Below are 57671 nucleotides of genomic sequence, written 5' to 3' on the forward strand. Positions count from 1 at the left end.
GATTCGAACTCTCGGTGGGCTATTAACCCACGCCGGTTTTCAAGACCGGTGCATTAAACCGCTCTGCCATCCCTCCGGCGACGCGTATATTAATCAGTTAACCCGATAAAAGAAAGCATTTAATTAAAAAAAATGTCATGCCAATTAAATTGTGCCTTCAGGTACTGGTCTGAACGGAACTTCCTGCGTATTATGCTGCCAAAGCTTTCACTAAACCTTTGTATCAGGAGAACATAACATGTCATACAGAGATACAACTACCCTCAGTACCGCCGGACGCAGTATTGAAGTAAATAAAGTACTGCGTAACACTTATTTTCTGCTGGCAATGACACTGACATTCAGTGCCGTAGCTGCAGGCATTGCCATGGCGATGAATATGTCACCCGTGATGTCACTGGTGTTTTTCGTTGCAGGTTTTATCACTCTGTTTATTGTTAACAAAAAGGCTGACAGCGCCAGTGGCATCTTTTGGGTATTCGCCTTCACTGGCCTGATGGGTGCCTCCCTTGGCCCTATGCTGAACCACTACGCTAGCCTGGCTAATGGCCCGGCGCTCATTATGCAGGCACTTGGCGGCACCGCACTGATTTTCTTCAGCCTGTCAGCTTATGCCTTAACCACCCGAAAAGATTTCTCGTTTATGGGCGGTTTTTTAATGGTTGGCTTAATTGTGGTGTTGGTTGCAGCACTGGCGAATATCTTTTTAGCTATTCCAGCCCTGAGCCTGACCATCAGTGCCGTAATTATTTTGCTGATGTCGGCACTTATCCTGTTTGATACCAGCCGTATTATCCACGGTGGTGAGACAAACTACATTCGCGCCACGGTAGGCTTATACCTGAATGTGTTTAACATTTTCGTTAACCTGCTGCAGTTATTGGGCGTGTTTGGCGGTGATGACTAAGCGCCAGGCTTTGCCTTAACAGCGATATTCGTTAAAATGCCCTGCTCGCCGGGGCATTTTTATTTGCCGGCTTTTAATCAGGACGACAGCATGGCACGACTTGGCCTATTGATAACTTCAGATTGCTTTGCCAGCCAGACACTGAGCAGTGTGCTGTGTTTTGCCAAAGCAGCGCTGGCACAGGGCCATCAGATTGATCATGTATTTTTATATCAGGATGCTGTTAACGCAGTCGCTGCAGAGCAAGACTTGCCGGCTGACGAACCCGATGTCAGCACTGAGCTGGCGCAGTTCTGTCAACAGCAGCAAATAGACTTACTGTTTTGTGTTACTGCTGCCGAAAAGCGCGGCGTCATAAGCCCAAGCCGCCCGGCTAAAGCGGGCTATATCGCTGCCGGCCTGGCCGAGTTTGCTATGCGCCAGGCCAATATTGATAAATTGGTACAATTTTAATGGCGAATATTTTACTACTACAACGCCATAGCCCCTTTAGCAGCAGCCATGGCCGCGAAGCACTGGATCTGGCGTTGGCACTTGCAGCGGTTGAGCATAATGTCAGCATTTTGTTTAGCGGCGATGCGGTATATCAGCTGCTGCCAACAGCCACTCATGCCGACTTTAAGCTAAAAGCGTATCCGCGCAGTTTTGCCTTGTTTGAGCTTTATGACATTCATCAGGTGTATGTTTGTCAGCGATCGCTACAGCAACGTGGCATTAGCGTTGACCAGCTGAGTCTTGCTGTTACAGCTCTGGCGCCAGCAGCGCAAGCGGCGCTGATAGCAGAGCAACATCAGGTAATTGGTAGCTAATGAAACTTATATCACTGATAAATCCGCTCACGGACTTTAATGAACTTGCAGCTTTGTGCAAGCCGGAAGATGCCTTATTGTTGCGCCAAGATGCCGTTTACCTGTGCTTACGAACGGATATGCCATGGCCGGTTAGCCAGTGTTATGCACTGGATATTGACGTGCAAAGCCGCAATATTACCCTGCCGGACAGTGTACAGCTGATTAACGCCGCGCAATGGGTGGAGCTGGTAGTGCAAGCAGAGGTAAACCTGTTATGGCCGAGCTGATTGTGGGCGACCAGCATTTGCCGCTGGATAAACACGGATATCTGTTACACCTGAATGACTGGAACGAAGAAGTTGCTCAGGCGTTTGCCTTGCTTGAAAATATCAGCCTTAGCGCAGCGCACTGGGAAGTGGTGCATTTTGTCCGACAGTTTTACCTGCAGTTTCACACCTCACCGGCAATACGCATACTGGTTAAAGCCATGGCGCAACAATTGGGGCCGGAAAAAGGCAACAGCAAATACCTGTTTATGTTATTCCCTCAAGGTCCGGCTAAACAAGCAACCCGTATTGCTGGCTTACCTAAACCCGCCAAGTGCTTATAGCCGCTCTAACCAAACGCATCTGTGACTATGCTAATAATGGCCTCCAGCGTAACAATAGCGAAAACGGCCACTATTCCCACGATAATGGCCCAGTAAATTGAGCGCATCAGCGCCGGGTTGGTTTGCTTCAGGCTTTTACGTGGTTTAGCGGCCATGCCCTATTCCTGTGCCGACATCATAATGATTAGTATAGACAGTAATAAAAAGCCCCGGCAAACCTGATCTGCCGGGGCTTTTACGTAACTGAAGTAAGCTGCGCTATCTTACCTGCTATTTGCTTAGTTTTTCCACGCCGCCCATATAAGGCCGTAGTACCTCAGGCACTATGACGCTGCCATCGGCTTGCTGGTAATTTTCTAAAATCGCCACCAGGGTTCGGCCAACGGCCAGTGCCGAGCCATTAAGCGTATGAATAAGCTCCGGCTTTTTCATTTCTGCACTGCGGTAACGCGCCTGCATGCGCCGCGCCTGGAAATCGCCCATATTGCTGCAAGATGAAATTTCACGGTAGGTGTTTTGTGCCGGCAACCAGACTTCCAAATCATAGGTTTTGCAAGAGCCAAAGCCCATATCACCAGTGCACAACAACATGACACGGTATGGCAGGCCCAGCAACTGCAATACTTTTTCAGCATGGCCAGTCAATTCTTCCAGCGCCTGCATCGACTGCTCTGGCTTTACTAATTGCACCAGCTCCACTTTGTCAAACTGATGCTGGCGGATAAGCCCACGGGTGTCGCGGCCGTAAGAGCCCGCTTCACTGCGAAAACAAGGCGTATGCGCAGTGTATTTAATCGGTAATTCGTTGGCGTCAAAAATAGTATCACGCGCCAGGTTCGTTACCGGCACTTCAGCGGTAGGAATAAGCGCCATACCCTGCCCCTCTTCGGTTGCTGGCTGGGTGTGGAATAAATCGGCACCAAATTTTGGCAGCTGGCCGGTGCCATACAGACTGGCGTGGTTTACCAGATAAGGCACATAGACCTCAGTATAACCATGCTCACGACTGTGTAAGTCCAGCATAAACTGGGTTAAGGCACGGTGTAAGCGCGCCACCTGACCACGCATCACGACAAAACGTGAACCGGCAACCTTAACAGCACTTTCAAAATCCAGCCCTTTGTCCAGCGCTTCACCCAGCGCCACATGGTCTTGAATGGTAAAGCTGAACTCGGTTGGCTTGCCAACGCGGCGCACTTCAAGGTTCTGGGTCTCATCTTTGCCGGCAGGTACCGACGGATCAGGCATATTCGGCACACTCAGTGCTATTTGCTCAACCTCGGCCAGCACAGCATCAAGTTGCTGCTTGGCAGCATCAAGCTGGGCACCCAAGCCATCTACTTCAGCCAGTAGCGGCGTAATATCTTCACCACGCCCTTTCGCTTGGCCGATAGCCTTAGATTTGGTATTGCGCAGGTTTTGCAGCTCCTGCGTATCAACCTGCAGCTTGCGTCTTAGCTCTTCGAGTTCAGTTAAGCGTGCCACATCCAGCACAAAGCCACGTTGCGCGAGACGAGCGGCAGTTTCAGTTAATTCGGTACGTAAAAATTTCGCATCTAGCATAGTAATTACTTCATTGAACCCAGTTTAAGCCCTAACCAGGCAAGCGTTAAACATAACAACACATTGAAAAATACGTTGGCGATTGCCTTTTGCCAGTCGCCCTGTTGCAACAGCAACACGGTGTCCAGCGAAAAGGTTGAAAAGGTGGTAAAAGCCCCTATCAAGCCGATAGCCACCAGCGCCCGCCATGGCGAAGTAGCCAATAACCCTGCGCTAAACAGGCCATATAACAGCCCTAATACAAAAGAGCCCAGAATATTAACCAGCAAAGTGCCAAAAGGGAATGACTTACCTAAAACATTCAGCGCCAACTCGTTACAGGCATAACGTAAACACGCACCGATTGCGCCACCAAAGGCCACGGCCAGATAGGTTAACATGGCTCATCCCGCTGTTTTGTACTTTGCGCGTCTAATTCATGCAGATAGCGCAGCTTTTCTGCCAGCTGTTTTTCCATTCCGCGCTCACTGGGCTGATAAAAGCGCTGGCCACGAAGCTCTAATGGTAAATAGCGCTCGCCGGCAGCATAAGCACCAGGCTCATCATGAGCGTATCGATAACCTTGGCCCATCCCCAGCTGCTGCATTAACGCCGTTGGTGCGTTACGCAAATGCATCGGCACCTCATACGCTGGCTGCTCGCTGACCAGTTGCTTTAACTGGTTAAAGGCACTGTATACCGCGTTACTTTTTGGCGCCAGCGCCAGATAAACTGCAGCTTGTGCGATGGCGCGCTCGCCCTCTGCCGGCCCAACCCTTTCAAAAGTATCCCAGGCATTCAGTGCCAGTGTTAATGCACGCGGATCGGCATTGCCAATATCTTCACTGGCAATCGCCAGTAGGCGGCGGGCAACGTATAAAGGGTCACCACCGCCGGCCAGAATACGGCAGTACCAATATAGTGCAGCATCCGGATCTGAGCCGCGTACAGATTTGTGAAAGGCGGATATCAGGTCATAAAACATATCCCCCTGATTATCAAAGCCCGGTAACCGGCGCGGCATTAACTGTTTTAATGTCTGTACACTGATGCTTGTTGCCTGGCCTTCGGTTTGATTAAGCTCAGCCGCTTGTTCAAGTAAATTTAACAGCCGGCGCGCATCCCCCGCGGCCAGCTGTAACAATAAGGCTCTGGCGGCATCGTCTATTTGTATCTGCTGTTGGCCAAAGCCACGCTCGGCATCAGTTAATGCCTGCTGCAGCACCTGATCCAGTTCTGCCTCAGTCAGGCTTTTTAGCACACAAACACGAGCGCGAGACAAAATCGCGTTATTCAATGCAAACGACGGATTTTCGGTGGTGGCACCGATAAAAATAATGGTGCCATCTTCAATATGGGGTAAAAACGCATCTTGCTGACTTTTATTAAAGCGGTGTACTTCGTCGACAAACAACAGGGTGCGCTGTGAATATTGCTGCTGGCGCTGCTGTGCTTGAGTGATAGCATCGCGGATCTCTTTAATGCCCGAAGTCACTGCAGACAATTTGATAATAGCGGCATCAGCATGGCTGGCAATTACCTCTGCCAACGTGGTTTTGCCGGTGCCGGGCGGCCCCCACAAAATAAGTGAAAATACCCTGCCGGCTTCTATGGCTTTTCGTAGTGATGTAGCAGGTCCCACCAAATGTTGCTGGCCGACATATTCGTGCAGATCGCGCGGCCGCATTCTTGCTGCCAACGGGCGAAAATCATCGCTAAAATTAAACGGCAGTGACGTCACAATCGTTATCGCTGGCGCTGATCGTCAATATCGGTGTGCTCTGGCGGCACAAACTGAAACAGGCTGTCGTCCAGGGTAACGTTCAGCTGCATCAGGGTAAAATTAAACTCACTTTGTTGCTGGTTCATGTCCAGCACCTGCATGGCAGAGAGTGCATCGCCGGAAAACCGCAGTGTCAGCTGCTTTACCGGGCTATCGGCCTGCTTGGCGGTAATAACAAACTGCTCTGCCTGCTGGGTCACGTCGTACTGCGCCCACAACTCGGGTTTGGTTGAGGTTAACAGCACAAAAGGTGTGCGGTTAACTTCAGTGGCTGCATCATAAATAGTCAGCTGCTCCAACGCTTCGTTATAAAACCACAAGCTTTGACCATCACCGATAAATAAATTCGCTTCAGGCTCAGTGGTTTCAAAGCGAAAACGCGCGGGCTGTTTAATTAACAGCTCGCCTTTACCCTGTTGCAATAACTGGCCATCATGGTCCACTACCCGTTGCTCGAAGCTGGCAGCAAAGCTTTTAATGGTGGCCAGTTTGCGCTGTAAGGTACTCTCAGCAGTTTGTGCCAGCAGCGGCACGCTAACACACAACATCAGGCTCACAACAACACGCGCTAACATTTTAATATCCCTTAGGTGGCGGTGGCGCCATCACTTCACGGTTACCATTATGGCCGGGGCCACTGACAATACCACTGTGCTCCATCTGTTCAACCAAACGGGCTGCGCGGTTATAACCAATACGAAACTTACGCTGCACACCCGACACTGAGGCGCGGCGGCTTTCGGTAACAAAGGCCACGGCCTGATCATACAGCGGATCAGCCTCGCCATCTTCACCTTCTAAGGTTTCGCCGGGCAGCAAATTCTCTTCGGTGGTTTCACCGCTTAAAATCTCAGGTATGTAGTTGGGGCGACCGCGTTTTTTCCAATCAGCTACCACAGCATGCACTTCATGGTCATCCACAAAGGCACCGTGTACCCGTGTCGGCACGCCAGAGCCGGGCGGCAAATACAGCATATCGCCCTGGCCTAACAAGCTCTCAGCACCCTGCTGATCTAAAATGGTGCGCGAGTCTATCTTCGACGACACCTGAAAGGCGATACGGGTGGGTATATTGGCTTTAATCAGGCCGGTGATGACATCGACCGATGGCCGCTGTGTCGCCAGGATTAAATGAATACCGGCCGCCCGCGCTTTTTGCGCGATACGGGCAATCAGCTCCTCAACCTTTTTACCGACAATCATCATCATGTCGGCAAATTCGTCTATCACCACCACGATAGCCGGCAGCTTTTCCAACAGCGGTGGCTCGGTACGCATATCGTCTGATGGCCGCCATAACGGATCTTTTAACGGCGTACCATCAGCAATCGCTTCTTTTACCTTAGCGTTATAACCCTTTAAGTTACGCACGCCCAGTGCCGACATCAGCTTATAACGGCGCTCCATCTCACCGACACACCAGCGCAGGCCGTTAGCGGCATCTTTCATATCGGTGACCACTTCAGTCAGCAAATGCGGAATGCCCTCGTAAATCGACAGCTCGAGCATTTTCGGGTCAATCATTAAAAAGCGCACATCATCTGGCGTTGATTTGTACAGTAAGCTACAAATCATCACGTTCACGCCCACTGATTTACCTGAGCCTGTGGTACCTGCCACCAGCAGGTGGGGCATTTTGGCTAAATCGGCTACCACCGACTTACCGGCAATATCTTTACCCAGCACCATGGTCAGCGCGGATTTTGACTGCTCAAACACCTCATCGCCAATAACTTCTGATAAACGCACAATTTCACGATGCTGGTTTGGCAGCTCCAGGCCGATAAAGGACTTACCTGGTATCACTTCTACCACCCGCACACTGATAGCGGATAACGAGCGGGCTAAATCTTTGGATAAACCGGTAATTTTACTGACCTTAACACCCGGCGCTAAATCAAGCTCAAACCGGGTAACCACAGGCCCCGGGTGCACACCCACGACTTTAGCTTCGACGTTAAAATCCAACAGTTTGGCTTCAACCAGACGAGATACCCGCTCTAAATCGGCCGGATCTATCGGATTAATCGCTTTATCTGGGCGGTCGAGCAGTGCCAATGACGGTAGTTCATCTAACTGATGCGACACTTCCTGGCTGTCATCTTCTTCTTCACTGCCAAGGCTTAGCATTGGCTCATCCTGAGCCTCTGGCGGTAAATCCAGTTGTTGTAACGTATTATCGGCCCAGCGCTGGTTATCCGGCTCGTCTATGGCACTGAATGACAGAGTTTCGTCGGCCAGGGTATCCACACTATAGAACGCTTTAGCCTGGGTTTTAACATCCAGTGGCGTAATCGGCAGACTGTCTGACACTGTCTTAACTGGCTGTGGTTTTGGCAAGGGTGTGTTGACAGCAGCATCGGCGCGGGATGTTTTCGCTGGTGCTAGCGGCTCAATATCGTTTTCATCTTCGGCGAAAGGATCATAGTCATCTGCCTGACGTGCTTTTAACCGCGCTGGTACACTTACCAAGAACTGTATACCGCTGTAACAGGCGGCGCCCAGCGCGTCGGCAACTGTCAGCCAGGAGATACCCGTCATCAGGGTCAAGCCAGTGGCAAAGCCGCACAGCAGCAATAACACGGTACCAATAAAATTAAACGCTGGCAGCAATGCGCCAGACACCACGTCTCCAATAACGCCGCCTGACGAGAAATAGTAAATATCATTAAAATTCATACTACTAATGGCGGTGGCACTTAATAGCGTCAGTACCAGGCCGATTAGTCTGAGGCCCAGGATCAGGTAATCCAGACTCATCACATGATGAAAGCGTTTAAATAATAAATAGCCGGCAAAGGCGATTAAAAACGGTAATAAATAGGCTATCCAGCCAAAACTAAACAGCAACAAATCAGCCAGCCAGGCCCCCACCGGCCCGGCATAATTGTGCACGCTGTGTTGATAACCGGTTTGCGACCAGCTGGGGTCGGCCGGATCGAACGTTAACAGCGCCAACAACAAAAACAGGGCAAAGCCGGTAAACAGAATCAACCCGACTTCCAGCAAACGCTGTACCCCATTCAATGGAAAATAAGCTCGGTTTTGCAAATGAAATGCCCTACCCTTTTATCGTTATAGTGGTGCACGCGCGAACTGCCGTTAAGATACCAGAGACAGTGTAAAAGTGCATCCGTGAAGCATGGCTGAACCAACAATTAGCTTGCAACACAGCGAACTAGCCGCTAATGGCCACAAAGGTGGTTTGCTTCACCTCTTCCATCACAACATAGGTGCGGCTTTCACGTACACTGGGCAAACGCAGCAGGGTTTCCCCCAGCAGTTCACGGTAGGCTGCCATATTGGCCACCCGGGTTTTTAACAGAAAGTCGAAGCTGCCCGATACCAGATGGCACTCCTGAATTTCTTGGAGCTTTTGTACCGCTTTACTAAATTCGTCAAAATCTTCCGGCGAGGTTTTGCTTAAGGTAATTTCGACAAACACCAGCAAAGCAGCGCCGACTTTATGCGGGTCAACCTGGGCGGTGTAGCCTAAAATTACGCCTTCTGCTTCCAGCTTGCGTACCCGTTCCAGGCAAGGTGTCGGGCTTAGGCCAACCCTGCGCGCCAGCTCAACATTGGCCAGGCGGCCGTCGCGCTGTAGCTCAGCCAGTATTTTGCGGTCGATTCTGTCTAACTTCTTGATACTTTTACTTAAAGAATACATAGCAGCGTAAAAAATTGCTTTTTATATTTAAACAGAATTTTGCACCACCAAACCGCTTTAAAACAAGCATTAATTCTATATATTTAGCAGTATACTGCGCACAAATTTTACCTTGGCCAACCAAAACCTGATAAAAGGGCATATAAACATGATTATTGGCGTACCAAAAGAAATTAAAAACCACGAATACCGTGTTGGCATGACACCGGCCAGCGTGCGTGAACTGATTAATCACAAGCACAGCGTGATTGTTGAGACCAATGCCGGCATGGGTATTGGTTTTACCGACGACGACTACACTGCTGCCGGCGCAACTGTGGTGGCAACTGCCACTGAAGTGTTTGCAAAAGCCGACATGATTGTGAAGGTAAAAGAGCCGCAGGCCGTTGAGCGCGCCATGCTGCGTGAAGATCAGATCCTGTTCACCTACCTGCATTTAGCACCGGATTTGCCACAGACCGAAGATCTGATTAAATCAAAAGCCGTTTGTATCGCTTATGAAACCGTTACCGATAGCCGTGGTGGTTTACCGCTGTTAGCACCTATGTCAGAAGTAGCCGGCCGTATGTCTATTCAGGCCGGTGCCCGTGCGCTGGAGAAATCCTGTGCTGGCCGTGGCATGCTGTTAGGTGGCGTACCGGGCGTAGCGCCGGCGAAAGTAGTGGTGATCGGTGGTGGTATGGTAGGTACTAATGCCGCACAAATGGCGCTGGGCTTAGGTGCCGATGTTACCGTACTGGATCGCAGTGTCGATGTGCTGCGCCGAATCAATGCGCAGTTTAACGGTGCAGTTAAAGCCATATACTCAACCGCTGACGCACTTGAGCAGGAAGTTTTGGCAGCTGATTTGGTCATCGGTGGCGTACTGGTACCAGGCGCTGCAGCGCCTAAGCTGGTAACCAAAGATCACATCAAACGAATGAAACCAGGTTCAGCTATTGTCGACGTAGCGATTGACCAGGGTGGCTGTGTTGAAACCTCTAAACCAACTACCCATGCCGACCCAACTTACATTGTTGATGAGGTTGTACACTACTGCGTTGCCAACATGCCGGGTGCGGTACCACGTACCTCTACTTTTGCGCTGAACAACGCCACGCTGCCATTTATTATTCGCCTGGCCAATAAAGGCTACAAGCAGGCCTTACTGGACGACGCTCATTTACTGAATGGCCTTAACGTGATGCACGGTAAAGTGACCAACCAAAGCGTGGCTGAAGCCTTAGGTTTTGACTATGTTGAACCCAAAAGTTTATTAACTGCTTAATGTTCAATAAATAAGCAACTTAATTCAAAGGCCGCTTTAGCGGCCTTTTTTATTGCTGGCAGTTTTTTATTTGTCTGACAACGGTTTATTTGCATTTTACTATATACATTCGCTGCAGACCTGTTATAGTGCTTACCGGCCTGTAAAGCAGACCTATGTAACAAAATGTTTATGAACACTTCGCTACACAGCTTCATTGTAAGTCATGTCCTGAAGATTCACGCACGTTTGGCCGCATAAGTAAGGTAACAGTCAGGCTAAAAGCGCAATTAAGCGTCAATTAGTTTATTTAAATTTTTAGGAGTCATTCATGGCTAAAGTAACTGGTGTAGTTAAGTGGTTCAACGCTGATAAAGGTTTCGGTTTCATCACTCAGGACAACGGCGGCGCAGACGCTTTCGTTCACTTCCGTGCAATCCAGACTGAAGGTTACAAGACCTTAAACGAAGGTCAGCGCGTATCTTTCGAAATCGAACAAGGCCAAAAAGGCCCACAAGCTGCTAACGTTACTGTACTGTAATTTAAGCGCTTGCTAAAAAAGGACACTCAGGTGTCCTTTTTTATTGGCTGCAACTTAGCCAAGTTCCGCCAAGCCCTACTCCTCTTTCTCTTGTCGCACAAAAGCAATATCGGTAAATCCCATGCGGGCAAATTCCTGCTGGCGATAATTTTTAACCGCAGCGCCGCGCTTGGCTGTCATGGCCACCTGTTGCTCCATCGCTAAAAAGCGGGTTAAATCTATCCCCTCAGCCGCCGCCACCGCCTCATACATATCGCGGTACTTGTCATAGCTAAAGTTAATCACCTTACGCTGTTTATTAAAGCTGTAACTAATTTGTCTGGCCATGAGACGCCTCTTTGTTTCGGGTACACAACTTACAAGATAACACCAGCAGCACTGAACCTAGTGCTAGGGTAGTGATATTCTCCTGCCGGTTCCACAGCAGAATGTTTACCACCAGGCCCGCCGGGATCAGCATATTATTCATCACCGCCAGCACACCGCTACTGACCTGGGTGGCGCCTTTATTCCACCAGTAATAACCGCCGCCAGACGCCACCAGGCCAAGCCATAAAAGCACTACCCACTGCACGCTGGTTTGCGGATAGTTGCCAGCGCCAAGCAGCCACCAGGCGGGCAGGGCGATAAGTAAAGCGCCAAGATAAAACCAGCCAAATAGCTGATGTTGTTGCACGGCTATCGGCTGCTGTGCCATCAACCGCTTGTAACCTACCTGGCCGATGGCAAAACAAAGGTTAGCGCCCTGCACTACGGCAAAGCCCAGCCAGTAATCACTGCTCAGGCCCTGATAACGCATAATGGCCGCGGCCATTACTGCTAAAACAGCCGCCAGTAAAAACCGCAACTGAAAGCGCCCGGCAAGTAAGTCATGCAGCAAGGTGATATACACCGGGGTAAAGATGGTAAATACCAGTACTTCAGGCACGCTTAACAGCAAAAATGACTGATAGTAAAACAAGTACATCAGCCCCAGTTGCACTGCGCCAAGTAGCATTAACTTAGCCACCAACACCGGTGGCTGTGGCCGTAAGAAAGGTAAAAACACCAGCAGCGCCAGTAATACCCGGCTTAATACAGCAAAATAAGCATCAACCTGTCCGGCCAGATAAACGCCAATTAAACTAAACGAGAACGCCCACAGCAGTGTTACGGCAATCAGGTAGTTCACTGACTGCTCTCTTTATCTGACGTTATTGGCTGCTGTGACGTTAGGGGCTGCTGTAAGGCTAACTGTTGCTGCTTAGCAAGCGGCGCGGCATAAACTGCGTTAAGCATGGGTGCCGCGCTGGCCGGTAACTGCTGCAGGCGCTGTTGCCAGATTTCGGCGACTTTTTCACTGATATCAGGATGTTGCAAACCTGCGGCTAAGTAATTTACCGGATATAAACGGTATTGCTGCCATATTTGCTGGTCAATTAGGCTGGCCAGCTGCTCCGGCTCGGCCGGAATGTCGGTTAAGGGTTTACTGAAAGCGACATGCACCCTACCCTTAAAACCAACAATACCTTTGATAATACTGTCGATATCTTCGAACTCACCTTTCTGGTAAGCCCCCTGGGTTTGTTTTTGCCACAGCTCGTTTATTTTATCGATATCGCAAGGGTCGTACTCATAAGACAGGCACACCGGCACGATATTGAGCCCGGCCATATAGCTAGCAAAGTCTTCACCACGCTTTTTACCTTCCATATAAAACATTTTCAGGATGGCAGGGTCGGTTTGATCGTTGCCATCTTTAGCCCGCCCCTCCTTTTGCGCGATCCAGATAGCATGCTGCTCTGACAGTGATTGTTTAATGTAACCCGAAAGCTGTGATAAGTTTTTCAGCATCTCACGAGGGCCTTTAGCACCCCGTTTGACGATAAAACTTTTATTAAGCTTCATCAGTTCAGTGGCACAGGGCTTACGCAGCAGGTTGTCACCAATGGCAATACGCACCGTATCAAAGCCATGGTGATGCAAGCACCAGTTGACCAAAGCCGGATCCATGGCGATATCACGGTGGTTTGACACAAATAAATACGCCTTACCCGGCGTTAAATGCTCAATGCCCGACACACTGACGTTATTGGTGGTGCGGTCAATCATGCGGTCCATAAAACCGGCCACCTGCTGCTGTACAGCCAATACCGTAGATAACTTAGCCCAGCGCCGTTTCAAGGCAAACTTCACCAGCGGTGATAACAGCCAGCCAAAAGGACCGGATAAATGCGGAAAGCGATAATGTAAAATGGCCTGAATAAATTCATCATCGGCAATTAAACGGGCTATGGCCGGCGCCACTTCATCATCATTGTAAGGCCGGATATCGGCAAAAAGATCTTGGTCTGACACAACAATCACTACGTAAAATTAGCCAACAAGCGCCACATTTTACTGGCTTAAACAAAATTCACCAGCAAAGATACATAATTGTTTATACCAGAACCCAGATTGCGCCCGGCTACCACAACAGTACAGCACTTTATCGCAACCGGGTTGCCGCAGGCATTCGCTGTGCTGACAATAACGCCAACACTCACTAAGGGATTAAACCATGCGAAAACTTCTTACTGCTGCCGGTTTACTGTTAAGCTTTGTCAGTAACGCCAATAGCTTTAGCGTTAACTTTACCAGCCAGGCACCAGACAACAGCGACACCTTGCTGATGCTGGTCGGCAACAACACACCGCTCACTGACGCCGGCCTTAAACAACTGGCTGACAGCGAAAATTTCAGCGGCAACAGCGGCCAGCAGTTACAGTATCTGAAACCGGACGCCCCTTTTGAAGACTATCAGCGCCTGATACTGGTTGGCGCTGGCAACGACAGCGAGCACAGCGCCAGCAAAGCGGCTTTTATTGGTGGCGATATTGCCAGGTTGTTAGGTAGATCCGCGGCAAAACAGGTGGTTATTGATGCCAGCGCGCTTAACAGCAGCTTAAGCGATACTGAACTTGCTGCCCAGTTGGCGTTTGGTGCTAACCTGGCCAGCTACACGTTTAACCGTTATGTGAGTAGTGCAACCGAACCTACGTTACCGGCACTGCATTTTATCGTATCAGATGAAAAAGCCGCTCAGCGCCGGCACCAGCAATTAACGGCCATTGCCAATGGTGTGCGTCTGGCGCGTGATTTGACCAACGAGCCAGCCATGGGTTTGGCACCCGCTACCTTTGCTGCTAAAGCGTTAGAGCTGAAAAAGCTGGGTGTTAAAGTCACGGTGTTGGATGAAAAAGCGCTGGAAAAAAACAATATGGGCGCCATTTTAGCCGTAGGCCGTGGCAGCGCCCGCCCACCGCGGTTGGTCATAGCACACTGGCAAGGCAGCCAGCAGGCACCGCTGGCCATTGTCGGTAAAGGTATAACCTTTGACACCGGCGGCTATAACCTGAAAACCCAGGCTGACTCTATTATTCGTATGACCAGTGATATGGCCGGCGCCGCCGCCGCACTGGGTACCGTAGCTGCACTGGCAGAGCAAAAGGCGCCGGTGAATGTCGTAGCTCTATTAGCCCTGGCCGAGAATATGATTTCAGACCGGGCTTATTTGCCGGGCGACGTGATCAATACCGCTGCTGGCCTAAGTGTAGAGATCATCAACACCGACGCCGAAGGCCGGCTGGTTATGGCTGACGCGCTATGGTATGCCGAAAACACCTTAAAGCCACGGGCCATTGTTGATATTGCCACCCTGACCGGTGCTAAGGTAACCGCTCTGGGGGCTTATTATGCCGGTTTGTTTACCCAAAATGAGTCGCTGGCACTGCAGCTGCAGCAAGCAGCCGGCAGCGTAAACGAGAAACTCTGGCGCTTGCCACTGAGCGACGAGATGCGCCCTGAGCTAAAAAGCAGGATTGCCGATTTGCGTAATACCGGTAGCAGCGCAGGTGCATCTACCGCAGCACTTTTTTTACAGCAGTTTGTAAAAAATACGCCTTTTGCCCATATCGACATTGCCGGAAATGCACTGACCAACAGCAGTAAAGGTATTACGCCAGAGGGCGCAACCGGTTTTGGTGTGCAGCTGTTAACAGAATGGGCATTAACTCAGCCGTAAGGCGTTTACCCTGCCCGCTGTTGCCTGAGGCAGTACTTGTTGCCTCAGGCCCACATTACCGCAATAGCCGCCAGTACAATTAACCCCAGGCCCCAGTGATCCGCTTTTTGCAGTTTTTCTTTAAATACAAAGGCGGAGATCAGCAGCATAAACAGCACTTCTACCTGTCCCAGCGTTTTTACCAACGCAACTGACTCTAGGCTCATAGCAGTAAACCAGCCGATAGAGCCAACACAGCTACATACACTCACCGCCAAAGTGAGCTTGGGCCGCTGCCACAACGCCGCTAAACTGGCTTTATCGCGTAACAGCAAGTAGCTGCACAGTAGCAGAGTTTGCAGCAAAATAACTAACAGCAGCACCCAGGCAGCACCATGCGGAAAGGGTAAGCTCAGCACCAAACTGGCCTGGCGCACCCACAACGAGGTTAACGCAAACGCCAGGCCGCTTAATAAGCCCAGCAGCAATACCGGCCAGGATAACTGCCTTAAACTGGCGCCACTTAATAAAAACACGGCCGCGGCGCCTAACAGCACGCCAACCCAACCTAGCGCCGATAAAGATTCATTGAAAAACACCACGCCCAGCACTGCCGCTAAAATGGCTTCGCTTTTGGCAAGACCCGCACCTATGGCATAGTTTCTCAGTTTAAACAGCTTAACCATTAAAGCGGTGGCCAGTATTTGTGCCAGCGCCGCTGCAATGATAAAACCGGCAAAGCCCGCACTGAACTGTGGCAGAGCCACCGGCTGCCACTGATATAGACCCAATAAATACACGGCAGCCAGCGGCGACGCCCAGATAAACCTGGCCAGCGTTACCCCGGTAATGCTTACTTCTTTGCTCAGTTGTTTTTGAAACGCATTGCGCCAGGCCTGCATAAAAGCGGCCAGCAAAGTAAAGGGGATCCACAGCACAGTGTCAGACTCATTAAGACGTAAAGATGGCTATAGTAACAAGGCTGGTAAAAAGTAGATAGCGGCAATACCGCAACAGCTCAGCATGCTCAGAGCACAGAGCACAGAGCACAGAGCGCTGATGCACATCAGCACTCTGTATCCCAAACGTGGTTATTCAGTAAAGTTTAACTCTACCGGGGTACTGCTGGCCGGAATGTCGACATTTTGCGTTTGTAAAAACTCAATTGGATCGGCCGCTTCAGGATCGTCGGTGATATCACAGCTTAGTGCCGCAGTATAACTGTCAGCATCAATAAAGCCAATGCTGTAGTTGTACTCGCTGACACCATCAAAATACACATTGGTGCTGGCATATGGCTGGTAAGTGTTGTCACCGCCGTTGTCCGCTAACTCGCCTGTTGGCCGGTCTGCGCCCTGGTACAAATACACTGTTGCCACCGGCAGCGTGGTATCGGCAGGCGCTACCGTACAGTTATTGTTAATCAATAAGCCTTCAGCAACCTGGCCGGTTAAATGACCTATCTCGCTGTTATTGACCAAACGTAACCCTGTGGGTTTTAGCAGATAACCATTCTGGCCCGGCGGGTTCACCATGGCTTTACGCAGGTCAAACTCCAGCGTGTAGTTAAAAGTACCACCGGCCGACAGAGTTACACCACCCAGTTTTAACTCGTTAGACGGAACGCGTAATGGCTCACGCATACCATCGTCCAGCTCTACGTAACTGCCCTCAGCAATTTCCAGACGCAGCTGGCCGTAATTGCCCGCTTCAAACTCAGCACCGCTAACCAGGGCTTCAGACTTAGCACCGTCTAACAGCAGTAAATCAATGCCTCGGGTATTGGGGATCACATTGCCCTGCGCATCACGGCAGCTGTCATTAGCCTCAGCTGCAACATCATCCTCACCTATGGTGAAACTCTGGCTACCGACACCGTTACCAGTGAGTTCAATCTCGTTGAAACACACCATCACAACCTTAGCGCCATTTACCGGGGCATCACTCACACCCAGGCTAAATTTGGCAAACATAGGTTCACTGTCACTACCGCCGCCACAGGCAGTTAATACTACTGCCGACGCGGCAACTGCGCTGGCTAAGAGTGTTTTTTTCATTAGGTTATCCTCCATAAGCTGCAGCTACGTTATAACAAACCTAGCTGAACCACTACTTAATCATTCAAATTATCGCATCAGCTACTAAAGCTGGCGAAAATTGCGCCAGTCAACTGCAACGGCATTGCATTCTGGCGGGGAATCATTATGATACGCCCTAAGTCGGTACGTAGCGCAGCTTGGTAGCGCACTGTCATGGGGTGTCAGGGGTCGGAGGTTCAAATCCTCTCGTACCGACCATTAAATTCCTCAACAACAAAGCCTCGCTTTTGCGGGGCTTTGTTGTTTCTGCGTTTCGCTAATTGGTTTACAGCTTAAAGCCGCTGAGTGACTGTTTCATTTCCCGCGCCATTTGCCGCAGTTGCTGGCTTGCAGCAGATAACTCGGTCGATTTCGCGGTGGTGCTCTCTACTGCCTGGGCGATATTTTCCATATTTTCATTAATGGTGCCTGACACCACTGCCAGCTCTTCGGTGGCGCTGGCCAGCTGATCGTTGACATCGGTAATACTGGATACCGCTGTATTAATGCGCTTAAGCGCTGCATTGGCCTGCTGTGAGCATTGAATGGTTTGCTCGGTCTCAATTTTGCTTTGCGCCATGGACTGCACGGCATTGGCTGAGTCTTGCTGTATACCCTGAATACGCTGGTTAATATCCTGGGTTGAAGCTTGTGAGCGGCTGGCAAGCGTGCGTACTTCATCAGCGACTACGGCAAAGCCCCGGCCCATTTCACCGGCCCGGGCGGCTTCTATTGCAGCATTAAGCGCTAATAGGTTGGTTTGCTCGGCAATAGCGCCAATGACGTCTGTTACGGCGCCCACTTCCTCGCCACGTTGGGATAACTGCGCTATTACGGTCGATACCTGCTCCAGTTTAACTTTTAACGCATCAATAGCATAAATAGTCTGCTCCACCGAAGCGACACCACTGGCGGTTTCGGTATCGGCATCGCGCGCGGCTTTGGCCGCTGTGGTGGCGCTTCTGGCCATATCTTCGCAGGTAGCGGTCATTTCATTAACGGCAGTGGCAACCTGCGCCGTCTGATCCATCACACTTTGCAGTATTTGCTGGGTATGCTGGCTGGTATCATCCAGCGCTTCAGATTGCTGCGCTAACTGCTCGGCCATCGCCTGCTGCTTACCGATAATGCCTCTTAACTGCGTTACTAAGCCACTTAGCGCCGCCAGCAAACTGTCGTTATCATCAGTCGCCAGATTAAACTGCACCGAAAAATCGCCTGCTGCCACCTGTTGCACCAGCGCTTTTGTGCTGGATACCTCGCCGCCCAGTGCCTGCAGCAGCCAGCGACGGATATACAACGACATGCCAACTGTCAACACGACAACCAGCAGCACCACCAGACTGATTTGCGTTGCCACCGCCCAAAATGCCGCGTTCACATCGTCAATATAGATGCCGGAGCCTAAAACCCAGCCCCAGTTGTCGTCTTTAGCGACATAGGAGAGCTTGGTGTAACGCTCTTCTGTCACACCGCCGCCTTTTAACGGCTTAGGCCACTGGTACTCAACAAACCCATTGCCATAGCGGTTTATTACATCAACAAAACTGACGAACAAGTTGGCATTGGCCAGGTTTTGCTGCTGGCTGCCATCGCGGTTACGCATTAGGGTGGCGTGATTAAAGTTTGGCCTATCCAGTACAGTGCCATCCAGCGCCGGTACTGTCGGGTGCATTATCATCTTTGGAATGGGCCGGCCAGTGTCGTTGATCCAGATATATTCGGTACCGTCGTAGCGAATGGCTTTTATCGCCGCCATCGCTTGTTGCTGCGCCTGCTCCTGGCTTAAACTGCCGTTTTGTTGCAGCGCCTGATAATGCTTTAGGATACTCAGGCCGCTATCAATAACCGCTACCACGCGATCTTCGCGCCCTTCTATCAAACTGTGTTGCAGTGCATTCAGCGCCACCATCGCCAGCACCATAAAGCCGGTTAAGGCCAGAACAGAGATGCTGAGCAAGCGCCCACCTACCGTTTGCCAAATTGCCATAATGCTACCCACGAGTGTTATTAAAATTTTTTGATTGCCAACAAAACTTGCTTTATAGCAAGTAGTTAGCAGTTGTTACTCAGCATAGACGGCGCTTCAGTTTTTGTCACACCTTGTAATTAGCGGCAAGGCAAGGTAGAACAGTGTTGTCATAAACGGAGGATCTTATGTTGGCGCTACGACACCTGATTTTTACTGTGTTATGGCTAAGCTTTGCGGTGCAAGCCGCCCAAGGCAATAATGGCCGCGGTGCAGTTGCTTCACCCGACCGTTATGGTGCCGACACGGCTGAGCTTATTTTACGCCAGGGTGGTAATGCGGTAGATGCCACTGTAGCAACCGCTTTTACCCTGGCGGTTACCTACCCCGAAGCCGGCAATATTGGCGGCGGCGGCTTTATGACATTGTGGTTTGATGGCAAGCCCTACTTTTTAGATTACCGCGAAACGGCGCCAGCTAAAGCGCACCGCGATATGTACCTTGATGCAGACAAACAACTTATTGCTGATTTAAGCCTGATTGGCCACAAAGCCAGCGGCGTACCGGGCACCGTGATGGGGCTATGGCAGGCACACCAGCGCTTTGGCAGCATGCCCTGGGCAGAGCTGCTAAAGCCAGCCATTGGCTATGCTAAAAACGGCTTTATCGTAGCAGAAAACCAATATCAATACCGGGCAGACTTACTGCAACAACTGGAAGGCAAAACCAATTTTGCCCGCTATTTTGCCCGCATGCAGGCCGGGCAGAATTTTACCCAACCAGAGCTGGCTGCCACCCTAACCCGCATTGCCAAACAAGGTCCGTCAGATTTTTATCAGGGTGAAACCGCCAGGCTTATTGCGGCGCAAATGCAGCGCGGCGGCGGCCTTATCACATTGGACGATTTAGCCGGCTACAAAGCAGGCTGGCGCGAGCCCATTATTACCCCCTGGCGTGATAAACAGCTGGTGACGACAGCACCACCAAGCTCAGGTGGCATAGCGCTTAGCCAGCTATTAGGCTTAAAGCAGCGTTTGGCAGCGCATTTTGACGGCGTTGCTCTTAACAGTGCGCAGTATGTGCATTTAATTGCCGAAATTGCAAAGCGTGTTTTTGCCGACCGTGCCGATTATTTGGGCGACCCTGACTTTACTGCAGTGCCGCAGCAACAGCTCTTAGACGCAGCCTACCTGGATAAACGCGCCGCCGAGATTAATCCCAAGCAACTCTCCGCCACCGCGGCGGTAAAACCCGGCCTGGAGGGGTATCACACCACCCATTTTTCAATCTTAGACAAGCACGGTAACGCGGTAGCCAATACCTACACCTTAAACCTGGACTTTGGCAGCGGTGTAGTGGTTGAAGGTGCCGGTTTTTTACTGAACAACGAAATGGATGATTTCTCGGCTAAAGCCGGTGTGCCCAATGCCTTTGGCGTGGTAGGCAGTGATGCCAATGCCATCGCGCCGGGTAAGCGTATGTTATCGTCAATGACCCCAAGCTTGTTGGTAAAAGACGGCAAGGTAGAACTGGTTATTGGTACGCCGGGCGGCTCGACTATTTTTACCTCGATATTCCAGGTGATAACCAACCTGTACGATTATCAGCTATCGTTACAGGACGCCGTTGCCGCGCCGCGGTTTCATCACCAGTTGCTGCCAGAGCACCAAATTACTATGGAGCCTTATGCGCCATTACTACCCAAGGTGCAGCAGACCTTACAGCAGCAAGGTTATAATCTGTACACACAAAGCTGGAGCCTGGGCGATATTCAGGCAATACGGGTAACCGGCACAGAAATAGAAGCCGTGGCTGATCCGCGCTCACGCGGTGTGGCGCGCGTACTTAGTTACTAAGCTGATGTGTTGTTTACAGCAAGTGTGTTTATTACCATGGCCTTAGGATGTCGATAAAAACCGTATTACTTAGTATTACCCTGATGGGTAGCGCACTGCCGGGCAGCGTAGTGCTAGCCGATGTGTTGGCTACCAATGGTATGCCCGCCCCGGTTACGGCAGTGACACTGCGCTTTTGTTATGAGGACAAACAATTACTGCCCTATTACGCCGGTGACGGTGGAGAAATACCAGAGCAGCCCGGTGCTACTATTGAACATTTGCGCCGCGCAACAACCGCTGCAGGATTAACACTGGAGCTGGTTCGCCTGCCCTGGCTGCGCTGCCTGCAACGACTGGAAGACAACAGTGTCGACGCATTGGTCGCCGCTTATGATGAAAACCGTGCGCATTACACCCGCTACCCAACACAACCTGACGGCTTACCAGATCCAAGCCGCGCTATTAATCAGTTGGGCCTGTGTCTGGCCTATCGCTTTGATAACAGTCTGGCAGAAAAAATCAGCAGCCAAAGCGCGATAACAGTATCGCGGCCGCTCGGTTACCGCCCTATTCCGTTCCCGGCTAATACTGCCCTGGTACCAGCGCACTCGCCTGAGCAAGCATTAGAGCTGGTTGTATCGGGTCGGGTTGATGCCACCACAGTGCTGTGTCAGCTGAATGGTATTAACGCCAAAGAGCAGCATATTAACCGTATACCGGTGCTGCTACTGTACCCGCCGCTGTATCAAAGTGACGGCTATCTGATGCTAAGTCAGGGCTTTTATCAGCAGCATACACAGCATGCAGAGCGCTTATGGCAAACGCTACCCGTCACGCTGGATAAAAACCGCTACCTGCAATATCTGGATTATCCATTCTTATAAGCAAGCTGTACTAAAGGCTTATTGCCGCCGGATAGTTATTTTGCCATCGTTACCCTGGCATAAAATTATTCTCTGGAGTCACCATGCAACAATTCCTACTTATCGGACTGGCTTTAACTGCCATGTCTCAGCCTGTGGCTGCTGAAACCGATCCCGTGCCCAAACTAATCCTGCAGCCCACCATTACTCTGTCAGGTCTCTCCAGTGGCGCTTATATGGCGGGCCAATACCATTTGGCCTTTGCTGAACAGGTTGACGGTGTCGCCATGCTGGCGGCCGGCCCGGTGTATTGTGCGCAGAATAGTCTGGGCCTGGCGCTGGAGCATTGTTTTAACAAGGCGAGCAGCAACCCCGACATGACTGCAATCAACAATTATTTGAAAGACCAGCAAGCACAGGGCAACCTGGCACCAGTAACAGCACTACAACAGGATAAAGTATGGATTTTTCACGGTAGTAAAGACGGCACTGTTTATCCAGGTCTGGCTGTCACGCTACAAAAGCAATATCAGCAATGGCTGGCTGAGCCTAATATTGCCTTAGTGAACGACAAAGCTTTTGGACATACCTTCCCCACCGATCGCACAGATTTGGGCCATTGCGACCTATCCGAGCCGCCTTTTCTTGCTAGCTGCGCTTACGATGCTGCAGGCGAACTGTTAACCTTTTTGTTGGGTAAGCAAAACCCGAAAAGCAGCCGCGCTGCAGGACAACTGCTTAAATTAGATCAACATACATTATCACCGGCTGGGCAAAACACACTGGCACAAACCGGCTATTTGTATGTTCCGGCAAGTTGTGCCGCTGGCCAAAGTTGTCGCTTGCATGTCAGCTTCCACGGCTGTAAACAAAATGCCGACAGTGTTGGCGATGCTTTTGTCACCGGCACTGGCCTCAATCAGTATGCTGATACAAACCAGCTGGTGGTGTTTTACCCGCAAACCCGTGCCAGTAACATTAACCCCTTTAACCCCAATGCCTGCTGGGACTGGTGGGGCTACACCGGGCCAGATTATGCCACCCGCAGCGGCGCACAATTAAGCGCGGTGCAGCAACTCGTCAATAAGCTACTGACCAATTAAACCAGGCTGATACTGATAATACCGGCGGTAAGAATTACCGCCGTTGCCAACAGCACTTTATTGGCCAGTGCCCGTGCACCTAAGGTGTAAACCAGTACACATTTCACTAGCGTATTACTCAGCGCCGCTATGGTAATCGCCACAGCGGCTGTCGTTAGCCCTTCAGCAGATTGCCGGCCATATTCAGACATCGACAAGGTAATGGCATCAACATCAGTTAATCCGGCTACTGCGGCCAGCAAATACAAACCCTCTTCGGCGGCGTAGTGTTCAGTAAGTTTTACCAGCAGTAAAATTGCCGCAAACAAGGCGCCAAACTTTATTGCGGCCAGCAAGCTAAAGGGGTTGGTCACTTTTACCGAACTTTGCCGTGGTGCCTGATAGCGCCGGCTGCCATGCCAGTAGAACACGGCTGCCATCACTGCTGTGGTACACGCCATTACACTAAAGGGCAGCCAAAGGGCTGCCAGCAGCGGTTTAAATACAATAGTTACTGTTACCATCACGCGGATAAACATCACCAGCCAGGCCAACAGTAAACCACAGGCTTGGGTATCGGCCGCCAACGGATCGCTCTCGACTTTACTGCTGCGGGCAAAGCTTAGTGTTACGGCAGTGGACGACGCCAGGCCACCACTGATACCGGTTACCACCGCGCCATGCGCAGCACCAAGCCAGCGCACAGCGACATAACCCAATAGCGACATCGAAGAAATCAGGATCACCAGCAGCCACAGTTTGTAGGGGTTAAGCGCTTGCCAGGGATCGACCGGTGTATTGGGCAACAGCGGCAACACGATAAAGCTGGCAATCAACAGTTTTAAACCGGCATACAAGTCGTCCATGCCAATTTTGTTTACCAGCCCATGCAGCGGTTGTTTAAAGGTTAAAATCGCCGAGGTCAGAATACCGAGCATTACCGCCAGCTCAGCATAACCAAACATTACCGCACCACCGAGCAAAGTGACCGTAATAGCACTGATTTCACTGGTTAAACCCAGCGAATTAGGGCTGCTGCGATTTTCCAGCACATAGGCGATTAACACCGCAAATGCCACCACCAATACCGTCACCACGAACAACCAGGATGACTGCATATGCAGTGACAACCAGGCCGACACCGCGCCCGCCTGAGCAAACAGAATATAAGTACGCAGGCCGCCAAAACTGTTAGGGTGCTCGTCGCGGCGGTGTTTCTCCCGCTCTATGCCTACCAGAGCACCAAGCAGTAGCGCGATCACAAAATTTTGTACCATTGCAAAATCAAATGCCGACATCGTTTGTAAACTCAACCGTTTAGCTCGCTTTGCCACAGCATAGCGCAGTTTAATGCGTCATGGCATAGCCCAGCTGGCAAAAGCCGTTAATTGAGCTGCCAGGCACTTCAGGGTACACTCGCCCACCCGTTAGCACGCAGTGAGACACGCTTATGGCGCTTAAGGCCACCGTATTTAAAGTACAGTTACAAATTGCCGACATGGAGCGGCATTATTATCAAAGCCATAGCCTTACCCTGGCGCAGCATCCATCTGAGAATAACGAGCGCATGATGGTGCGCCTGCTCGCTTTTGCCTTAAATGCGAGTGATAGCTTAAGTTTTACCAAAGGCCTAAGCGCTGAAGATGACGAGCCTGAGCTATGGGATAAAAGCCTAAGCGGTGAGATAAACCTGTGGGTAGAGTTTGGCCAAAGCGACGAGAAATGGCTGCGTAAAGCAGCTGGTCGGGCCAAGCAGGTGCAGCTGTTTTGCTATGGCGGGCGAAGTGTGCCGGTATGGTGGAAGCAAAATGAACAGGCGCTGCGGCGCTATCAAAACCTCAGCGTACTGGAGATAAATGAAGCCTCGGTGGCAGACATGGCCAAACTGGTTAACCGCACTATGCAGCTGCAATGCAACATCAGCGACGGCCAGATATGGTTATCCGACGCTGAGCACAGTGTGTTAATAGAGCCGCTGTGGTTAAAAAAGGCCGGCTAACGGCCTGCTCAACCTAAACGTGGGTCGCTTGCGGCAACGCCCGGCTGCTGGTTATTGGCCGCGACGAAGGCCAACAGCGCCGGGTAGTCATCCAGCTCAACTAACTGGCGAAACAGTGTCCAGTCAATCAGGCTGTACAACGCCATACTTACATAGTGCCACTGGCTGAACTCACCATTGGCGGCCTGCTGCTCTAACACATAAAGGCAAGTAGCAACCCGCTCTTTTTGTAGATTAAAAAACAGCTTATCGTCGCTGGTATCAAAGCCGCTGCGGCTGCATTGTAACAGCATGACCAGCGAATCATTTATGGCATTAATCACCGTCAGCTGATTCTCCTGGTACCAACTCAGCACAGTAAAACCCAGTTGCGCGGCCAGATAACGGTAAATTACACCAGAGTCGAAAATCACCTCACCGTTACGCTCCAGCATCGGAATGCGCAGCGTCGGGTTAATCGCTGCCAGGGTTTGCCGGTCTTGCCCGGCAAAAATATTCAGATTAATAAAGTCATGCGGTGTATCGGCCAGTAACAAACGGATCCGTCTGACATAGGGTGAAGTTTGTGAGCCATAGAGTTTCATTGCGTCTCCTTTGCCGTGGTAAAAAGTGCAGTGATACGAAAACCGGTAACCAGCATGGTGCCGGCAATAACAATAGCGGCGCCGAAAAGCGTATGCCAGCCGATCGCTTCATCTAAAAACACGTGTCCCCACAGCACACCAAATACCGGAATTAAAAAAGTTACGCTAAGTGTTGGTGTAGCACCAAGATCCTGCACCAAACGAAAATACAATAAATATGCCACACCGGTGCACAGCACCCCCAGTGCCAGCACAGCGAACAGGCTGGTCGCGGCAGGCTCTGCCACAGGTCGCGGTATAAACCACAACAACGGCAATAGCCACAGGCTTGCAGCCCACATACTGCCATGGGCATTACTAAAGGCCGGCACCGGTTTGGCCTGCCGGGTATACCAGGTCGCTATGCCATAACAGCAGGCGGCTGCCGCTGCGGCTACTAATGCCCACACACTGCTTTTGTCCGTTACAGTGCCGTCAAATCCCACCAGGACGCCGACACCTGTAATACCCAGCAGCAGACCTGAGGCCAGCCTCAGTGACATAGGTTGGCGAAAGAACAGCCAGCCAATAATAGCGCCCCACAGCGGTGCCGTGGCATTTAGCACCGCCAGTAAAGATGCGGTAAGGCTTTGCGCCGCATAGGCAAATAGCAAAAACGGCAAAGCCGTGTTAAAAAAACTCAGCAGCAGATAGTGTCCGGCATACTGTTTAAGCGGCAAGCGTTGTTTTAGCACCAGCGCGACCAGCACTAAAAACACTGCTGCCATAAATACCCGGCCAAACATCAACCACGCCGGGCCCAGCTCTGGCACACCCAATCGCATAAACAAAAAGGACGCGCCCCAGATCGCAGCCAGTACCACTAACCGCAAAACACTTGCTGCACTCACCCACTGTTTCCTGTTTTACTGCTGCCTGACAAAGCCTGTAACACCCCTTATCGGTATAACCAAAACCACACTGCGGCACCGGTTAACAACAGCAGTAGCATAATTAAACCCCAGGGCCGTTTTTTCTCGGCAAAGGGATCAGTCATCGTGCGTTTAGCGCCTTTAGGTAACGTGGCAAGCCCGGTTAAGGATGCGCCAAAAGGCACATTAATACGTGCCCGTGTGTTAACTGCCCAGCCATTTGCATCCAGTAAAGGCCCCAGGTTACGCCGGCGCAATGTCATATAAGCCATCAGCATAGATGGACAGGAGATCAAAAGCACAACGCCCAGCAGCACCAACGGAACTTGCCACCAGGGTAAGGCAAACAGGCCAGACACTATCGCCGCTAATGCCGTGCCCAAGGCGCCCACTGCCAGGCCGATGGCGGCAAAAATACCGGCAAACTTAGCTATATCAAAACTGCTTGCGCCCGCAGCCGGCGCTGCAGCTATATCCGCCGTGGTTTTAGTCTCGATATCTTTATCGCGGCTGGCGGCAAATTTTTGTAGCTGCGTTTCGATAAAGGCCGCAACGCGTTTGTAGGGTGACCAAAATGCCTGACGGATACTCACCGGTTGCGCCACTACTTTAGTTACGCTGGCTTTCCAGTCCCGGCCCTGGCGGTCATAGAACACGCCATTACGCCCCGGCACCATTAACTCGTCCACATCGCCACCGGTTAGGGCCGCGACAATACTCACTGGCGCTTCCCCCTTGCGTACGCAGGTGCAGTACACCAGATAACAACCGCTAAAAGGCGCCATGGTGGCATGACGGGCCATATCATTAACAAACATCACCAGCTCGCAGCTGCGCTGATCCAGATAAAGGGTCCCCGCCTGAAAGATGGCTTTCTTTTTACCTTGATAAAAATCACTCAGCGAAACAAAGTTACGCAGTAAGGTCACCAGATAACGTTGGTAGTGCACCAATCGCTCGGCATTATCGACATTATCAGCAAAGGTTTTCTCGGCTTTATCTGCAGCTATCAAGGCTTCTAAACGCAAGGCAAGATCCGAGTTGATAATCTGCTGCAACCGTTCAGTCGGTAAATTGTGTAGCGCAGAATCAAGCTTGCTGGCCTGCCAGGCACGCCAACCAGCGAGCTGGGCTGAAATAGCAACCCAATCTGCCTGCTGCAGGCTGTCAGTGTCTTTGCCCAACAGTGGCTGAACCACCTTAGTGCTAAATTGCGCTATGGCAGCTGCCCAGGCCGGGTTTACGCCGCTGCCAAGCGGTAACGGCCGCTCTGGCCCCACTTCGGCTAACGGTAAGGCGGCAATATCAGTATCTGCACTGGCAACGGCACGGTTAGCCAACACAGCATAAACGCCGGCTTCTGGGTTAAGAGCCGGTGTGGCCCGGCTGTCAAAGGCTGCCAACTGGCAGCGAACAAAAAAGTCATCGATTTTAGCTTGCACCTGCTCAAAGGCGGCAACGGCATCAGCCGTCGCACTGCCTAATGGATTGAGCTCGGTGGAGCCATCCTCAGCGGCCTGATACCAATCGACAATGGCTTTGGCATCGGACATAAAAGCAGCCAACAGGCTTTCATCGACGCCCTGGCCACCACTGCGATCCGCTACGCCACCGGTTACAGTGACGATGTCGCTAATGAACTGCTTCAACTCGTCATCATCGGTCAGTTCAGCCATCACCACGCCATCACCGTTAAAATGATCGGCCGAAAATAGCTTGGCTTTATCGGCAAAGTCTTCAGTCTGCAGTGTATCTTGTGCGGTTTTACCACTGTATTGCAGTACACGCTGGGCGGCGGTTTTAAGCGCCTGCCCCTCTTCGTCCTGATCATTGATGGCGGACAGCGGCACGCCAGGGTTTTGGAACATTAAATCGGCATCCTGCAGACGCTGGCAACACCAGTGCACAGCAGATTGCACTTCCGGGATCCGCACCTGGCCATCGCCATCAGTGTCTAACAGCGCAAGCGTGCGGCTGTCAAATTCCAATCCGGTAGTTGGGCAATTAAGCACGGTCCAAAGCTTTGGATCCAGCTCATTTAAGTGTTCTAAGTCTGCCCCACGCTCCAACGCAACCTGATCAAAACCACCGCTGCGAAAAAAATGCCATTTATGTTGATTTTCGTTCACTGACATCGTTTTCTCTCCCTGATATTAAAAGTTAACTGAGCATAATGCACAGTTATTACATTTACCATGCAGCCAACTCATTGATGCAGAATTTTTGCACACAGCTGTTGCCAAGCTATGCAACTTTATTGCATAATCATCCCGCTTCATTTTTGCTTTATAGCTTTTGGCCCACGCTTTGCGTGGGCTTTTTAATTTTAGCGCGTAGAAAAAACGTCAGCTTTTGTCATCATGGCCAATACGGCTTGCAACAGCACCGGTTTGTTGCTGATATTTGGCGTCGGTTCTTTTGTTATAGGGCCGCGCTGCCGGGCCTGTCATTAACTCAAAATTCAGTGCACCAATTTTCATTTTCGGCCTAAGCGCCAGCGGCAATTTACCGCTGTTATAAAACTCCAGTACGATATTACCCGACCAGCCCGGGTCGATACGGTGCGCAGTAACATGCACCATTAAGCCTAAACGGGCCAATGATGAGCGGCCATCCAGCCAGCCGACGATATCATCCGGTAAGGTGACCGACTCCAGCGTCATCGCAAGCGCCAGCTCGCCCGGGTGCAGAATAAACTTATCGCCATCGGCAATGTAAATCTCATCGCTCATCACGCTGTTCAGCGCTTTATCCACTTCGGCGCGGGGGCCGCTTAAATCGATATAAGGCGCGGCATGGGCCTGAAACACGCGGAATTTATTGCCCAAACGAATATCCACACTAACACCACTTATCATGTCGGTGTCAGGCATAGGTGCAATGCTAATTTTACCTTCGTCTAAATAGCGCTCTATATCACGGTCACACAGTCTCATTCTAATCGTCCGTTATGATAATTTCAGGTTGGCGGCGTTGTTGGGCACTTGCTTGCCAATGCAGCGCCAGCATAATTTGTTGGCCGATTGTACGGTATATTTGCGCCACAGGCTGCTGTTTTAACACCACAGGTACGCCAGCATCGGCCTGCTCGCGGATTTGCTTTTGCAGCGGCAACTGTCCCAACACCGGTACCTGATAGCGCTCTGCCAGCGCCACACCGCCATCGGTGCCAAAAATATCATCCTGCGCACCGCAGTGACTACACTGATAAAAGCTCATGTTCTCTACCAGCCCCAGCAGCGCAATATTCACCTGACGAAACATGCTAATGGCTTTTTGCGCATCGGCCAGCGCCACATCCTGTGGTGTGGTGACGACAACAGCCGCAGTCACGGGCAGTTTTTGCGCCATGGTCAGCTGAATATCGCCGGTGCCCGGCGGCATATCAACAATTAAATAATCAAGCTCTGGCCAAAGGGTTTCATTGAGCAGCTGTAATAAGGCTTGGCTGGCCATAGGCCCGCGCCAGACTGACGCTTGCTGTGGGTCGACTAAAAACCCTATTGATTGTAAATAAACCCCATGGGCAAACTTGGGCTGCATTAACTTATTATCGGGTGAGCTAATCTTTTCTCCGGCCAACCCTAACATCGTCGGGATAGACGGGCCGTAAATATCAGCATCCAGCAAGCCTACTTTAGCGCCTTCCAGCGCCAGCGCCGCGGCAATATTCACTGCCGTAGTCGATTTACCAACACCACCTTTGCCCGATGCCACCAGAATGATCTGTTTAATGCTTTTAAATACCGGCGCGGTATTAAGCTCGTAGCTTAGCTGTAAGATGTAGCTAAAACCGGCCTCTGTCAGCGCCTGCTGCACCCCCTGTTTTATTGATAGCAACGGCAGCTGCAAGCTTAGCTGCAGGGTGTTGTTTTCAAGCTTAGCGCTATGCAGCAACAGGGATAGCGGCACACCGCTGCCAGGCAATTGCCATTGTTGCAAGAACTGCTGTAACGCCTCCGGCAGCACTTGCGCGTGGTTTGCTTTAAACCAGTTAAACATCAGCACCTTTCCAATTTCAGAGTTAACGCGTTTTTTTGCCCAATCCGCTGCTTGGCGGGTGCGCAACGATGACGGCTAGTGTATCATTTAGCGAAATTTTTTCAGTTATTTATGCAAAAGAGCACCGCTTAATGTCGACACGGAAAATACTGGTAACCAGCGCTTTACCTTATGCCAATGGCCCTATCCATTTAGGCCACTTACTGGAATATATTCAAACCGATATCTGGGCCCGCTTCCAAAAAGCACGCGGCCACCAGTGTTACTACGTTTGCGCCGACGATGCACACGGCACGCCCATTATGCTTAAAGCGCAAGAGCAAGGCATTACGCCCGAGCAGATGATTGCCAAAACCAATATTGAACATCAGGCAGACTTTGCCGGCTTCGCGATTGGCTTTGACAATTACTACTCGACCCACAGTGAGGAAAACCGTCAGTTTGCCAGCCAGATTTACAACAAACTGAATGAGGGTGGTTACATAAAGCGCAAGACCATCAGCCAGCTGTTTGACCCGGATAAACAGATGTTTTTACCCGACCGCTTTGTCAAAGGCGACTGCCCCAAATGCGGCGCACTGGATCAAAACGGCGACAGCTGTGACGTCTGCGGCGCAACTTACAGCCCGACCGAAGTAAAAAATGCCCGTTCCGTGGTATCAGGTGCTACGCCGGTGTTAAAAGACTCTGAGCATTATTTCTTTGATTTACCGGCCTTTGGCCAGATGCTGCAAGACTGGACCCGCAGCGGCAGCTTACAGGATGAAATGGCCAATAAACTGCAGGAATGGTTTAAAGACGGCTTGCAAATGTGGGACATCAGCCGTGATGCGCCCTATTTTGGCTTTGAAATTCCAGGTGCTCCGGGCAAGTTTTTCTATGTTTGGTTAGATGCGCCTATCGGCTATCTGGCCAGCTTTAAAAACTTCTGCGATAAAACCGGCACTAACTTTGATGAGTTCTGGCGCTTAGACTCTGACGCCGAGGTGTATCACTTTATCGGCAAAGACATTATTTATTTCCATAGCCTGTTCTGGCCGGCCATGCTGCATGGCGCTGGCTTTAGAAAACCCAATGCGATTTATGCGCACGGTTTTGTTACGGTTAACGGCGCTAAGATGTCCAAGTCGCGTGGTACCTTTATTAAAGCCCGCACCTATCTGGATCATTTAAACCCGGAATACCTGCGCTACTACTTTGCCTCTAAACTGACCAGTGGCATTACCGATCTGGATTTAAACCTGGATGACTTCAGCCAGAAAGTAAATGCCGATCTGGTGGGTAAAGTGGTCAATATTGCCAGCCGCTGCGCCAGTTTTATCACCAAGCGTTTTGACGGCAAGCTGTCAGCCTCTGTTGCTGAACCTGCACTCTTGGCTGAATTTGTCGCTATGGGCGACAGCATTGCTGAGAGTTTTGAGAAGCGTGAGTTTGCCCGTGCGATCCGCGATATTATGGCGCTGGCCGATAAAGCTAACCAATACATCGATGCCAAAGCGCCCTGGGTGCTGGTAAAAGATGAGAGCAAACAGCAAGAAGCGCATGATGTGTGCTCGATGGGCATTAACCTGTTCCGCGTCCTGATGCACTACTTAAAACCGGTATTACCGCTGATGGCATCCGAGACCGAAGCCTTTTTAAATAGTGAACTTAGCTGGAACACCTACCAGCAGCCGCTGCTAAACCATGCGGTTAACCCGTTTAAAGCCCTGATGCAGCGGGTTGATCCGCTAAAAGTGCAAGCCATGCTGGAGGCATCGAAAGATAACCTGCAACCGCAAACCAGCACTAAGCCGGTCGCTGAAAAGGCCGCTAAACCTGATGCTAAAGCCGCTGCTGGCGAGCGGGAGCCAATTGGCGACACCATCAGCATTGATGATTTTGCCAAAATTGACCTGCGCGTAGCCAAAATTATCAAAGCTGACGCCGTAGAAGGTGCAGACAAACTGGTGCAGCTGCAGCTGGATATCGGTGGCGGCGAAGTACGCCAGGTATTTGCCGGCATTAAAGCAGCCTATTCCCCTGAGCAGTTGGAAGGCCGTTTAACGGTGATGGTAGCTAATTTAGCACCACGTAAAATGCGCTTTGGTTTATCAGAGGGAATGGTACTGGCTGCAGGCCCCGGCGGTAGCGATATTTTTATCCTGTCACCGGATGAAGGTGCCATACCGGGTATGCGGGTGAAATAAGTCATGGGCAGCAGCGCTGCCCGTATTTTTTTAAAAGGCAAAGGATGTCTAGCAAAAGCCCCTATCGCAGTTTTAGTGCATTATTTTTAACCACCCTGCTAATGCTGGTGGCCCAGGGCAGTTTATCGACCTACCTGGGCTTATCGCTTGCGCAGCAACAGGTAGACTCTACCTGGATAGGGGCGCTAATGTCCTGTTACTATCTGGGACTGGTACTGGGCTCTAAGCTGGGCCATAAAGTAATAGCCCGGGTCGGTCATATTCGCGCCTTTGTCGCCAGTGCAGCCATTGTCAGCACCTGTGCGATGAGCCACGTGCTGATAGACGAACTGGCTATTTGGCTGCTGCTGCGGGTGGTGGTTGGCATGGGCATGATGTGCCAATACATGGTGCTGGAGAGCTGGCTCAATGAGCAAACCGAAAGCTCGCAGCGCGGCACTGTGTTCGCCTTTTATATGATTACCTCTTACCTTGGCATGATTGGCGGCCAGGCTATGTTGAGCCAGTTTCCTGAGCTTGGCATAGCGCCGCTGCTGATCATCAGCATGTGTTATTCGCTGTGCATAGTGCCGATTGCCCTAACCCGGCGTATTCACCCGGCGCCACTGCAACCGGCACCACTGCAAATATTCACCTTCTGGAAAAAAGTGCCGCAATCACTGACCGCTATTACCGTGGCTGGCATGATGGCGGGCTCGTTTTATGGTCTGGCACCGGCCTATGCTGCCAGTAAAGGCATGACTACCGAGCAGGTCACCTTGTTTATGTCGGTGACGATACTAGCCGGTTTGCTGGCGCAGTGGCCGATGGGCAAAATCTCTGACCGTATTCCGCGTAGCCGTATTTTACGCTTTAATGCCGCGGTGCTGACCATACTGACGTTGTTAATTGCACTGCTGCCGCTGTCGGGCATACTGCTGTTGGTCGCCACTTTTTGCTATGGCATTTTGGCTTTTACGCTGTATCCGATTGCCTCGGCTTTTGCTAATCAAAATGTCGAGCAAAATGATCGGGTGGCGCTATCTGCCACCGTATTACTGACCTTTGGTTTAGGCGCCTGTTTTGGCCCGCTTTTGGCCTCGGCCCTGATGCAATTGCTTGGCCCGGCCATGTTATATGCCTTTATCAGCGGCTGTGCCTTTGCGCTGTTCTTACGTTTGCTTCGGGTAAATTACACGCAAAAACAAGTGAAACGCATGATGGACGAGCAGCAAAATGCCCAGTTTAAAATGGGCTCAGGCGATTTAGTCTCCTCCCCCTTGGCCGCTGCACTGGACCCGCGGGTTGACGAAGAGGTGGTACTGGCGCAAATGCATGATGAGGAGTACCAAGCCGCCCGCCAGCAAGTGCCGGCAGGCTATGACGAAGATGTCGAGTTTGATAAAAGTGATGATAGTTTTGAGCAGACTGACGCTGACATCCCGGCAGCCGATACGCAGGCCAAGCAGCAAACCTGATATTGAAGCCGCTGTCTGCAGCGGCTAGTTGTTGTGCATGACCACTTTATTCCACAGGTTCTGGTTTTTCACGTAAGAGAAGTACTCATCAGGATGCCAGCACTTGGGCAGCAGTGGCATATTTTTACGTTCTTCAAAGTTTGATACCAGCTTACTGAGAATTTCCAGTAACCTGTCTTCGCTAATTTTCTCCAGCTTTTTGCGCGCCGGTGGGTAGTAAAGGTTATTCTCGACACTGATAATGCAGCCCTGGGCCGACACGTTATAAGTCAGGTTGCGCGTTACCATACGGCAGATGGGCTGGCGAATATCAGCCGGGTACAGGCCGGTAACAATGGCATATTCGTAGCGGTCCAGATCCTGCCGGTCTGAGTCTTTTGGAATATAAGTCACGCCAAAACCCTGCGGAAACACGCCAGTAATGGCCAGCAGTGCATCAACCGCGACTTTACTGTAAATGCCTTTCTCTACGCCTTTCTCTAACACCAACGCCACCTTGGGTAAGGTGTCGTAGGCGTAACTGCTTTTAGTCGATAGCACCACTGAAGTATAAATTTGCGGAATTTTTAACAGGTTGCCAATGCCGTGCTCAGGTTTAATGGCATTTTTTAGCAGCATGACGACAAAGTTTTGCCGCTCGGCTTCCAGCTTCAGGTGCTGCTCGCGCTCTTGCTTCGAGTTACCGCTATATTTTTCCAGCCCCAGGCCCTGCACCACGTATTTCAGGCTTTCCCGATAGCTGATTTGCAATAATGCAACCCGCTCATCATTATCAAGTACCCGAAACTCATCCGCGTTACCCTCCGGGCCTTTTAGAATAAGTTGGGCGTCAGGATGACAAGTACCAATGTCCTGCAACAGGGCTGCCATCAACAGCGGCAGCTGTACATCATCCCGAAACGGGTGATACTCATCTTTTACTGCTTTTTGGCCTTTGCTTGCCTGCAGCCGCTGCTGCACATAAGCGTTGTTCAGCTCGCCATCGGCCAACAGTTTATCCAGCAGGCGCAGCGATAAAATGGCTTTGTACAGATGTTTGCTTTTTTGATTGCTGGCCGCAACCTGCTTACCTTCGGTGGGCGACATCAATTGGATAGTGCCCAGCAGCTTGGCGCTGAGCATATTGGTTTCTTCCACCGACTCACCCTGACACAGATCGAGAATATCACGGCACAGCCGTTTTAGCGCCGCCATACGTACGCTGGCTTCTTCTTCTCTGGCCTGGGTAAAGGTTTGCTGCTCGGTTTGCGCCTGCTTTAAGTTACGCTCGACCAACGCCAGATCGCGCTGACTCACCTGCTGCTGACGGCCCTCGAATAACATGACCTGCTGCGCCAGCTCGGTTTTTTCGGCTTGTTGTGCCAGCGTTTGCTGAAAATACACTGTAGCCTGCTCATATACCGAATCAGCGACCGGCGTGGCGTCATAAATACGGTTTATCAGTACACTGACTGCCTTGCTGTATGTTGATTTACCAATACTTCCTAGTGTCATTCGGGCCGGATGTCCTGCATATGTTAAGATAAAACGCTCTCACTCAGTTTACCCAAGCGTCACGGTTTTGCCAGTAAATCAGAATGTTAACACAAGCTTACCAATAGTCGAATTACTGGCCATTAACTGATGTGCCTGCTCGACCTGTCGCCAGGGAAATTGTTGTTGCAGTACCGGCGCTATCTCACGCTGCGCCAGGGCTTTGCCAAAACTTTGGCTAAACGCCTGCGTCAGGTTGGCTTTATAACGGTTACTGCGATTACGCAAGGTAGAGCAAATTAGCTGACCTCGGCGTTTAAACAACGCCGCCAAATCTAAAGACGACACTTCGCGTCCGCCCATCATGGCGTACACCACCAGCTTGGCGTCCATTGCCAGCAAAGGGATTTCACGGCTGATGTACTCCCCAGCCACCGGGTCAAGAATAAGCTGAATGCCATCCGGCCAATGCTGTGCCAATACCTGCTCAAAGGCTGAACTTTGGTAGTTAATGGCGATATCTGCGCCTAATTGGCGACAGGCCTCAAGTTTATTGTCGCTGCTGGCGGTGACCGCCACCTGTGCTCCCAATGCTTTGGCCAGTTGAATAGCGGCGGTACCAACACCGCTGGCGCCGGCATGAATAAGCACGCGCTGACTACTTTGCAGGTTGCCAATGGTACATAGCAGCTGATATGCGGTTAAAAACACCTCTGCTGTGGCAGCCGCTTCCGCCATCGAATAGCCATTAGGCAGCGCCATCGCATGGCCGGCCTGCATCAGCGCATATTCGGCATAGCCGCCACCATTTACCAGGCCAAACACCGCTTTGCCAAGCCAGCTTTTATGCAAGGGCCCGGTAGCAACGACTATGCCCGCCACTTCCAATCCCAGGTTCGGACTGTCATTGACCGGTGGCGGGTATAAACCGCGGCGCTGCATTAAATCGGCCCGGTTAATGCCGGCGGCCGCCACCTTTATTAGCAGTTGGTCGGGCCCGGGCTCAGGCGTTGCCAGCGACTGCGTTTGCAGCACGCTATGTTTACCCGGATTAACTACCTGTATTGCCTGCATCATTGCCGGTATTGTTGCCAAGGTATGCTCCTGCTGTTTATCTGCGCCACGCGCTAACTAAAACAAATTCTACTTTAGCTTTGGCCGGCGCTTCTCTACAATGCGGCCTTTAGTCTAGCACAGTGTAAAAAAGTCAATGAACAAGCCAGCACACCCAGCCGCTATGCCCAGCCTGATGCTGCAAGATAGCCGCGAAAAATCGTTAAAACGCCAGCATCCGTGGATTTTTTCTAAAGCCGTGCACAAAGTGAATGGTAACCCTGCCGATGGCCAGACAGTTGCAGTGTTCAGCAGCAAAGGCGAATGGTTGTGCTACGCAGCTTACAGCAGCCAGTCACAAATTCGTGCCCGCGCTTGGAGTTTTGTACAAAGCGACGTTATTGATGATGCGTTTTTTCAGCGCCGCATTGCCCGAGCCTGGCAGCTGCGCACTGAGCTGTATGATTTAACCGACACCACCGGCCTGAGAGTGGTTGCCGCTGAGTCTGACGGCTTACCCGGCGTCACCATTGATAAATACGACACTATTTTAGTTTGTCAGCTACTATCCGCCGGTGCTGATACTTGGCGCCATGCCATTGTCAAAGCACTGGTAGCGCTATTTCCCGGCCACAGCATTTATGAGCGCTCTGATGTCGATGTGCGGAAAAAAGAAGGGCTGCAGCCGACTACAGGCTGGCTGCACTTACCGCGCGATAGTGGCGAAGTGGTAATCAAAGAGCATGGTATGTCACTGCTGGTTGACGTTATACATGGCCACAAAACCGGCTTTTATCTGGATCAGCGTGCCAGTCGTGCTGCCGCTAAACGTTATGCCAAAGCGAAAACAGTGCTTAATTGTTTTAGTTATACCGGCACCTTTGGTGTTGCCGCACTTCAAGGCGGTGCCCTGTCGGTGACCAATGCTGATCTCTCTGAGCTGGCACTTAACACAGCGCTTAAAAATGCTGAATTAAACCAATTAGATTTAACCAAGATCGAAAACGTAAAATTTGACGTATTCAAACTGCTACGCCAGTATCGGGAACAAGGTAAGCAGTTTGGTATGGTGATACTCGACCCACCAAAGTTTGCTGAAAGCAAAGCGCAGTTAATGGGCGCCTGTCGCGGTTATAAAGATATCAACATGGTGGCAATGCAGATTGTTAAACCCGGTGGCTTGCTGCTGACGTTTTCCTGCTCTGGTTTGATGGAAGACAATCTGTTTCAGAAAATCGTTGCCGACGCCGCGCTTGATGCCAAACGCGATTGTTTATTTATCGAAAAGCTCAGCCAGGACGGCGACCACCCTGTCGCCAGCTTTTACCCCGAGGGCAGTTACTTAAAAGGCCTGGTGTGTAAGATCTACTAACCTTGCTTATTTGGCGCTGGCAGCACCTTGCGTTAAGCTAACGCCACTAAACACTATTGGAGGAACCTTATGAAAGTTTTCGCAATTGCACTGGCACTAGCCAGCAGCAGTGCCCTGGCCACCAACTGGCAGTTGGACAATAGCCAGTCGGCGTTACATTTTGTTTCGGTAAAAAATGATGTGGTAGCAGAAACGCACCGTTTTAAGCAGCTTAGCGGCCAGTGGGATGGCAGCAAAGTAGAAATCAGCATAGCGGTAAACAGCATGGATACGCAGATCCCTATTCGCGATGAGCGGATTTGGCAATATGTGCTAAACACCGGGCAATTTGCCGCCATCAACGTAACAGCGCCGCTGGCATCAGATAAGCTGGATAATCTTTCAGTAGGCCAGTCTAGCGTGCACACCGTGCCGCTGAGTGTGAATATTGCCGGCCAAACCAACGAGCTAAGCGCACAAGTACGTATTACCCGCTTAACGGATAAAAGCCTACAGGCCACGACAGAAGCGCCTGTTATGCTAAACACTAACAGCTTTAATTTGACTGCCGGTGTGGCCAAGCTGCAGGAGCTGGCGGGCTTAAAACGTATCGAGCCATTAGTACCGGTAAGTTTTAGCGTGCGGTTTAATCAGCAGTAGTTGTCGCTTAACCATAAAAAAAGCAGCCTTGGCTGCTTTTTTTATGCGTATCACAACCTAAAAGCCTAATTTAACTCCATAAAGGCCAGGCCAAGCTGATACACGTCTTCACTTTCCTGCGCACAGCGCATCACCTTGGCCACGGCATCCAAGGGTGGAATGCTGGCGTTGGCTGAGTCGAGCCGCACTCTAATCAGCGTGCCCATTTCCAGTGGTTCATCAATTTCAACCGCCATACCCGTAGCACTTAAGTCACGGCAAATACCATCGACAGTGCGGCCGGCTTCAGGATCGTTAATCAGCAGTTTTACGTCTGCGTTTACCATCATCCTGAAATAATGCCGGTTATCTCCTTTTGTTAACATAACGCCTCCCCAAGCGACAACAGCGTTAAGTTATAGAACTTTCCACCCTGGCTGTAAAGCCTGCTATGCAACATTACCGTGTTAGCCTTTAATATCAGCCACCGCATGCAGCACCCGTTTTACGGATACCGGATAAGCCGTGCCAAGCTGCTGCGCGTGCAGTGACACCTTAAGCTCCTGCAGCATCCAGTAAATAGCCTGCACAGGCTCAGGCAGCAGCTTGCTACCGGCAAATTTACCTAACAGCTTTTGATACGCATCTTCTGCTTTTTGATACTCGTGCATCAATAAGCGATCGCGCTGCGGGTCGACCGGCAGTTTCTCCAGCCGTTTTTGCATTGCCTGCAGATAACGCAGTATGTCATCTAACCTCGCCGCGCCATGGCTGCTGACAAAACCTTTAAATATAAGCTCGTCCAGCTGCTGTTTAATATCACCCTGCGACTGCACATGAGCCAAATCCACTTTGCCTTTTAGCCGTTTTTGCATGTCATGATACAGCGTCAGAATTTGCTCTACTTTTAGTGCTATCGCCAGTACCGTATCGCCAAGCTCAGCGCGAACCAACTCTTTTAATGCAGCAAATTCTGTTTCGGTCTCTGGCATTTTCTGCTGAGCAACCAGCGCATCGACACCGGCGGCAATACAGTCGTCTATCAGCTCCAGCACCCGGCCAAAGGGGTTAAAATACAGCCCTAGCTTGGCTTTGTTTGGTAACGACTCCTGCAAGTATTTCACCGGCGAAGGAATATTTAACAGCAGCAAACGCCGAAGCCCCTGCTTGCTGGCATGCAGCGCCTGCTGTGGGTTATCTAAAAGCTTAATCGCAACCGAATCACGCTCATCTACCAGCGCCGGAAAGGCTTTAATTTCATAGCCGGCCTGCAGTTTAACGTACTCGCGTGGCAAGGTACCAAAGCTCCACTGCGTCAGTTTATCCTGCTCTATGCCCTGCTCGGCAACCTGGCTTAAACTTTGCTGCACTTCGCCCTGTAGCCCCTGCTGTAACATACTTAACGAGCGGCTTTGCTGTAGCGTATTGCCCTTATCGTCCACCACTTTAAAGTTCAGCTTTAAATGTACCGGTATACTGGTGAGATCCCAGGCATCTTCCGGTATGGTCACGCCCGACATGCGCTTTAACCGCTCAGTAACCACCGCCAGCAGTTTACCCTGCTCAGGTGCGATACTTTGCATTAATGCATCCGCATAGTTGGGCGCCGGCACAAAGTTGCGCCGGTATTGTTTGGGTAGCGATTTAATCAGCGCCACTAACAGCTCATGACGCAGCGCGGGAATAAGCCAGTCAAAGCCGTCATCTTCCAGCTGATTTAGTAGCGCCAGCGGGATGATCAGGCTAACACCATCGTCTATCTCGCCGGGGGCAAAGTGATATTCCAGCGGCAGCGTTAAATTGCCCTGGCGCCAGCTTTCCGGGAATTTATCCGCGGTGATATCACTGGCATCACGATTAAACAGGCTGCTCGGGTCAAAATTTAAGTAGCTGGCATCTTCGCTGCGCTTTTTCTTCCACCACTTGGCAAAGTCGATACGGTTATTAGCCCACTGCGGAATACGCTCGGCATAAAACGCCGCCAGAGTTTCTTCTTCCACCAGAATATCGCGCCGGCGCGACTTTTCTTCCAGCGCAGTCACATTGTCGATAAGTTGCTGGTTGTGCTGTAAAAATGCTTCGTTAGTGCCAAGCTCCTGCCCCACAAGCGCCGCACGGATAAACAGGGTATGACATACCGCAGGATCGATTTTACTGTACAGCACGGCGCGCTTGGGCACGATCACAAGGCCATACAAACTGACCTGTTCATAGGCGATAACTGCACCGCGTTTTTTCTCCCAGTGCGGCTCACTGTAGCTGCGGCTGACTAAATGCTCTGCCAGTGGCTCTATCCACTCGGGCTCAATTTTGGCCAGGGTGCGGGCGTACAGCTTACTGGTCTCCACCCATTCGGCCGCCGCTACCCACTTGGGTTTACGTTTAAACAAATGGCTGCCGGGGAACACATAAAAACGGGTTTGCCGCGGGCCCAAATAATCGGCCTCAGAATCCTTAAAACCGACCTGGCCCAATAAGCCACTGAGCACCGCCTGATGAATAGCCTGATAACCGGCACTCTGGCTATTTACACTGTAACCCTGCTCCTGCATTAACTGGGTTAACTGGCCGGTGAGGTCCTGCCACTCGCGCACGCGCAGGTAATTTAAAAACTCCTGGCGGCATAACCGGCGAAACTGGTTATTGCTCAGCTGCTCTTGTTGCTCCAGCAGGTACTGCCACAGTTTTAACCAGCTGGCAAAATCAGAATCCGGATCGGCAAAGCGGCTATGGCACTGATCGGCTTTTTGCTGCTTGTCTAATGGCCGCTCACGCGGATCCTGAATTGATAACGCGGAGGCCAACACCAGCATATCACCTAAGCTGCCGTTATCAGCGGCAAACAGCACCATCCGTGCCAGCCGCGGATCGATTGGCAGCCTTGCGAGCTTTTTACCAAGCTCAGTCAGCTTAAGGCCAGTTTTGTCACGCTGAAGCGGTATAGCGCCAAGCTCTTCGAGCAGTTTAATACCATCGTTAATAAAACGGCTGTCCGGCTTTTGCAAAAAAGGAAAGGCGGCAATATCCCCCAGCCCCAGCGCCAACATCTGCATAATGACTGAGGCTAAGTTAGTGCGCAGAATTTCCGGATCGGTAAACTCCGGCCGGCTGTTAAAATCTTCTTCGCTGTACAGGCGAATACAAATACCGGCCGCTACCCTGCCACAGCGGCCTTTGCGCTGGTTAGCACTGGCTTGGCTAATGGCTTCGATCGGCAGTTGCTGTACTTTTGAGCGGTAACTATAGCGTGATAACCGTGCGGTACCGGGATCTATCACATAACGAATGCCTGGCACCGTTAGTGAGGTTTCTGCCACGTTGGTAGCCAGCACAATGCGCCTGCCGGCATGGCTTTGGAAAATACGGTTTTGCTCGGCCGCGCTCAACCGCGCGTACAATGGCAACACCTCGGTATGCGGTAGCTTGAGTTTTTCCAGTGCATCGGCAGTGTCGCGGATTTCACGCTCGCCGTTTAGAAAAATCAGAATATCGCCCGGCGGCTCGCGGTAAAGCTCCTCTACCGCATCAAAAATGCCCTGCAGCTGATCGGCGTCTTTATCGTCCTGCTCGCTAACCGGCCGGTAACGGGTTTCTACCGGGAAGGTGCGGCCGGAGACCTCTATTACCGGAGCATTAAAAAAGTGCCGCGAAAAACGCTGTGGATCGATAGTGGCCGAGGTGATAATCAGCTTCAGATCCGGCCTTTTGGGTAATAACTGCTTAAAGTAGCCCAGCAGAAAATCGATATTCAGGCTGCGCTCGTGCGCTTCATCAATAATGATAGTGTCGTACTGGTTTAAAAACCGGTCTTGCTGAATTTCAGCCAGCAAAATACCGTCGGTCATCAACTTAACAAAGGTGTTGTCACCGGTGTGATCGCCAAAGCGGATCTTATACCCCACCTGATTACCCACCTGACACTGCAGCTCTTCGGCAATGCGGTCACAAACACTGCGCGCCGCTAAGCGCCGTGGCTGGGTATGGCCTATCATACCGGCAACGCCGCGGCCCAGCTCCAGGCAAATTTTTGGAATTTGCGTGGTTTTACCGGAACCGGTTTCACCGGCAATGATCACTACCTGATTGGCGGCAATCGCGGCTTTTATATCATCTTTTTTCTCAGATACCGGCAGCTGCGGCGGATAACCGACCTTAGGCAAATTCTCCGCCCGCGCGTTTCGTAATGCTTCAGAGCGGCTGACATCGGCCGCAATACGGTTAAGCTGCGCCGTTAAGGCGTCATCGCTAAGAGTTGTGCAGTGTTGCAGGCGGCGACGCAGGCGAAACTGGTCTTTTAACAGACAGTTGGCAATACGGGATTTAAGATCAGAGACAGAGATAACAGCTTCAGACAAAACAACGCCCTCATTAACAGAGGGCGCCATGCTACCAAGAGCGGCAGGTAAAGATCCAGCGCTACCGCTATCCTACCTTGCCATAATGCGAGTGCAGCTCTTTATCAATTGCACCCAATACATCAGAGCGGGTAATAATGCCCAGTAGATGGCCATCGTCATCTACCACCGGATACAGTTTGGGTTTGGCTTTTAACATGGTTTGCGCCAGATCGATAATGCCATCATAACTTTTTACCGTCAGCACTTCGGTGTTCATTACATCGGCCACCCGCGCCGCTTGCTGGTCGTGATAGGTCGACATTAACATGCGCTGCAGGCAATCCTGCTCAGAGATAAAACCGATGATTTTCTTCTGCTCGTCAATTACCGGGCCACCAGTCTGACGACCACGAATTAAGCGGTCTACCGCCATTTCTACCGGCATTTCGGCGCTAAAGGTTACCGGATAGCGGTTCATATAATCTGCGACTTTAAGTAAATCCATGCTTCCCCCTGCACTAATACATTGAGCATCAGGCTCCTGATAAGGTTAGCGCAAATTCACCGCTTTGCCGTAAATTCAGTTGCCTGGTGCAAAGATTTCACTCACCGCCTTACCACCCTCGGCTTTTAATGCGCGGTACATGCCTTCGGTATTAAAGGTCCAGCTTAACTGGCCTTTATTATCGACCACGATGACACCGCCATCACCACCGACCGCTTTTAACTCGGCCAGCACTTCCTTGGCCGCTGCCGCTGCTGATTTTCGCTGATATTTCGCCCGGGCACAGATATCGCTGGCCACCTGATAACGGATAAAAAATTCACCATGGCCGGTGGCCGACACGGCACACTGGTTATCGGCAAAATTACCGGCGCCGATAACAGGTGCATCACCGATACGGCCATAACGCTTGGCGGTCATACCACCGGTAGAGGTCGCCGCCGCCAGGTTACCCTTGCGATCAATCGCCACGGCGCCAACCGTGCCCATCTTCCAGGTCGGATCATAGGGTAATGCCGCCTGATGCGGCAGCGGCGCTATCGCCTGTTTCGCCCGCTTGAGTGCTTCATAACGAAATTCAGTATTAAAGTAGCTGTTATCTACCAATTCCAACTGCTGCTCTTGGGCGAACTGTTCAGCGCCCTTACCAGCTAACATCACATGCACCGATTTCTCCATCACCGCCCGCGCCAATAAGATTGGGTTTTTCACATTAGTAACACCGGCTATGGCACCGGCATTGCGGCTTTTGCCATCCATAATAGACGCGTCCAGCTCGTGCGTTTCATCAAAGGTGTAAACCGCGCCTTTACCGGCATTAAACAGGGGCGAATCCTCCAGTATGGTAACTGCTGCGGTAACAGCATCTAAACTGCTGCCACCGCGCTCTAACACGCTGTAACCCTGGTCTACCGCATGAGAAAGCATGGCATGGTAAGCCTGCTCTTGTGCCGGCGTCATGCTGTCACGGCTAATGGTGCCGGCACCGCCATGGATCACTATGCCAATAGGTGCTTTTGCAAGGCTGGGCAGCGCTAAAACAGTCAGTACAGCAGCGAGTAATAGTGTTTTCATTGAGCAATCCTTGTGCTGTGATGTCATTCTTTGTACTTGATTTATCACAAAATCACAACCGGTTGCCCTATTTGCGAATTTTCATCGTAAAAAACCCATAAAATAGCGATTAATTTGCGCTAAAGTTAAAGCATTACGTGGAGGCTTTATGAAACAAAACGCAGCATTTCTTGTCTGTTTAGCAACACTCTTTTTGTCTGCTTGCGCATACAACAGCCACGTCAGTAGTGTCGTTGAAAGTAGCCAACTGTTTACAGATTACCCTTTTTCCGGAATCGCTGAAGCTCCTGAAACACCTGAAGAAATTTTTGCACTACCGAAGCACGTTAAGCAGGAGCTCATGCAACTTGTTGCTGACGAATATGTTGCAGAGCAACGGGCTAAAGCTGTGCTTGAGTATATTTTCTCTTTTGCTGAGGATGGGCTTCTATACGACAGTGCGGCAACAAGAACAGCAAGTGAAACGCTACAGATCGGTCAGGCGAATTGTTTAAGTTTGTCTATTTTAGCTTTTAGCATGGCAAAAGAACTAGGTATGGATGCCAGCTTTCAAGATGTACAGATCCCAGAATACTGGACTAATCAAATGGGACAGAGTTGGCTCAACGGTCATGTAAACATTAAACTGAAACAACAAAGCATAGTAGAGAACAGTATCGGTCGCTCACTACTGGGTAGTGATGTTGTTATAGATTTTGACCCAGACACCCTCAAAAAACGCTTTCCTGAGTACAAAATCGGCATAAATCGAGTTATAGCAATGTTCTATAACAACAAAGCAGCTATCGCTTACGCTGAAAAAAACTACGCCCAAGCGTACCGCTACTACGCAGCTGCAGCGAACGCAGATCCAAGTTTTGCGGTTACTTGGTCTAATTTAGCCATTTTGTATCGTCAACATGGACTGTATGATTTAGCAGAGGATAGCTACAAACACAGCTTAGCTATTGAACCTGATTCAAACAATACCCTAGCTAATCTCGCATTTTTATATCGCCAAACCGGGAATATCAGTAAGGCAGAACAGTTAGAGAACCGTGTTTTACAAAAAAGAAAAAATAATCCCTACTACTACATTATGCTAGGTAATGAAGCCCTTGAGAGTAGAGATACAGCTGGGTCAATACCCCATTTTAAACAAGCTATTACACTTGATAAAACAAATCATGAAGCTTATTTTGGCTTGGCAAAAGCACATTTTCTGGCCGGAGACAAAGGCCTGGCATCTCGATTTATGGCTAAAGCGAAGCAATACGCAGTTTACAAACAAGACCGCCAAAGGTATCAACAGAAACTAGCTGTTTTAAATCAGACTGCGAGGGTGTATTGAGCTGTAACTCACGACAGACCTCTGCTCGGGCAGCCCCATGCTCAGAACAAAAGGTACAGTTGCCTGTTGCGCCTCGGTAAACTCCTGCTTACAGCTTATGCCCTGCCAACCAATTTGGATCAGGCTTTGCGCCACCGCGCCACCTAAGCTGGCGCCTGGCCCCAGCAAAATAATATGCTCTGGGGCAAACTCTTTTACCGCCACCTGCAGTGCCTTGCTGAAATCATAGGTCTGGCATACCTGATGCTGCAAGGTGTAGCGCTGCAGTGCGGCTAAATCAGTGCCCCAACCCGGCCAGATCTGGCCACGCCCGTCGATCAGCGGCAGGTGTGGCTGACTAAAGCGCGAGGCTGGCCAAAGCGCCAGGGCTTTATCCGAGCCACTTTGCATTAATGGAGTGTGAAAGGCAGCGTGGCCTGGCAGCAACAGCGGAAAACGTTCCTCACAAGGCGGTAAGGCCGCCATTGCCGCCGTTACCGCGTTATCGGTGCCGGCCAGTACTGCATAACCGCCATAGACTATGGACACAAAAAGCGCGCCAGCGTGTTGCTGCAGCAGCTGCTGCACCCGCGCCGTGCGCTGGCTATCGGTTTGCCAGTTATCATCAAGAAGCGGATAAATAAACTGCATACCGGCGCCATCTGCGGTAAGCCGCGCCATATCACTGACCAGTTGCATGCCGCTATCCGGTGCTAAAACACCGGCACAGCCCAGTGCGGTGTACCAGCCCATCGAATTACCGGTGACTGCCACGACGTCAAACTGCTCTGTATCTATACTGCGATAATCCTGCATACCGGCAGCGAATATTAGCGCGGCGGCATTTTCCGCTTTTAAATGTACGCTGCGGCTAAACTGGGCGGCGCCGTCCAGCTCGCTGACACTGGCAAGGCCAAGCTTGGCTCTTACCTGATCAAAGCTGGCTAACAAAGCACGATCTTTGGCATGCTGTGTAATGTAACCCAGTTCAGCCTTGTTGTAAGTGCCCCGGCCCGGGCACACCACCAGCGCCGTCTTTTTCATAACATCACCTGTTCAGTGGCAACCGTTAGCAGACTGAGTGCCTGTTGCACAATTTGCTGCTTCGATGGCAATACGGCATAAGCCGCGGCGCCAAGCGGAATAAAACTATCTTCAGCACACAGCCGCGCAATACTAAAGTGGGCGGGTTTAGCTTCGTGCAAAGCAGTAAACAGCTCTTCGCTTAACGAGCCACGCCGGCGGCACTCATCGACAATCAGTACTTTGCGACAGCCGGTTAAGGCTTTGACAATTAAATCTGTGTGCAGCGGCACCAGGGTACGTAAATCCAGTACGCGTAACTGGTAGCCCTGTGCAGCCAATTCAAGCTCGGCCTGCCGGCTTAAGTAATAACCATTGCCATAACTTATAATGGCCAGCTCATCGCCATCGCCATACACTGCAGGCTCTCCCAAAGCTGGTAGCGGCGTGTCGGGCGACGGATAATCATGACACCACAAAGCATCGCCATTGCTGACTAAATCGCGCGTCATATAAAGCGCTATAGGTTCAAGGAAAATCACCAGCCGCTTTTGCTGATGCGCAAGCGCAACCGCCTGCCGCAGCAGTAGCGCAGCGTCGTAACCATTTGACGGACAAAGCAGAATCACACCGGGGATGTCGCGAAACACAGCAAAAGAGTTGTCATTATGAAAATGGCCGCCAAAACCGCGCTGGTATGCCAGGCCGGCAATACGCACTACCATCGCATTATGGTACTGGCCGTTAGAGAAGAACGGTAAAGTCGCCGCTTCACCACGTATTTGATCTTCAGCATTGTGCACATAGGCCAAAAACTGAATTTCCGGTATCGCGATAAAGCCCTGCTGCGCTAACCCTATTGCCATACCCAAAATACTTTGCTCATCCAGCAGCGTATTAATGACACGGTTACTGCCAAAGGCATGGACTAAATGCTGGGTAACACCGTAAACACCGCCTTTTTTGCCTACATCTTCGCCAAACACCACAGTATTGCCATATTGCGCCAGCACATCATGTAGCGCCCAATTCAGCAGCTTGGCCAAATGCTGCTTTTTCCCCATATTGTGCTGATCAAAAGCCAATAGCTGCTGACGTGCCTCAGCGTTTGGCACTACCGGTACAGCTTGCGCATCGCGCATTGGGGCAATAGAAGCCATGACCTGCGCTGCACTGGTCAGCTTAGGCCGGCTGCTGGCAATGGCAGCCACCCGGCTAATTTGCGCCACCAGCGTATTTAGTTGCGTCAACAACTGCTCTGCACTCACCTCACCGCTGGCCAGCAGTGCCGCCGTGCTGCTAAGCAGCGGGTCTAGCTCCAGCTCAGCCTCAATTTGTGCCTTGGTACGGTAGGCCGCTTCGGCATCGGCACCGGCATGGCCAAATAAGCGCACGGTAGATAAATGCAGCACCGCCGGTTTACGTTTGCTGCGCACATAATCGGCTGCACGCCTTGCAACATGGTAGCTTTGCGCCAAATCGCGGCTGTCGGCAGCAAAATACTTCAGTGCCGGCCTGTCGGCCAAATCCTGCTCTATCCAGCCGCTGGGCGTGGGTGTAGAAATACCCAGGCCATTGTCCTCGCAGACAAACAGTACCGGCACCGGCACCTGCTGATAAGCGGCCCAGCAGGCTGAGTTAATCGCGCCCTGCGCGGTGGAATGATTGGCTGAGGCATCACCAAAGCTGCACAGCACTATGGCATCGGCCGGCCATTGACCGTCCAATCCCAGTCGTTTACTCAGGTCAATGGCAAAAGCCGCACCGACGGCTTTGGGCAACTGCGACGCTATAGTGCTGGTTTGCGGCGGGATATTTAGCACCAGACTGCCAAGCACCTTGTGGCGGCCGCCGGAGATCGGATCTTCACTGCTGGCACAAAACGACAGCAACATATCGTACAACGGTGTGCTGCCTGGCAGCTGTTTGCTGCGCTCAATAAAAAACGCACCGCTGCGATAGTGTAGAAACGCCGGATCAGTAAGCCTTAACGCCGCTGCCACAGCGGCATTACCCTCATGGCCAGCGCTACCTATGGTATAAAAGCTTTGGCCTTTGGCCTGTAATAAGCGTGACTGTAAATCCAGCAGCCGGCTACATAACTGGCTATGCCATAGCTGGTACAGCGTTGAAAAATCAATACTGTGGCTGCTACTGTGTAGCGGCAGCTTACCGCTGCTTAACCGGGCCCGGTATTCATTAACCCAGGGATGTACTGCTTCTGACATAGACGGACTCCGCTGCAAATGCTGCTGATTTGGCTACCGATGTGGCAAAGCGGCCCGCTTAAGCGCCGCTAAACGCCTGCAAGCCGGTTTGCGCGCGGCCTAAGATCAGCGCATGCACATCGTGGGTACCCTCGTAGGTATTGACTGCTTCGAGGTTCATTACATGGCGGATAACATGGTACTCATCAGCGATACCATTACCGCCGTGCATATCACGGGCAATACGCGCAATATCCAACGCTTTGCCGCACGAGTTGCGCTTAATCAGTGAAATTGTCTCTGGCGGTAACAGGTTCTGATCCATCAGCCGGCCGGCTTGCAAACAAGACAATAAGCCGATGCTGATTTCGGTTTGCATATCCGCCAGTTTTTTCTGAATGAGCTGGTTAGCCGCCAGTGGCCGGCCAAACTGAATACGATCCAGCGTGTACTGCCGGGCCGCATGCCAGCAAAACTCTGCCGCACCCAGCGCGCCCCAGGCGATACCATAACGCGCCTTATTCAGGCAGCCAAAAGGACCTTTTAAGCCACTCACATTAGGCAGCAGCGCCTCTTCGCCCACTTCAACGTTATCCATTACAATTTCGCCGGTGATCGACGCACGCAACGAAAACTTGCCGTCAATTTTTGGTGCCGATAAGCCTTTCATGCCTTTTTCCAGCACAAAGCCGCGAATGTCACCGTCTAATTTGGCCCACACGACAAACACATCGGCAATCGGCGAGTTGGTGATCCACATTTTGCTGCCATTTATTACATAACCGCCGGCAGTCTTTTTCGCTGTAGTGCGCATACTGGCAGGATCTGATCCCGCATCGGGTTCAGTTAAACCAAAGCAGCCCACCCATTCACCGCTGGCGAGTTTAGGTAAATATTTCAGCCGCTGTACTTCGCTGCCGTATTCGTGAATGGGGTGCATTACCAGAGAGGATTGCACGCTCATTGCGCTGCGATAACCACTATCTACACGCTCCACTTCACGCGCCACCAGGCCATAGCAGACATAATTCACTGCCGAGCAGCCGTATTTTTCCGGCAAGGTCGCGCCAAGCAGCCCCAACTCGCCCAGTTCATTCATAATTTCGCGGTGAAAATGCTCTTCACGGTTCGCCATCAACACCCGTGTTTGCAGCTTTTCCTGGCAATACTGGTGGGCGGTATCGCGGATCATCCGCTCTTCTTCCGTTAGCATGTTGCTAAATGCAAAAGGGTCCTGCCAATCAAAATGTGCACGTGCCATAGCAAATTCCTCAGTAAAACCAGCAAAGTAATTTTAGTTATCGCCAGAGTAGCCTGCTTTCATGTACAGTTAAAATATAATAATTCTGTATCAGGTATAGTTTTTAACTATGGATATCCGCCAACTCAGTTACTTTGTTGCCGTATATGAGCAAGGCAGTGTCAGCGCCGCAGCGCGCCAATGCTGTGTGGCACAGCCATCGCTATCGGCTGCCCTGCGCCAGTTGGAACAAGAACTGGGCGTCACCTTATTTATCCGTCTGCCAAAAGGGGTAACACCAACCGAAGACGGCGATAAGCTATACGGCCATGCCGGCCGCCTGCTTAGCCAATTGCAGTCGTTAAAAGCTTCGTTCAGCGAGCCGGTAGCTCGGGTAAAGTTCCGTTTGGGGCTTATTCGTGCTCTGGGCGTAGAGCGTATGAGTCAGTTGCTGCGCGAATTTAGTAATAGTGTGCCGGGGTTAGAGCTGCATTTAGTCGAGCCGGATGAGCCCTGTGATGCGCGTATTATTACGCCGCAGCTGCTTAAAGCCGGTGAAGCCTTTGCACCTATCTGGCACGACAGTTATTTGCTTGCGCTGCCGCCTGGTTCTGCCCTGATGCTGCAGGACAATATTGGCCTGGCCGATTTTGAAAACCTGCCGCTGATTAAACGCACCCCCTGTGATGCCTGGAACAGCCTTTACCCGGAGATGGTGCGCCGCGGTATTAAGCCTGATCTGCGCGCCAACATTCAAACCATCGAATACGCACTGGGGCTGGTATCCGCTGGTGTTGGCTGTGCGCTGGTACCGAACTTTGACAATATGCAGCAGCGCAGCGATGTATTATTGCGCCCTATTGCCGACGCAAAGCTGGAACGCACCATCGGCCTGGCATACCCGAAAAACAGCAGTAGCAATGCACTTGCAATGTTGTTACAGCAGTGTCAGCAGGCCAGCGCCCGTTAATTAGATCAGCAAAAGCATGTCACCTCTGTTGCCATACTGCTACACTGGCGCCACTAGCTACCGGTTATGATTTGACGATATTTATGAGCCAAAACGCCAGTTTTTACTTTCACGATTATGAAACCTGGGGCGCCGATCCTAAGCGCGACCGCCCGGCGCAGTTTGCCGGGATCCGAACCGATTTAGACCTGAATATTATCGGTGAGCCGGATGTCTGGTACTGCCAACTGGCCAATGACTACCTGCCGCACCCCCAAGCGGCGTTAATTACCGGCTTAACGCCTCAGCTGTGCAATAAAAAAGGCCTGAGCGAAACTGACTTTATGCAGCGTATTCTGCAACGCTTTAGTACGCCCAATACCTGTGTACTGGGTTATAACAACCTTCGCTTTGATGATGAAGTGACCCGCTATAGCCTGTACCGCAATTTCTATGAGCCCTATGGCCGCGAGTGGCAACACGGTAACAGCCGCTGGGACTTAATCGACATGGTGCGAGCTTGTTATGCGCTGCGTCCCGACGGCATTAACTGGCCACAGCGCGAAGATGGCAGCCCCAGCTTTAAACTGGAAGAGCTAACCCGCGCTAACGGCTTAGCTCATGAAAACGCCCATGATGCGTTATCCGATGTCTACGCCACCATTGCCATCGCCAGACTGATAAAAGAAAAACAGCCTAAACTCTTTAGCTATTTATTTGAGTTACGAAAAAAAGCCAAAGTGGCCGAGCTGATTGACGTCGCCGGTATGACACCGCTGGTGCATGTATCGTCAAAATTCCCGGCTACTCAAGGTTGTGTTAGCTGGGTGGTGCCGCTGGCATTTCACCCGACGAATAAGAATGCGGTGATTTGTTATAACCTGCAGGCCGACCCCACACCACTGCTGGAAGACGATATCGAGACCTTACAGCAAAAGCTGTACACCAAAACGACTGATCTGGCTGAGGGCGAACAGCGGCTGGGCTTAAAGCTTATTCATTTGAATAAATGCCCGGTTTTAGCACCAGCAAAAACCCTAACAGAACAGCGCGCCGCAGAATTTGGTATTGACAGAGCAAAGTGCCTGAAGCATTTAGAATTTTTACGCCAGCACCGTGAAGTGCAGGCCAAAGCTATTGAGTTGTATGAGCAGCTAAATGAGTTTGCCGCAGAAACCAACCCGGATTATCAGTTGTACAGCGGTTTTATCAGCGATGGTGACAAGCAAAAAATGGCGCAGTTGCATCAGCTAACGCCAGAGCAGTTGGCGGTAAACGCGCCGATGTTCAGTGACGAGCGCCTCAACAGTCTGCTGTTTTTATACCGTGCCCGCAACTACCCTTACAGCCTGACTGACAGCGAACAGCAAAAATGGCAGCGCTACCGCACGGATAAACTGATGCATGGACTGGATAACCCAAATTTAACGATGGAAGACTTTAGCCTGGCGCTGGAAAATCTGGCGCATGAGCACGCCAGTGATGAGCAGAAGATGAAAATTCTTAAATCACTTTACCTGTATGTGCAGAGTTTATAAAACACCGGTTGCAATCAGACCTTGAATTTCGTTAGCAATACGTGAATACTTAGCACCATCTTGTCGGAGTGCCCAGCTGTTTACAGCGGGCTGAGACCGTGAAAACGGGATCCGTTGAACCTGATCAGGCTAATACCTGCGAAGGGAAACAAGGGGAAATACAGCATTTAACCCAGGCCAAATCCGCCCGTCGGATTTGCTGACTGTTATAACCTGCCCCCACTCCGGACAAGCAACCTCAACTTGTTAACCGGAGCTTGCTATGTCTGCTACACCTTTATCAAAACGTGAGTTACGCGCCCATGCCCGAGCCTATATTCAGGCACTGCAAGGCGAAAACTTTCCCGGATCCAGCCGTCGTTACCTTGAATGCGGTCAAAGTGGCATTAAAGTGCCCGTACGGGATATTCACCTTAGTCCCAGCCGTTTAGCCGATGGCAGCCTTCAAGCTAACCCGTCACTGCCGGTGTATGACACTTCGGGCCCTTATGGCGACCCCACGCAGCCGTTAGATGTACTAAAAGGCCTGCCTAAGCTTCGGCTTAACTGGATTAATCAGCGCGGTGATGTAGCCCCCTCGCCCGAGCTGCCATATGCCGATATCGCACTGGATGAACAGATCACCGAATTTGAGCATCAGCCGCTTAAAGCCAAGCCTGGCAAAACAGTCACCCAATTACACTATGCCCGTGCCGGCATTATTACGCCAGAAATGCACTTTATCGCCCTTAGGGAAAATATGGCCACAGCAGATGATGGCGTCAGAACCCATCAGGGCGAAAGCTTTGGCGCAGCTATCCCTAAGCAAATCACCGCAGAATTCGTGCGCCAGGAAGTGGCCGCCGGCCGCGCCATTATTCCGGCCAATATTAACCACCCGGAAGCAGAGCCGATGATTATTGGCCGCAACTTTAAAGTTAAGGTCAATGCCAATATCGGTAACTCGTCGGTTAGCTCCAGCATTGAAGAAGAAGTGGAAAAGCTGGTGTGGGCCACGCGCTGGGGCGCAGATACCGTAATGGACTTATCTACCGGCCGGCGCATCCACCAAACCCGTGACTGGATTATCCGTAACAGCCCGGTGCCTATTGGTACAGTACCGATTTATCAGGCGCTGGAAAAAGTAAACGGCGATGTCAGCCGGATAAACTGGCAGGTGTTTTATGACACCTTAATCGAGCAAGCTGAGCAAGGGGTCGATTACTTTACTATTCATGCCGGGGTGTTAAAAGATTTTGTTGCCTTAACCGCGAAGCGGGTAACCGGCATCGTCTCACGCGGTGGTGCAATTATGGCGCAGTGGACAAGGTTGTATAACGAGGAAAGCTTTTTATATCAGCATTTTGAGCAAATTTGCCAGCTCTGTGCAGCTTACGATATTTCATTATCACTGGGTGACGGCCTGCGCCCAGGTAGTATTGCCGATGCCAACGATGAAGCGCAATTTGCCGAGCTGCGCACCCTGGGCGAACTGACCAAAATTGCCTGGCGCTATGATGTACAGGTGATGATAGAAGGCCCGGGCCATGTGCCGATGCAGCTTATTCAGGAAAATATGACTGAGCAGCTAAAGCATTGCCACGAAGCACCGTTTTATACTTTGGGCCCGCTGACGACCGATATTGCACCGGGTTACGATCATATTACCTCTGGCATAGGTGCTGCGATGATTGGTTGGTTTGGCTGCGCCATGCTGTGCTATGTTACGCCAAAGGAGCATCTCGGCCTGCCCAACAAAGAAGATGTAAAACAAGGTCTTATCGCTTACAAAATTGCCGCCCATGCGGCAGATCTGGCCAAAGGCCATCCGGCAGCGCAGCAAAGAGACAATGCCCTGTCTAAAGCCCGCTACGAATTTCGCTGGCAGGATCAGTACCATCTGGCACTGGACCCTTTCACCGCTAAAGCTTTTCACGATGAAACGCTAAGCCACGAAGGCGCCGATACCGAACAGTTTTGCTCAATGTGCGGACCGAAATTTTGCTCAATGCGGCTTAACCAGCAAGTTCAGCAGCAAGAGGCATTAACTGATGCTTGAGCAATTATCTAAAGCAAAACCCATCGTCTGGACTATTGCCAGTTCAGACAGTGGCGGTGGCGCCGGCATTCAGGCGGATTTACATACTTTTGCGGCAATGGATTGCCATGGTTGCAGTGTAATTGCGGCTGTCACGGCGCAAAATAGCACAGAAGTGGTTGGTTATGAGGCTGTGAGCCCTGCATTGTTTATCACCCAACTGAATTGTCTGCTTGAGGATATGCCACCTAAAGTAATTAAAATAGGGCTGATTCCTGATGCCGGATTGTTGGAGCAATTAGCCAGCTGGCTGGCGCAACATAAAACGGAATATTCTTTTGTGGTTGTAGCCGATCCGGTGCTAAGTAGCAGTAGCGGCTATAATTTTGTCCGGCAAAGCACACTGAGCCTCTGGCGGCAAAAGTTGTTACCCTTGCTGGACCTTATTACCCCCAACCTGCCGGAACTTTCCCTGCTTAGTCAGTTGCCGCACTCTGAGAGTGAGTTGCAAGCTGAGCAATTATTGCAATGGGGCGCAAAAGCCGTACTGGTAAAAGGTGGCCACAATAGCAATACAGTCGATATCACTGATCAGTTTGTCAGCCCAAACAGTCGCTTTCAGCTTACCCTACCCAGGCTCAGCGCGGTGCATAACCACGGCACCGGCTGCGTTTTATCCAGCGCAATAGCAGCAGCCTGGGCTCATGGTTATGAGCTTGCGGATAGTATTATTGTTGGCCGAGCTTATTTGCAACAAGCGCTGTGCCACAGCTACGCGACAGGCAAAGGCGCCGGTAGCTTACAGCATCACGGCTGGCCGACAGAGCCGCGCTATTTTCCCAAACTAAAACAGCCGCAAGATACTCACTACGATACGCTCAGCTTTGCCGCCATCACCGACCCTATCGGCTTTTATCCGGTGGTGGACAGTGTGCAATGGCTAAAACGTTTGCTGCCACTTGAACCGGACGTTATCCAACTACGCATAAAACATGGCGCTGCTTTGGAAATTGAACAGCAGATAGCCGAAGCTGTGGTATTAAGCCGCGACTACAAATTGCGGCTACTTATCAACGACCACTGGCAGCTGGCAATTAAATACGCTGCCTATGGCGTGCATTTAGGCCAGGAGGATTTAGCTGAAGCAGATTTACCTGCAATAGCTGCCGCCGGTTTACGTCTGGGCATTTCAACCCACAGTTACGCTGAAGTATTACGTACGCGTCAGTTACAGCCGTCTTACATCGCATTGGGGCATATTTTTGCCACCCAAACCAAGCAGATGCCATCACAACCCCAAGGCTTAACCAGGCTCAAGCGCTACGCAGCACTCTGTAGCGATATGCCAACTGTCGCGATAGGCGGTATTAGCGCAGAACGGCTTGATGCAGTGTTGCAGTGCGGTGTATCCGGTGTAGCCGTGGTATCTGCCGTTACCGCGCAGGCTGAACCTGAACAGGCATTTTCACGCTTTAAACATCACGTGGAGCAACATTATGCACATTTTGCTTAACGATACCTCATTACAACTTGCTGATGACAGCACCTTAGTGCAACTGTTACAGCAACAACAGTTAACCACTGAGGGCCTGGCAATCGCAGTGAACAATAGCATTATCGCTAAACGCCTTTGGCATGAGTATCAGTTGCAAAATCATGATCAGATACAACTATTTCAGATAGTGACAGGAGGCTGACCTTGCTGACAATTGCAGATACAACCTTGCACAGCCGCCTGCTGCTAGGTAGCGGAAAATTTGCCAGCCCACAGCTGATGCAACAAACTATAGAGGCCAGTGGCAGCCAGATGGTTACACTTGCCATAAAGCGACTGGAGTTAGATAAACCCCGGGATGATTTATTGACGCCACTGCGGGCGATGAAAATTCAGTTGCTGCCAAATACCTCTGGCGCTAAAACTGCGAAAGAGGCTATTTTTGCCGCTGAACTGGCACGCGATGCACTACAGACCCACTGGCTAAAACTGGAAATTCACCCTGACCCGCGCTATTTAATGCCCGATCCTATCGAAACCCTACTTGCTGCCGAACGGCTGGTTAAACTGGGCTTCGTGGTACTGCCCTATTGCAGTGCTGATCCGGTGTTATGTAAACGGCTGGAGCAAGTTGGCTGCGGGGCAGTCATGCCACTTGGCGCTGCTATTGGCTCTAATCAGGGCTTACAAACCCGCGCCATGCTGGAGATTATTATCGAGCAAGCCACAGTGCCGGTGATCATAGACGCCGGGCTTGGCGCGCCATCACATGCTGCTGCAGCGATGGAGCTAGGTGCCTCAGCCGTACTGGTGAATACTGCTATTGCGGCAAGCCAGGATCCGGTAGCAATGGCAGGCGCCTTTGCACAAGCTGTAAGTGCAGGACGCATAGCGTATAAAGCCGGCTTAGCTGCCACACAGGCCTATGCAGCAGCGTCAAGCCCGCTAACTGATTTTCTGGCGGCACTATGAGTTTTACCCAACAGTGGCAACAACAAAGCTGGCAGGAACTACAGCTGCAAAGCCGTAATTTCAGCCTGATTGATGTGCAAGCCGCGCTGACCAAACCGCGGCTTGGTATACCAGATTTGCAGGCACTGCTCTCACCGGCTGCTTTACCACTACTGAGTGCGTTGGCAGCTAAAGCACAGCAACTGACCCGGCAACGGTTTGGCCATACAGTGCAGTTTTATGCACCGCTGTATTTGTCCAATCTGTGCGCTAATGAGTGCACGTACTGCGGTTTTTCACTCAGTCAAAAAGTAAAACGGCGTACCTTAAACCTGGCGGAAGTAGCACAGGAATGTCGCGCGATAAAAATGCTCGGTATAAATCAGGTGCTGCTTGTGACAGGTGAGCACGAGCGTAAAGTCGGCATAGA

General features: G+C 51.1%; 52 protein-coding genes, 1 tRNA gene and 1 riboswitch (1 of these 54 running past the window's edge). Of the genes, 25 read left to right on the top strand and 28 right to left on the bottom strand.

Annotated features, from left to right (window positions below; genetic code table 11):
• Window positions 1–238 precede the first annotated feature (238 nt).
• The 5 genes from ABGI61_RS15955 to ABGI61_RS15975 all read left to right on the top strand — a co-directional run bounded on the left by ABGI61_RS15955 (window position 239) and on the right by ABGI61_RS15975 (window position 2308).
• Window positions 239–907 carry a Bax inhibitor-1/YccA family protein gene (locus tag ABGI61_RS15955; RefSeq protein ID WP_008222673.1) on the top strand — a complete coding sequence of 223 codons (669 nt, stop codon included), beginning with the start codon at window positions 239–241 and terminating at the stop codon, window positions 905–907.
• Window positions 908–997: 90 nt separating this feature from the next.
• Window positions 998–1360, top strand: a complete 363-nt coding sequence (tusD, locus tag ABGI61_RS15960; protein ID WP_347603101.1) for a sulfurtransferase complex subunit TusD — start codon at window positions 998–1000, stop codon at window positions 1358–1360.
• A complete protein-coding gene (gene tusC / locus ABGI61_RS15965) occupies window positions 1360–1716 on the top strand; it encodes a sulfurtransferase complex subunit TusC (RefSeq protein WP_347603104.1) in 357 nt (118 codons plus the stop codon). The genes tusD and tusC overlap by 1 nt, the downstream gene beginning before the upstream one ends.
• A complete protein-coding gene (locus tag ABGI61_RS15970) occupies window positions 1716–1985 on the top strand; it encodes a DsrH/TusB family sulfur metabolism protein (RefSeq protein WP_347603107.1) in 270 nt (89 codons plus the stop codon). The genes tusC and ABGI61_RS15970 overlap by 1 nt, the downstream gene beginning before the upstream one ends.
• Window positions 1973–2308, top strand: coding sequence for a TusE/DsrC/DsvC family sulfur relay protein (locus ABGI61_RS15975; RefSeq protein ID WP_347603110.1), 336 nt, complete (start codon window positions 1973–1975; stop codon window positions 2306–2308). Before ABGI61_RS15970 ends, ABGI61_RS15975 begins: the two co-directional genes overlap by 13 nt.
• Window positions 2309–2313: 5 nt before the next feature.
• Here the strand turns inward: ABGI61_RS15975 and ABGI61_RS15980 are convergent, their stop codons facing one another.
• The 7 genes from ABGI61_RS15980 to lrp all read right to left on the bottom strand — a co-directional run bounded on the left by ABGI61_RS15980 (window position 2314) and on the right by lrp (window position 9300).
• On the bottom strand, window positions 2314–2463 hold the full coding sequence (locus tag ABGI61_RS15980; protein ID WP_008222680.1) for a hypothetical protein: 150 nt from the start codon (window positions 2461–2463) through the stop codon (window positions 2314–2316).
• Between the two features lie 115 nt (window positions 2464–2578).
• On the bottom strand, window positions 2579–3871 hold the full coding sequence (gene serS / locus ABGI61_RS15985) for a serine--tRNA ligase (RefSeq protein WP_347603113.1): 1293 nt from the start codon (window positions 3869–3871) through the stop codon (window positions 2579–2581).
• A 5-nt stretch (window positions 3872–3876) separates the two neighbouring features.
• Entirely contained in the window at window positions 3877–4251 is a 375-nt protein-coding gene (gene crcB, locus ABGI61_RS15990) for a fluoride efflux transporter CrcB (protein ID WP_347603116.1), read from the bottom strand.
• The gene (locus tag ABGI61_RS15995) at window positions 4245–5591 is read right to left on the bottom strand and encodes a replication-associated recombination protein A (RefSeq protein WP_347603119.1); all 1347 of its coding nucleotides are present in this window, start codon (window positions 5589–5591) and stop codon (window positions 4245–4247) included. The genes crcB and ABGI61_RS15995 overlap by 7 nt, the downstream gene beginning before the upstream one ends.
• A 5-nt stretch (window positions 5592–5596) precedes the next feature.
• Window positions 5597–6208 carry an outer membrane lipoprotein periplasmic chaperone LolA gene (lolA, locus tag ABGI61_RS16000; RefSeq protein ID WP_347603122.1) on the bottom strand — a complete coding sequence of 204 codons (612 nt, stop codon included), beginning with the start codon at window positions 6206–6208 and terminating at the stop codon, window positions 5597–5599.
• Between the two features lies 1 nt (window position 6209).
• Window positions 6210–8684, bottom strand: a complete 2475-nt coding sequence (locus tag ABGI61_RS16005; protein ID WP_347603125.1) for a DNA translocase FtsK — start codon at window positions 8682–8684, stop codon at window positions 6210–6212.
• Between the two features lie 127 nt (window positions 8685–8811).
• Complete coding sequence (gene lrp, locus ABGI61_RS16010; RefSeq protein WP_347603128.1) at window positions 8812–9300, bottom strand: leucine-responsive transcriptional regulator Lrp; 489 nt, start codon at window positions 9298–9300, stop codon at window positions 8812–8814.
• 148 nt (window positions 9301–9448) lie between these two features.
• On the opposite strand from lrp, the gene ald reads away from it, so the two are divergent.
• Together ald and cspE are read left to right on the top strand one after the other, a co-directional pair.
• The gene (ald, locus tag ABGI61_RS16015) at window positions 9449–10567 is read left to right on the top strand and encodes an alanine dehydrogenase (protein WP_347603131.1); all 1119 of its coding nucleotides are present in this window, start codon (window positions 9449–9451) and stop codon (window positions 10565–10567) included.
• 310 nt (window positions 10568–10877) lie between these two features.
• Window positions 10878–11087, top strand: coding sequence for a transcription antiterminator/RNA stability regulator CspE (cspE, locus tag ABGI61_RS16020; protein WP_008222696.1), 210 nt, complete (start codon window positions 10878–10880; stop codon window positions 11085–11087).
• Between the two features lie 75 nt (window positions 11088–11162).
• On the opposite strand, the gene ABGI61_RS16025 is transcribed toward cspE, so the two are convergent.
• Genes ABGI61_RS16025 through ABGI61_RS16035 form a run of 3 tightly spaced genes read right to left on the bottom strand, consistent with a single transcriptional unit; the run spans window position 11163 to window position 13424 of the window.
• The gene (locus tag ABGI61_RS16025; RefSeq protein WP_347603135.1) at window positions 11163–11414 is read right to left on the bottom strand and encodes a DUF2960 domain-containing protein; all 252 of its coding nucleotides are present in this window, start codon (window positions 11412–11414) and stop codon (window positions 11163–11165) included.
• Window positions 11398–12258, bottom strand: coding sequence for an EamA/DMT transporter family protein (locus tag ABGI61_RS16030; RefSeq protein WP_347603138.1), 861 nt, complete (start codon window positions 12256–12258; stop codon window positions 11398–11400). Before ABGI61_RS16030 ends, ABGI61_RS16025 begins: the two co-directional genes overlap by 17 nt.
• Window positions 12255–13424 carry a 1-acyl-sn-glycerol-3-phosphate acyltransferase gene (locus tag ABGI61_RS16035; RefSeq protein ID WP_347603141.1) on the bottom strand — a complete coding sequence of 390 codons (1170 nt, stop codon included), beginning with the start codon at window positions 13422–13424 and terminating at the stop codon, window positions 12255–12257. Before ABGI61_RS16035 ends, ABGI61_RS16030 begins: the two co-directional genes overlap by 4 nt.
• A 202-nt stretch (window positions 13425–13626) precedes the next feature.
• On the opposite strand from ABGI61_RS16035, the gene ABGI61_RS16040 reads away from it, so the two are divergent.
• Window positions 13627–15129: a leucyl aminopeptidase gene (locus ABGI61_RS16040; protein ID WP_347603144.1), complete on the top strand. Its 1503-nt coding sequence runs from the start codon at window positions 13627–13629 to the stop codon at window positions 15127–15129.
• 44 nt (window positions 15130–15173) lie between these two features.
• Here ABGI61_RS16040 and ABGI61_RS16045 read toward each other — a convergent pair whose 3' ends face one another.
• On the bottom strand, window positions 15174–16046 hold the full coding sequence (locus ABGI61_RS16045; protein ID WP_347603147.1) for an EamA family transporter: 873 nt from the start codon (window positions 16044–16046) through the stop codon (window positions 15174–15176).
• A gap of 153 nt (window positions 16047–16199) precedes the next feature.
• Entirely contained in the window at window positions 16200–17165 is a 966-nt protein-coding gene (locus ABGI61_RS16050) for a DUF4382 domain-containing protein (RefSeq protein WP_347603149.1), read from the bottom strand.
• 163 nt (window positions 17166–17328) lie between these two features.
• Between ABGI61_RS16050 and ABGI61_RS16055 the strand changes: the two genes are divergently transcribed.
• Window positions 17329–17405 (top strand) — tRNA-Pro (locus tag ABGI61_RS16055).
• Between the two features lie 67 nt (window positions 17406–17472).
• Here ABGI61_RS16055 and ABGI61_RS16060 read toward each other — a convergent pair.
• Window positions 17473–19176 (bottom strand): methyl-accepting chemotaxis protein, encoded by a 1704-nt coding sequence (locus ABGI61_RS16060; RefSeq protein WP_347603152.1) that lies wholly within the window; start codon window positions 19174–19176, stop codon window positions 17473–17475.
• A 167-nt stretch (window positions 19177–19343) separates the two neighbouring features.
• Between ABGI61_RS16060 and ggt the strand changes: the two genes are divergently transcribed.
• From ggt to ABGI61_RS16075, 3 genes are all read left to right on the top strand, one after another.
• Window positions 19344–21011 (top strand): gamma-glutamyltransferase, encoded by a 1668-nt coding sequence (gene ggt / locus ABGI61_RS16065; protein ID WP_347603155.1) that lies wholly within the window; start codon window positions 19344–19346, stop codon window positions 21009–21011.
• A gap of 47 nt (window positions 21012–21058) precedes the next feature.
• Entirely contained in the window at window positions 21059–21877 is an 819-nt protein-coding gene (locus tag ABGI61_RS16070) for a transporter substrate-binding domain-containing protein (RefSeq protein WP_347603158.1), read from the top strand.
• Between the two features lie 83 nt (window positions 21878–21960).
• Window positions 21961–22959, top strand: coding sequence for an extracellular catalytic domain type 2 short-chain-length polyhydroxyalkanoate depolymerase (locus ABGI61_RS16075; RefSeq protein WP_347603161.1), 999 nt, complete (start codon window positions 21961–21963; stop codon window positions 22957–22959).
• Here ABGI61_RS16075 and ABGI61_RS16080 read toward each other — a convergent pair.
• Window positions 22956–24215, bottom strand: a complete 1260-nt coding sequence (locus ABGI61_RS16080) for an MgtC/SapB family protein (RefSeq protein WP_347603164.1) — start codon at window positions 24213–24215, stop codon at window positions 22956–22958. The two genes, ABGI61_RS16075 and ABGI61_RS16080, sit on opposite strands and share 4 nt — an antisense overlap.
• A gap of 173 nt (window positions 24216–24388) precedes the next feature.
• On the opposite strand from ABGI61_RS16080, the gene ABGI61_RS16085 reads away from it, so the two are divergent.
• A complete protein-coding gene (locus ABGI61_RS16085; RefSeq protein WP_347603167.1) occupies window positions 24389–24937 on the top strand; it encodes a YaeQ family protein in 549 nt (182 codons plus the stop codon).
• Window positions 24938–24945: 8 nt separating this feature from the next.
• Here ABGI61_RS16085 and ABGI61_RS16090 read toward each other — a convergent pair whose 3' ends face one another.
• The 5 genes from ABGI61_RS16090 to apbC form a co-directional block, all read right to left on the bottom strand.
• Window positions 24946–25521, bottom strand: coding sequence for a glutathione S-transferase family protein (locus ABGI61_RS16090; RefSeq protein ID WP_347603170.1), 576 nt, complete (start codon window positions 25519–25521; stop codon window positions 24946–24948).
• Window positions 25518–26411 carry a DMT family transporter gene (locus tag ABGI61_RS16095; protein ID WP_347603173.1) on the bottom strand — a complete coding sequence of 298 codons (894 nt, stop codon included), beginning with the start codon at window positions 26409–26411 and terminating at the stop codon, window positions 25518–25520. The genes ABGI61_RS16090 and ABGI61_RS16095 overlap by 4 nt, the downstream gene beginning before the upstream one ends.
• Before the next feature lie 47 nt (window positions 26412–26458).
• A complete protein-coding gene (locus tag ABGI61_RS16100) occupies window positions 26459–28567 on the bottom strand; it encodes a hypothetical protein (protein ID WP_347603176.1) in 2109 nt (702 codons plus the stop codon).
• A gap of 210 nt (window positions 28568–28777) precedes the next feature.
• Window positions 28778–29368: a dCTP deaminase gene (gene dcd, locus ABGI61_RS16105; protein WP_347603179.1), complete on the bottom strand. Its 591-nt coding sequence runs from the start codon at window positions 29366–29368 to the stop codon at window positions 28778–28780.
• 1 nt (window position 29369) lies between these two features.
• On the bottom strand, window positions 29370–30434 hold the full coding sequence (gene apbC, locus ABGI61_RS16110; protein ID WP_347603182.1) for an iron-sulfur cluster carrier protein ApbC: 1065 nt from the start codon (window positions 30432–30434) through the stop codon (window positions 29370–29372).
• Between the two features lie 131 nt (window positions 30435–30565).
• Here apbC and metG point away from each other — a divergent pair, with 131 nt between their 5' ends.
• Complete coding sequence (gene metG, locus ABGI61_RS16115; RefSeq protein WP_347603185.1) at window positions 30566–32623, top strand: methionine--tRNA ligase; 2058 nt, start codon at window positions 30566–30568, stop codon at window positions 32621–32623.
• A 44-nt stretch (window positions 32624–32667) separates the two neighbouring features.
• The gene (locus ABGI61_RS16120; RefSeq protein ID WP_347603188.1) at window positions 32668–34080 is read left to right on the top strand and encodes an MFS transporter; all 1413 of its coding nucleotides are present in this window, start codon (window positions 32668–32670) and stop codon (window positions 34078–34080) included.
• Window positions 34081–34104: 24 nt separating this feature from the next.
• Here the strand turns inward: ABGI61_RS16120 and ABGI61_RS16125 are convergent, their stop codons facing one another.
• Both ABGI61_RS16125 and ABGI61_RS16130 read right to left on the bottom strand, forming a co-directional pair.
• A complete protein-coding gene (locus ABGI61_RS16125) occupies window positions 34105–35574 on the bottom strand; it encodes a hypothetical protein (RefSeq protein ID WP_347603191.1) in 1470 nt (489 codons plus the stop codon).
• A gap of 78 nt (window positions 35575–35652) precedes the next feature.
• A complete protein-coding gene (locus ABGI61_RS16130; RefSeq protein WP_347603194.1) occupies window positions 35653–36648 on the bottom strand; it encodes an NAD(P)H-quinone oxidoreductase in 996 nt (331 codons plus the stop codon).
• A gap of 115 nt (window positions 36649–36763) precedes the next feature.
• On the opposite strand from ABGI61_RS16130, the gene ABGI61_RS16135 reads away from it, so the two are divergent.
• Window positions 36764–37978 (top strand): class I SAM-dependent methyltransferase, encoded by a 1215-nt coding sequence (locus ABGI61_RS16135; RefSeq protein ID WP_347603197.1) that lies wholly within the window; start codon window positions 36764–36766, stop codon window positions 37976–37978.
• A gap of 69 nt (window positions 37979–38047) precedes the next feature.
• Window positions 38048–38617 (top strand): YceI family protein, encoded by a 570-nt coding sequence (locus ABGI61_RS16140; RefSeq protein WP_347603200.1) that lies wholly within the window; start codon window positions 38048–38050, stop codon window positions 38615–38617.
• A 65-nt stretch (window positions 38618–38682) separates the two neighbouring features.
• Here the strand turns inward: ABGI61_RS16140 and ABGI61_RS16145 are convergent, their stop codons facing one another.
• From ABGI61_RS16145 to ABGI61_RS16160, 4 genes are all read right to left on the bottom strand, one after another.
• Window positions 38683–38982, bottom strand: coding sequence for a PilZ domain-containing protein (locus ABGI61_RS16145; RefSeq protein ID WP_347603203.1), 300 nt, complete (start codon window positions 38980–38982; stop codon window positions 38683–38685).
• Window positions 38983–39063: 81 nt separating this feature from the next.
• On the bottom strand, window positions 39064–42981 hold the full coding sequence (gene hrpA, locus ABGI61_RS16150; RefSeq protein ID WP_440590662.1) for an ATP-dependent RNA helicase HrpA: 3918 nt from the start codon (window positions 42979–42981) through the stop codon (window positions 39064–39066).
• Between the two features lie 37 nt (window positions 42982–43018).
• Window positions 43019–43438 (bottom strand): CBS domain-containing protein, encoded by a 420-nt coding sequence (locus tag ABGI61_RS16155; RefSeq protein ID WP_347603209.1) that lies wholly within the window; start codon window positions 43436–43438, stop codon window positions 43019–43021.
• 75 nt (window positions 43439–43513) lie between these two features.
• Window positions 43514–44512 carry an isoaspartyl peptidase/L-asparaginase family protein gene (locus ABGI61_RS16160; RefSeq protein ID WP_347603212.1) on the bottom strand — a complete coding sequence of 333 codons (999 nt, stop codon included), beginning with the start codon at window positions 44510–44512 and terminating at the stop codon, window positions 43514–43516.
• A gap of 148 nt (window positions 44513–44660) precedes the next feature.
• Here ABGI61_RS16160 and ABGI61_RS16165 point away from each other — a divergent pair, with 148 nt between their 5' ends.
• Window positions 44661–45842: a tetratricopeptide repeat protein gene (locus ABGI61_RS16165; RefSeq protein WP_347603215.1), complete on the top strand. Its 1182-nt coding sequence runs from the start codon at window positions 44661–44663 to the stop codon at window positions 45840–45842.
• Here ABGI61_RS16165 and ABGI61_RS16170 read toward each other — a convergent pair.
• From ABGI61_RS16170 to ABGI61_RS16180, 3 genes are read right to left on the bottom strand one after another with little or no spacing between them, the layout of a single operon-like run.
• Window positions 45816–46865, bottom strand: coding sequence for a malonyl CoA-ACP transacylase (locus ABGI61_RS16170; RefSeq protein WP_347603217.1), 1050 nt, complete (start codon window positions 46863–46865; stop codon window positions 45816–45818). The genes ABGI61_RS16165 and ABGI61_RS16170 overlap by 27 nt on opposite strands.
• Entirely contained in the window at window positions 46862–49072 is a 2211-nt protein-coding gene (locus ABGI61_RS16175) for a thiamine pyrophosphate-dependent enzyme (RefSeq protein ID WP_347603220.1), read from the bottom strand. The genes ABGI61_RS16170 and ABGI61_RS16175 overlap by 4 nt, the downstream gene beginning before the upstream one ends.
• A gap of 58 nt (window positions 49073–49130) precedes the next feature.
• Window positions 49131–50312 carry an acyl-CoA dehydrogenase gene (locus ABGI61_RS16180; RefSeq protein WP_347603222.1) on the bottom strand — a complete coding sequence of 394 codons (1182 nt, stop codon included), beginning with the start codon at window positions 50310–50312 and terminating at the stop codon, window positions 49131–49133.
• 109 nt (window positions 50313–50421) lie between these two features.
• Here ABGI61_RS16180 and ABGI61_RS16185 point away from each other — a divergent pair, with 109 nt between their 5' ends.
• The 7 genes from ABGI61_RS16185 to thiH all read left to right on the top strand — a co-directional run.
• Window positions 50422–51261 (top strand): LysR family transcriptional regulator, encoded by an 840-nt coding sequence (locus ABGI61_RS16185; protein WP_347603224.1) that lies wholly within the window; start codon window positions 50422–50424, stop codon window positions 51259–51261.
• 71 nt (window positions 51262–51332) lie between these two features.
• On the top strand, window positions 51333–52778 hold the full coding sequence (gene sbcB, locus ABGI61_RS16190) for an exodeoxyribonuclease I (protein WP_347603227.1): 1446 nt from the start codon (window positions 51333–51335) through the stop codon (window positions 52776–52778).
• Window positions 52779–52832: 54 nt separating this feature from the next.
• A riboswitch (TPP riboswitch) is annotated at window positions 52833–52943 on the top strand.
• Window positions 52944–53040: 97 nt separating this feature from the next.
• Window positions 53041–54816 carry a phosphomethylpyrimidine synthase ThiC gene (gene thiC / locus ABGI61_RS16195; RefSeq protein ID WP_347603230.1) on the top strand — a complete coding sequence of 592 codons (1776 nt, stop codon included), beginning with the start codon at window positions 53041–53043 and terminating at the stop codon, window positions 54814–54816.
• Complete coding sequence (thiE, locus tag ABGI61_RS16200) at window positions 54809–56308, top strand: thiamine phosphate synthase (protein WP_347603233.1); 1500 nt, start codon at window positions 54809–54811, stop codon at window positions 56306–56308. The genes thiC and thiE overlap by 8 nt, the downstream gene beginning before the upstream one ends.
• Window positions 56292–56492: a sulfur carrier protein ThiS gene (gene thiS / locus ABGI61_RS16205; RefSeq protein WP_347603236.1), complete on the top strand. Its 201-nt coding sequence runs from the start codon at window positions 56292–56294 to the stop codon at window positions 56490–56492. The genes thiE and thiS overlap by 17 nt, the downstream gene beginning before the upstream one ends.
• Before the next feature lie 2 nt (window positions 56493–56494).
• Window positions 56495–57262 carry a thiazole synthase gene (locus ABGI61_RS16210; RefSeq protein ID WP_347603239.1) on the top strand — a complete coding sequence of 256 codons (768 nt, stop codon included), beginning with the start codon at window positions 56495–56497 and terminating at the stop codon, window positions 57260–57262.
• On the top strand, window positions 57259–57671 hold the start of the coding sequence (gene thiH, locus ABGI61_RS16215; protein ID WP_347603242.1) for a 2-iminoacetate synthase ThiH. It continues 700 nt past the right edge of the window; the window shows 413 of its 1113 coding nt (coding positions 1–413); the start codon lies at window positions 57259–57261; its stop codon lies beyond the right edge, outside the window. The genes ABGI61_RS16210 and thiH overlap by 4 nt, the downstream gene beginning before the upstream one ends.

The organism is Rheinheimera fenheensis (assembly GCF_039871805.1).
Classification (GTDB): Bacteria; Pseudomonadota; Gammaproteobacteria; order Enterobacterales; family Alteromonadaceae; genus Alishewanella; species Alishewanella fenheensis.

Coding starts and splice junctions, on each gene's coding strand:
- ABGI61_RS16040 (WP_347603144.1), top strand. CDS start 13,627: ATGCGAAAACTTCTTACTGCTGCCGGTTTACTGTTAAGCTTTGTCAGT.
- ABGI61_RS15970 (WP_347603107.1), top strand. CDS start 1,716: ATGAAACTTATATCACTGATAAATCCGCTCACGGACTTTAATGAACTT.
- ABGI61_RS16185 (WP_347603224.1), top strand. CDS start 50,422: ATGGATATCCGCCAACTCAGTTACTTTGTTGCCGTATATGAGCAAGGC.
- lolA (WP_347603122.1), bottom strand. CDS start 6,208: ATGTTAGCGCGTGTTGTTGTGAGCCTGATGTTGTGTGTTAGCGTGCCG.
- thiS (WP_347603236.1), top strand. CDS start 56,292: ATGCACATTTTGCTTAACGATACCTCATTACAACTTGCTGATGACAGC.
- ABGI61_RS16165 (WP_347603215.1), top strand. CDS start 44,661: ATGAAACAAAACGCAGCATTTCTTGTCTGTTTAGCAACACTCTTTTTG.
- ABGI61_RS16120 (WP_347603188.1), top strand. CDS start 32,668: ATGTCTAGCAAAAGCCCCTATCGCAGTTTTAGTGCATTATTTTTAACC.
- ABGI61_RS16100 (WP_347603176.1), bottom strand. CDS start 28,567: ATGTCAGTGAACGAAAATCAACATAAATGGCATTTTTTTCGCAGCGGT.
- thiC (WP_347603230.1), top strand. CDS start 53,041: ATGTCTGCTACACCTTTATCAAAACGTGAGTTACGCGCCCATGCCCGA.
- tusC (WP_347603104.1), top strand. CDS start 1,360: ATGGCGAATATTTTACTACTACAACGCCATAGCCCCTTTAGCAGCAGC.
- metG (WP_347603185.1), top strand. CDS start 30,566: ATGTCGACACGGAAAATACTGGTAACCAGCGCTTTACCTTATGCCAAT.
- ABGI61_RS16085 (WP_347603167.1), top strand. CDS start 24,389: ATGGCGCTTAAGGCCACCGTATTTAAAGTACAGTTACAAATTGCCGAC.
- ABGI61_RS16175 (WP_347603220.1), bottom strand. CDS start 49,072: ATGTCAGAAGCAGTACATCCCTGGGTTAATGAATACCGGGCCCGGTTA.
- cspE (WP_008222696.1), top strand. CDS start 10,878: ATGGCTAAAGTAACTGGTGTAGTTAAGTGGTTCAACGCTGATAAAGGT.
- ABGI61_RS16155 (WP_347603209.1), bottom strand. CDS start 43,438: ATGGATTTACTTAAAGTCGCAGATTATATGAACCGCTATCCGGTAACC.
- hrpA (WP_440590662.1), bottom strand. CDS start 42,981: ATGGCGCCCTCTGTTAATGAGGGCGTTGTTTTGTCTGAAGCTGTTATC.
- dcd (WP_347603179.1), bottom strand. CDS start 29,368: ATGAGACTGTGTGACCGTGATATAGAGCGCTATTTAGACGAAGGTAAA.
- ABGI61_RS15955 (WP_008222673.1), top strand. CDS start 239: ATGTCATACAGAGATACAACTACCCTCAGTACCGCCGGACGCAGTATT.
- ABGI61_RS16140 (WP_347603200.1), top strand. CDS start 38,048: ATGAAAGTTTTCGCAATTGCACTGGCACTAGCCAGCAGCAGTGCCCTG.
- ABGI61_RS16050 (WP_347603149.1), bottom strand. CDS start 17,165: ATGAAAAAAACACTCTTAGCCAGCGCAGTTGCCGCGTCGGCAGTAGTA.
- ABGI61_RS16090 (WP_347603170.1), bottom strand. CDS start 25,521: ATGAAACTCTATGGCTCACAAACTTCACCCTATGTCAGACGGATCCGT.
- ABGI61_RS16070 (WP_347603158.1), top strand. CDS start 21,059: ATGTCGATAAAAACCGTATTACTTAGTATTACCCTGATGGGTAGCGCA.
- ald (WP_347603131.1), top strand. CDS start 9,449: ATGATTATTGGCGTACCAAAAGAAATTAAAAACCACGAATACCGTGTT.
- tusD (WP_347603101.1), top strand. CDS start 998: ATGGCACGACTTGGCCTATTGATAACTTCAGATTGCTTTGCCAGCCAG.
- ABGI61_RS16075 (WP_347603161.1), top strand. CDS start 21,961: ATGCAACAATTCCTACTTATCGGACTGGCTTTAACTGCCATGTCTCAG.
- ABGI61_RS15975 (WP_347603110.1), top strand. CDS start 1,973: ATGGCCGAGCTGATTGTGGGCGACCAGCATTTGCCGCTGGATAAACAC.
- ABGI61_RS16160 (WP_347603212.1), bottom strand. CDS start 44,512: ATGAAAACACTATTACTCGCTGCTGTACTGACTGTTTTAGCGCTGCCC.
- ABGI61_RS16135 (WP_347603197.1), top strand. CDS start 36,764: ATGAACAAGCCAGCACACCCAGCCGCTATGCCCAGCCTGATGCTGCAA.
- ABGI61_RS16170 (WP_347603217.1), bottom strand. CDS start 46,865: ATGAAAAAGACGGCGCTGGTGGTGTGCCCGGGCCGGGGCACTTACAAC.
- ABGI61_RS16060 (WP_347603152.1), bottom strand. CDS start 19,176: ATGGCAATTTGGCAAACGGTAGGTGGGCGCTTGCTCAGCATCTCTGTT.
- ABGI61_RS16025 (WP_347603135.1), bottom strand. CDS start 11,414: ATGGCCAGACAAATTAGTTACAGCTTTAATAAACAGCGTAAGGTGATT.
- apbC (WP_347603182.1), bottom strand. CDS start 30,434: ATGTTTAACTGGTTTAAAGCAAACCACGCGCAAGTGCTGCCGGAGGCG.
- ABGI61_RS16125 (WP_347603191.1), bottom strand. CDS start 35,574: ATGACACTAGGAAGTATTGGTAAATCAACATACAGCAAGGCAGTCAGT.
- ABGI61_RS16145 (WP_347603203.1), bottom strand. CDS start 38,982: ATGTTAACAAAAGGAGATAACCGGCATTATTTCAGGATGATGGTAAAC.
- ABGI61_RS16180 (WP_347603222.1), bottom strand. CDS start 50,312: ATGGCACGTGCACATTTTGATTGGCAGGACCCTTTTGCATTTAGCAAC.
- thiE (WP_347603233.1), top strand. CDS start 54,809: ATGCTTGAGCAATTATCTAAAGCAAAACCCATCGTCTGGACTATTGCC.
- lrp (WP_347603128.1), bottom strand. CDS start 9,300: ATGTATTCTTTAAGTAAAAGTATCAAGAAGTTAGACAGAATCGACCGC.
- ABGI61_RS15980 (WP_008222680.1), bottom strand. CDS start 2,463: ATGGCCGCTAAACCACGTAAAAGCCTGAAGCAAACCAACCCGGCGCTG.
- ABGI61_RS16080 (WP_347603164.1), bottom strand. CDS start 24,215: ATGGTACAAAATTTTGTGATCGCGCTACTGCTTGGTGCTCTGGTAGGC.
- ggt (WP_347603155.1), top strand. CDS start 19,344: ATGTTGGCGCTACGACACCTGATTTTTACTGTGTTATGGCTAAGCTTT.
- serS (WP_347603113.1), bottom strand. CDS start 3,871: ATGCTAGATGCGAAATTTTTACGTACCGAATTAACTGAAACTGCCGCT.
- crcB (WP_347603116.1), bottom strand. CDS start 4,251: ATGTTAACCTATCTGGCCGTGGCCTTTGGTGGCGCAATCGGTGCGTGT.